51 protein-coding genes are annotated in these 57,492 nt (G+C 60.4%); 22 read left to right on the top strand and 29 right to left on the bottom strand.

Translation table 11 applies throughout. The features are described 5' to 3' along the window. Positions 1-42 precede the first annotated feature (42 nt). The 3 genes from BN1119_RS08375 to BN1119_RS08385 all read right to left on the bottom strand — a co-directional run bounded on the left by BN1119_RS08375 (position 43) and on the right by BN1119_RS08385 (position 2,301). Positions 43-852: a MipA/OmpV family protein gene (locus BN1119_RS08375; RefSeq protein ID WP_041996457.1), complete on the bottom strand. Its 810-nt coding sequence runs from the start codon at positions 850-852 to the stop codon at positions 43-45. Between the two features lie 135 nt (positions 853-987). Then, positions 988-2,058 (bottom strand): AI-2E family transporter, encoded by a 1,071-nt coding sequence (locus BN1119_RS08380; RefSeq protein WP_041996460.1) that lies wholly within the window; start codon positions 2,056-2,058, stop codon positions 988-990. 9 nt (positions 2,059-2,067) lie between these two features. Next, complete coding sequence (locus tag BN1119_RS08385; protein WP_041996463.1) at positions 2,068-2,301, bottom strand: sulfurtransferase TusA family protein; 234 nt, start codon at positions 2,299-2,301, stop codon at positions 2,068-2,070. A gap of 119 nt (positions 2,302-2,420) precedes the next feature. Between BN1119_RS08385 and bepA the strand changes: the two genes are divergently transcribed. Then, positions 2,421-3,875 carry a beta-barrel assembly-enhancing protease gene (bepA, locus tag BN1119_RS08390; RefSeq protein ID WP_041996467.1) on the top strand — a complete coding sequence of 485 codons (1,455 nt, stop codon included), beginning with the start codon at positions 2,421-2,423 and terminating at the stop codon, positions 3,873-3,875. 66 nt (positions 3,876-3,941) lie between these two features. On the opposite strand, the gene BN1119_RS08395 is transcribed toward bepA, so the two are convergent. Beyond that, a complete protein-coding gene (locus BN1119_RS08395; RefSeq protein ID WP_041996468.1) occupies positions 3,942-4,388 on the bottom strand; it encodes a TlpA family protein disulfide reductase in 447 nt (148 codons plus the stop codon). Between the two features lie 173 nt (positions 4,389-4,561). Between BN1119_RS08395 and arsC the strand changes: the two genes are divergently transcribed. Continuing rightward, positions 4,562-4,912, top strand: a complete 351-nt coding sequence (gene arsC / locus BN1119_RS08400) for an arsenate reductase (glutaredoxin) (protein WP_041996470.1) — start codon at positions 4,562-4,564, stop codon at positions 4,910-4,912. After that, positions 4,909-5,289, top strand: a complete 381-nt coding sequence (locus BN1119_RS08405; RefSeq protein WP_041996473.1) for a DUF2069 domain-containing protein — start codon at positions 4,909-4,911, stop codon at positions 5,287-5,289. Before arsC ends, BN1119_RS08405 begins: the two co-directional genes overlap by 4 nt. A gap of 69 nt (positions 5,290-5,358) precedes the next feature. On the opposite strand, the gene BN1119_RS08410 is transcribed toward BN1119_RS08405, so the two are convergent. Then, a complete protein-coding gene (locus BN1119_RS08410; RefSeq protein WP_041996476.1) occupies positions 5,359-6,693 on the bottom strand; it encodes a metal-dependent hydrolase family protein in 1,335 nt (444 codons plus the stop codon). Between the two features lie 164 nt (positions 6,694-6,857). Further along, positions 6,858-7,463 (bottom strand): acyl carrier protein phosphodiesterase, encoded by a 606-nt coding sequence (locus BN1119_RS08415; RefSeq protein ID WP_041996480.1) that lies wholly within the window; start codon positions 7,461-7,463, stop codon positions 6,858-6,860. A gap of 418 nt (positions 7,464-7,881) precedes the next feature. On the opposite strand from BN1119_RS08415, the gene BN1119_RS08420 reads away from it, so the two are divergent. Then, on the top strand, positions 7,882-8,664 hold the full coding sequence (locus BN1119_RS08420; RefSeq protein WP_041996482.1) for an ABC transporter substrate-binding protein: 783 nt from the start codon (positions 7,882-7,884) through the stop codon (positions 8,662-8,664). A gap of 58 nt (positions 8,665-8,722) precedes the next feature. Beyond that, complete coding sequence (iadA, locus tag BN1119_RS08425) at positions 8,723-9,853, top strand: beta-aspartyl-peptidase (RefSeq protein WP_041996485.1); 1,131 nt, start codon at positions 8,723-8,725, stop codon at positions 9,851-9,853. 77 nt (positions 9,854-9,930) lie between these two features. Here iadA and BN1119_RS08430 read toward each other — a convergent pair whose 3' ends face one another. Then, positions 9,931-10,833: a LysO family transporter gene (locus BN1119_RS08430; RefSeq protein WP_041996487.1), complete on the bottom strand. Its 903-nt coding sequence runs from the start codon at positions 10,831-10,833 to the stop codon at positions 9,931-9,933. Between the two features lie 534 nt (positions 10,834-11,367). Here BN1119_RS08430 and BN1119_RS08435 point away from each other — a divergent pair. From BN1119_RS08435 to BN1119_RS08450, 4 genes are all read left to right on the top strand, one after another. Then, positions 11,368-12,138, top strand: a complete 771-nt coding sequence (locus tag BN1119_RS08435) for an ABC transporter ATP-binding protein (protein ID WP_041996490.1) — start codon at positions 11,368-11,370, stop codon at positions 12,136-12,138. A gap of 49 nt (positions 12,139-12,187) precedes the next feature. Continuing rightward, complete coding sequence (locus tag BN1119_RS08440) at positions 12,188-12,961, top strand: ABC transporter substrate-binding protein (RefSeq protein ID WP_041996492.1); 774 nt, start codon at positions 12,188-12,190, stop codon at positions 12,959-12,961. A gap of 163 nt (positions 12,962-13,124) precedes the next feature. Further along, a complete protein-coding gene (locus BN1119_RS08445) occupies positions 13,125-13,865 on the top strand; it encodes an ABC transporter permease (RefSeq protein ID WP_041996618.1) in 741 nt (246 codons plus the stop codon). A 93-nt stretch (positions 13,866-13,958) separates the two neighbouring features. Further along, complete coding sequence (locus BN1119_RS08450; protein WP_041996496.1) at positions 13,959-14,651, top strand: ABC transporter permease; 693 nt, start codon at positions 13,959-13,961, stop codon at positions 14,649-14,651. A gap of 54 nt (positions 14,652-14,705) precedes the next feature. Here the strand turns inward: BN1119_RS08450 and BN1119_RS08455 are convergent, their stop codons facing one another. From BN1119_RS08455 to BN1119_RS08465, 3 genes are all read right to left on the bottom strand, one after another. After that, a complete protein-coding gene (locus BN1119_RS08455; RefSeq protein ID WP_041996498.1) occupies positions 14,706-15,347 on the bottom strand; it encodes an energy-coupling factor ABC transporter permease in 642 nt (213 codons plus the stop codon). Between the two features lie 50 nt (positions 15,348-15,397). Beyond that, a complete protein-coding gene (pflA, locus tag BN1119_RS08460) occupies positions 15,398-16,183 on the bottom strand; it encodes a pyruvate formate lyase 1-activating protein (RefSeq protein ID WP_041996502.1) in 786 nt (261 codons plus the stop codon). A 65-nt stretch (positions 16,184-16,248) separates the two neighbouring features. Beyond that, positions 16,249-19,212 carry a sensor domain-containing phosphodiesterase gene (locus BN1119_RS08465; protein WP_041996505.1) on the bottom strand — a complete coding sequence of 988 codons (2,964 nt, stop codon included), beginning with the start codon at positions 19,210-19,212 and terminating at the stop codon, positions 16,249-16,251. Positions 19,213-19,344: 132 nt separating this feature from the next. Between BN1119_RS08465 and BN1119_RS08470 the strand changes: the two genes are divergently transcribed. Beyond that, on the top strand, positions 19,345-21,042 hold the full coding sequence (locus BN1119_RS08470; protein ID WP_041996507.1) for an FAD-dependent oxidoreductase: 1,698 nt from the start codon (positions 19,345-19,347) through the stop codon (positions 21,040-21,042). A gap of 10 nt (positions 21,043-21,052) precedes the next feature. On the opposite strand, the gene BN1119_RS08475 is transcribed toward BN1119_RS08470, so the two are convergent. Then, entirely contained in the window at positions 21,053-22,042 is a 990-nt protein-coding gene (locus BN1119_RS08475) for a hypothetical protein (protein WP_041996509.1), read from the bottom strand. Positions 22,043-22,238: 196 nt separating this feature from the next. Here BN1119_RS08475 and thiI point away from each other — a divergent pair, with 196 nt between their 5' ends. Continuing rightward, a complete protein-coding gene (gene thiI, locus BN1119_RS08480) occupies positions 22,239-23,687 on the top strand; it encodes a tRNA uracil 4-sulfurtransferase ThiI (RefSeq protein ID WP_041996511.1) in 1,449 nt (482 codons plus the stop codon). A gap of 88 nt (positions 23,688-23,775) precedes the next feature. On the opposite strand, the gene BN1119_RS08485 is transcribed toward thiI, so the two are convergent. Together BN1119_RS08485 and BN1119_RS08490 are read right to left on the bottom strand one after the other, a co-directional pair. After that, positions 23,776-24,165: a hypothetical protein gene (locus BN1119_RS08485; protein WP_041996514.1), complete on the bottom strand. Its 390-nt coding sequence runs from the start codon at positions 24,163-24,165 to the stop codon at positions 23,776-23,778. A gap of 102 nt (positions 24,166-24,267) precedes the next feature. Continuing rightward, positions 24,268-24,900: a trimeric intracellular cation channel family protein gene (locus BN1119_RS08490; RefSeq protein ID WP_041996517.1), complete on the bottom strand. Its 633-nt coding sequence runs from the start codon at positions 24,898-24,900 to the stop codon at positions 24,268-24,270. 400 nt (positions 24,901-25,300) lie between these two features. Here BN1119_RS08490 and BN1119_RS08495 point away from each other — a divergent pair, with 400 nt between their 5' ends. From BN1119_RS08495 to BN1119_RS08525, 7 genes are all read left to right on the top strand, one after another. Continuing rightward, positions 25,301-26,218 (top strand): flagellin N-terminal helical domain-containing protein, encoded by a 918-nt coding sequence (locus BN1119_RS08495; RefSeq protein WP_041996520.1) that lies wholly within the window; start codon positions 25,301-25,303, stop codon positions 26,216-26,218. A 600-nt stretch (positions 26,219-26,818) separates the two neighbouring features. Further along, positions 26,819-27,733 carry a flagellin N-terminal helical domain-containing protein gene (locus BN1119_RS08500; protein WP_041996522.1) on the top strand — a complete coding sequence of 305 codons (915 nt, stop codon included), beginning with the start codon at positions 26,819-26,821 and terminating at the stop codon, positions 27,731-27,733. 30 nt (positions 27,734-27,763) lie between these two features. Continuing rightward, positions 27,764-28,219, top strand: coding sequence for a flagellar protein FlaG (locus tag BN1119_RS08505; RefSeq protein WP_244463703.1), 456 nt, complete (start codon positions 27,764-27,766; stop codon positions 28,217-28,219). 33 nt (positions 28,220-28,252) lie between these two features. After that, a complete protein-coding gene (gene fliD / locus BN1119_RS08510; protein ID WP_041996525.1) occupies positions 28,253-29,647 on the top strand; it encodes a flagellar filament capping protein FliD in 1,395 nt (464 codons plus the stop codon). 25 nt (positions 29,648-29,672) lie between these two features. Further along, positions 29,673-30,095, top strand: coding sequence for a flagellar export chaperone FliS (gene fliS / locus BN1119_RS08515; RefSeq protein ID WP_041996528.1), 423 nt, complete (start codon positions 29,673-29,675; stop codon positions 30,093-30,095). Continuing rightward, positions 30,092-30,418 (top strand): hypothetical protein, encoded by a 327-nt coding sequence (locus BN1119_RS08520; RefSeq protein WP_244463704.1) that lies wholly within the window; start codon positions 30,092-30,094, stop codon positions 30,416-30,418. Before fliS ends, BN1119_RS08520 begins: the two co-directional genes overlap by 4 nt. Further along, positions 30,418-32,505 (top strand): motility associated factor glycosyltransferase family protein, encoded by a 2,088-nt coding sequence (locus tag BN1119_RS08525; RefSeq protein ID WP_041996531.1) that lies wholly within the window; start codon positions 30,418-30,420, stop codon positions 32,503-32,505. The genes BN1119_RS08520 and BN1119_RS08525 overlap by 1 nt, the downstream gene beginning before the upstream one ends. Positions 32,506-32,540: 35 nt before the next feature. On the opposite strand, the gene BN1119_RS19935 is transcribed toward BN1119_RS08525, so the two are convergent. The 16 genes from BN1119_RS19935 to gltB form a co-directional block, all read right to left on the bottom strand. Beyond that, entirely contained in the window at positions 32,541-33,092 is a 552-nt protein-coding gene (locus BN1119_RS19935) for a GNAT family N-acetyltransferase (RefSeq protein WP_084205363.1), read from the bottom strand. A gap of 135 nt (positions 33,093-33,227) precedes the next feature. Beyond that, entirely contained in the window at positions 33,228-33,506 is a 279-nt protein-coding gene (locus tag BN1119_RS08530) for a class I SAM-dependent methyltransferase (RefSeq protein WP_244463705.1), read from the bottom strand. Between the two features lie 11 nt (positions 33,507-33,517). Further along, positions 33,518-34,555 (bottom strand): pseudaminic acid synthase, encoded by a 1,038-nt coding sequence (gene pseI / locus BN1119_RS08535; RefSeq protein WP_209434899.1) that lies wholly within the window; start codon positions 34,553-34,555, stop codon positions 33,518-33,520. A 4-nt stretch (positions 34,556-34,559) separates the two neighbouring features. Next, on the bottom strand, positions 34,560-35,207 hold the full coding sequence (locus BN1119_RS19940; protein ID WP_084205364.1) for a formyltransferase family protein: 648 nt from the start codon (positions 35,205-35,207) through the stop codon (positions 34,560-34,562). A 1-nt stretch (position 35,208) separates the two neighbouring features. Further along, positions 35,209-36,321 carry a UDP-2,4-diacetamido-2,4,6-trideoxy-beta-L-altropyranose hydrolase gene (gene pseG / locus BN1119_RS08540; protein WP_157438641.1) on the bottom strand — a complete coding sequence of 371 codons (1,113 nt, stop codon included), beginning with the start codon at positions 36,319-36,321 and terminating at the stop codon, positions 35,209-35,211. Positions 36,322-36,363: 42 nt separating this feature from the next. Continuing rightward, the gene (locus BN1119_RS08545) at positions 36,364-37,653 is read right to left on the bottom strand and encodes an aminotransferase class III-fold pyridoxal phosphate-dependent enzyme (protein ID WP_041996536.1); all 1,290 of its coding nucleotides are present in this window, start codon (positions 37,651-37,653) and stop codon (positions 36,364-36,366) included. Next, complete coding sequence (locus BN1119_RS08550) at positions 37,650-38,405, bottom strand: cytidylyltransferase domain-containing protein (protein ID WP_041996538.1); 756 nt, start codon at positions 38,403-38,405, stop codon at positions 37,650-37,652. Before BN1119_RS08550 ends, BN1119_RS08545 begins: the two co-directional genes overlap by 4 nt. Beyond that, positions 38,402-39,247, bottom strand: coding sequence for an aldo/keto reductase (locus tag BN1119_RS08555; protein WP_041996541.1), 846 nt, complete (start codon positions 39,245-39,247; stop codon positions 38,402-38,404). Before BN1119_RS08555 ends, BN1119_RS08550 begins: the two co-directional genes overlap by 4 nt. Next, positions 39,238-40,380 (bottom strand): UDP-4-amino-4,6-dideoxy-N-acetyl-beta-L-altrosamine transaminase, encoded by a 1,143-nt coding sequence (gene pseC / locus BN1119_RS08560; RefSeq protein WP_041996543.1) that lies wholly within the window; start codon positions 40,378-40,380, stop codon positions 39,238-39,240. Before pseC ends, BN1119_RS08555 begins: the two co-directional genes overlap by 10 nt. Then, positions 40,377-41,381, bottom strand: coding sequence for a UDP-N-acetylglucosamine 4,6-dehydratase (inverting) (gene pseB / locus BN1119_RS08565; RefSeq protein ID WP_041996545.1), 1,005 nt, complete (start codon positions 41,379-41,381; stop codon positions 40,377-40,379). Before pseB ends, pseC begins: the two co-directional genes overlap by 4 nt. Positions 41,382-41,458: 77 nt before the next feature. After that, positions 41,459-41,863, bottom strand: coding sequence for a rhodanese-like domain-containing protein (locus tag BN1119_RS08570; protein ID WP_041996548.1), 405 nt, complete (start codon positions 41,861-41,863; stop codon positions 41,459-41,461). Between the two features lie 15 nt (positions 41,864-41,878). Next, entirely contained in the window at positions 41,879-42,718 is an 840-nt protein-coding gene (locus BN1119_RS08575) for a cobalamin-binding protein (RefSeq protein ID WP_084205365.1), read from the bottom strand. A gap of 120 nt (positions 42,719-42,838) precedes the next feature. Beyond that, positions 42,839-43,801 carry a cobalamin biosynthesis protein gene (locus BN1119_RS08580; RefSeq protein ID WP_244463706.1) on the bottom strand — a complete coding sequence of 321 codons (963 nt, stop codon included), beginning with the start codon at positions 43,799-43,801 and terminating at the stop codon, positions 42,839-42,841. Next, complete coding sequence (gene mtnN / locus BN1119_RS08585; protein ID WP_041996550.1) at positions 43,798-44,490, bottom strand: 5'-methylthioadenosine/S-adenosylhomocysteine nucleosidase; 693 nt, start codon at positions 44,488-44,490, stop codon at positions 43,798-43,800. Before mtnN ends, BN1119_RS08580 begins: the two co-directional genes overlap by 4 nt. A gap of 308 nt (positions 44,491-44,798) precedes the next feature. Further along, on the bottom strand, positions 44,799-46,214 hold the full coding sequence (locus tag BN1119_RS08590) for an FAD-dependent oxidoreductase (RefSeq protein ID WP_041996553.1): 1,416 nt from the start codon (positions 46,212-46,214) through the stop codon (positions 44,799-44,801). Positions 46,215-46,225: 11 nt separating this feature from the next. Next, positions 46,226-50,683, bottom strand: coding sequence for a glutamate synthase large subunit (gene gltB, locus BN1119_RS08595; protein WP_041996556.1), 4,458 nt, complete (start codon positions 50,681-50,683; stop codon positions 46,226-46,228). Positions 50,684-51,284: 601 nt separating this feature from the next. Between gltB and BN1119_RS08600 the strand changes: the two genes are divergently transcribed. From BN1119_RS08600 to BN1119_RS08615, 4 genes are all read left to right on the top strand, one after another. Beyond that, positions 51,285-52,205: a tRNA modification radical SAM protein MnmL/YtqA gene (locus BN1119_RS08600; protein WP_041996560.1), complete on the top strand. Its 921-nt coding sequence runs from the start codon at positions 51,285-51,287 to the stop codon at positions 52,203-52,205. A gap of 371 nt (positions 52,206-52,576) precedes the next feature. Then, on the top strand, positions 52,577-54,721 hold the full coding sequence (locus BN1119_RS08605; RefSeq protein ID WP_041996562.1) for a type I secretion system permease/ATPase: 2,145 nt from the start codon (positions 52,577-52,579) through the stop codon (positions 54,719-54,721). After that, positions 54,714-56,105 carry an HlyD family type I secretion periplasmic adaptor subunit gene (locus BN1119_RS08610; RefSeq protein ID WP_041996565.1) on the top strand — a complete coding sequence of 464 codons (1,392 nt, stop codon included), beginning with the start codon at positions 54,714-54,716 and terminating at the stop codon, positions 56,103-56,105. Before BN1119_RS08605 ends, BN1119_RS08610 begins: the two co-directional genes overlap by 8 nt. A gap of 36 nt (positions 56,106-56,141) precedes the next feature. Continuing rightward, entirely contained in the window at positions 56,142-57,461 is a 1,320-nt protein-coding gene (locus tag BN1119_RS08615; protein WP_041996570.1) for a TolC family outer membrane protein, read from the top strand. The last annotated feature ends 31 nt before the right edge of the window (positions 57,462-57,492 follow it).

Here is a 57,492-nt window from a genome sequence, read left to right on the forward strand (position 1 = left end):
TGGGGGCCTGTTGTCGTCGCCTGGGGGCCCGCTTGCCCGGGTTTACCAGATATAGCCCAACCCGACCCCGGCATAGAGCTCGCCGCCATGTTGCACCAGGGGGCTGTCGGCCACGTCGTCATCATAGCGTTCGTAGTTGATGCCAAAGCCGCCAATCCAGTGGGGGCTGAAACGGTAACTGCCGATGATGGAGGCCATGGGGGAGAGGGTGGTGCCCGTGTTCCACTGCTCCCGCCCCGGCGCCACCTCGTCGTCGGAGACACCGCCGAAATAGTAGTTGGCCAGGTTGTGGCTGCGCAGCATCAGGCCGGCCCCGGGCATGAGCAGCAATCTGCCGCGCACTATGGGGAAGTTGGCCCAGGCCATCACCTCCTGGCCCTTGCTGTTGCCCGTGACATCGCTGGTGGCTCGCAAGGTCAGCAGGGCATAGGGGGTGACGAGATCGGCGCCGAATCCTGCCTCCAGCTGGCCTTTGCGTCTGTGGATGCCATCGAAGAAGGGGTCATCATCCGGATCCAGGTTGCCAAAGCGCACGCGGCCAAAGCCATAGGTCGACAGATTGCCGTCCCGGGAGAGGTAATAGCGGGCCCTGTCTCCCAGATACATGAGGTTGTCACCAAAATAGAGGGCCCCCGGGATGGGCAGCAAGGTGTCATCCTGGTGCTGATAGCGCGCCTGACCGCCGATGAAGGCGCCGCCCAGCACCAGTCCCTTGGGAATGGGGCTGGCCGGACTGTCGCTGGCGAAGACGCTGAGGGCCCCCAGGTCGATATCGGCCAGGGCGGGGGGAGCCAGCATCAGGGCCAACAGGCTGACAAGGGCGGTGGGGAGCCGCGTGCGGACAGAGGGCATGGAGAAATTCCTTGTGATCCATGGACAAGGGGGCTCGGTCAGACCGGGCCCGGGTGGATGCTGCCAGTGAAGCCTGTTTTTGCGATCCCTTCAAGCCCGGGCGCCATCGTCAGGGAAGAGGCCCAGGCCCTGGACTCAGCCCGCAGGCTGGGTCTCTTCATCCCGCTTGGGCCAGGCATTGATCACCGCCTTGACCAGGGTGGCCAGGGGGATGGCGAAGAAGACGCCCCAAAAACCCCACAGGCCGCCAAACACCAGCACGGCGATGATGATCACCACGGGGTGCAGGTTGACCGCCTCCGAGAAGAGCAGGGGCACCAGCAGGTTGCCGTCGAGGGCCTGGATCACCAGGTAGGCGACCATCAGCCAGGCAAACTCCGGGGTGAGGCCCCACTGGAACAGGGCCACCATGGCGACCGGTACCGTCACCACGGCCGCGCCTATGTAGGGGATGAGCACAGAGAGGCCGACCGCCACCGCCAGCAGGGCGGAGTAACGCAGCCCCATCAGGGCGAAGGGGATATAGGTGGCGATGCCGACGATGAGGATCTCGATCACCTTGCCCCGGACATAGTTGATGATCTGATCGTTCATCTCCACCCAGACCCGGTTGACCAGGGTGCGATTGCGGGGCAGGAAGCGGCGGATCCCCCCCAGCAGCACCCCCTTGTCCTTGAGCATGAAGAAGACCATCAGCGGCACCAGGATCAGGTAGATGAGCAGGGCGACCAGGTTGATGAGGGAACTCAGGGAGGCGCTCACCAGCTTCTCGCCACCGCTCAGGATGCGCTGGCGTATGTTGTCGATCAGCGTCTCCACCAGGCTGATGTCGATGAGCTCGGGGTACTTCTGTGGCAGGGTGCGCACCGCGTCCTGGGCATGGGCCAGCATGGCGGGGGACTCCTTGGCCAGGTTGATCCCCTGACTGAACAGGGTCGGCACCAGGCCGAGCAGGGCCAGCACGGCGAGCATCAGAAACAGCAGTAACACCAGGGCGGTAGCCGGGGTGCGGCCCAGGCCCAGTCGCTGCAACCGGCTCACCGGCCACTCCAGCAGGTAAGCCATCACCACGGCCACCAGCAGGGGCGCCAGTATGTCGCCAAACAGCCAGAGGGTCGCGAAACAGAACAGCAGCAGCAGGAAGAGGGTGACGGCGTTGGGATCGGAGAATCGAGTCTGATACCAGCGCTTCAGGACTTCAAACATGGGTACTCCTCAACAACAGGGTGGCTCCCCGACCGTCAGCTGCAGCTGCAGGCGCGCAGGGGTCTGCTGGCACAGCACCACGGCATGGCCCTGGCGCGTGAGATAGGCCGGAATGTCCCGTCGCGAGCCGGGGTCGGCCAGGCTGATGGCCAGGGCCTGGCCCGGCGTGGCCTGACGCAACCAGAGTTTGACCATGATGAGTGGCTCGGGACAGCGATAGGGGGTCAGATCCAGGTGCTCCATAACGGCTCCAGCGGGCGAGACGCCGCTATTATGGCCGCGATGGCGCCCTGAAACAACGCTTGTGGGGCGCGGGGGGCGAAGGTATCCTGCCGAAGACCCTATTTGGAGATAGCGATAACGTGGCACGTTTTTCCCCCCTGACGGCAAGCATTCCCCTGTTGTTCTCCCTGATGAGCGCCAGCTTCACCGCCCAGGGCAACAACCAGCTGCCCGACATCGGCACCGCCGGCGTCGCGGCCCTGCCCATCGAGCAGGAGGTGCGCTACGGCAATGCCTTCATGCGCTTCGCCCGCGCCGGTCTGCCCGTTATCGACGACCCCGTGCTCAACCAGTACATAGACGATCTGGGTCAGCGCCTGCTCACCAACGCAGACGGGGTGCGCTTCCCGTTCACCTTCTTCCTGATCAACGACCCCAGCATCAACGCCGCGGCCTTCCTCGGCGGTCGGGTCAAGATACACACTGGCCTGTTCCTCTACGCCGACAGCGAGAGCGAGCTCGCCTCCGTGCTGGCCCACGAAATCACCCACGTGACCCAGCGCCACATCGCCCGCTATCTCGAGTCCAAGGCGAGCAGCACCGCCATGACCCTGGCCGGGCTGGCGGGCTCCATCGCCCTGGCGGTGATCAATCCCACCGCCGGCATAGCCGCCCTGCAGACCACCCTCGGCCTCTCCATGCAGTCGGCGATCAACTACACCCGGGACAACGAGTACGAGGCGGATCGCATCGGCATGAAGACGCTGTATGACGCCGGTTTCGACCCCAGCGGCATGGCGACCTTCTTCCAGAAGCTGGCGGCGGAGTACCGCTATGCCAGCAAGCCCCCCGAGATGTTGCTGACTCACCCCCTGCCGGAGACCCGCATCGCCGAGGCCCGCGCCAGGGCCGCCAGCTATGGCAAGCGCAACCTGGCTCCCAGCCTGGACTTCTGGTTCGCCAAGGTGCGGATCCAGGCCCGCTTCGGTACTGAGCGCCAGGCGGCCCTGCTCACCTTCTTCGAGCAGCGCATCGCCAAGGGGGATTACCCGCTAAAAGATGCCGCCCTCTATGGCAAGGCCCTGGTGCTGCTCCAGCTCAAGCGCATCGATGAGGCCGACCTCATCATGAAGGAGCTGGCCAGCCGTCACCCGGAGGATCTCTTCATCCTGGATGGTCAGACCGACATCGATCTCGCCAAGGGGCGCGGCAGTCAGGCCATCGCCCGTCTCGAACAGTTCCGGCGCCGGATGCCGGACAACGAGGTGGTGGTCATCAACCTGGGCAACGCCTACCTGGAGAGCGGCAATGCCGCCAAGGCCATCGCCATCCTGGACCCCTACGCCCGGGAGCATGAGGAGAACAGCCTGACCTGGGGCTTGCTGGCGGATGCCTATCGCAAGGCGGGCAGGATGGAGGAACTGCACATGGCGCGGGCCGAGACCCTCTCCCTGCGGGGGGACTACCAGGCCGCCATCGACGAGCTGATCGTGGCCCGTGGCACCACCAGCAACAAGCTGAGCCTGGCGCGCATCGAGGCGAGGATCACCGAGCTGGAACGGGAGAAGAAGGCCCTGGAGAGCCTCAAGATGTGAAGGGCCAGCCGCCGCAGAGGGCGCAGTGGGTGACCACTGCGCCCTTTTTGTTGCGCGGGCGGCATCTCATGGCTGCGGGAGCGTCAGGGCCGCGAGTCGCGCGTCATCGAGCTCACCCACCAGGGTCTGCACCAGCTTGCCCTCGCCATCGAGCAGATAGCTGGTGGGCAGCTGGCCCGGGCGCGGGAAGGGGAGAGGGGCGCCTCCGTCGTTGCGCTGCATGATGGGTACCCGGATGTCGTGACGGCGGGCGAGTTCGCCGAGCTCGGCCGGGGTCATGGCATCGAAGCTCAGGGCCAGCACCTGCACCCGCCCCTCGGCGTGCAGGGCGTTGAGCAGGGGCATCTCCCGCAGGCAGGGAGCGCACCACTGGGCGAAGTAGTTCACCAGGAGCGGCTTGCCGGCAAACTGGCTCAGGCTGACCGCCTCGCCCCGGGCATTGCTCAGTTCGGCTGGCGGGCGGCAGGCCCCCAGCAGACAGACCAGGGCCAGCGTCCAGATGGTTCTTGGCATCCTCTCCTCCTCGTGTGCGGTTGACTCTGTGGCGGAGCGCGCCCCTGATCGGGCTGTCCCGGCACAAGTTGATAACGGTCCGGTTTCATTTCATCAATGGGAGACGGCCCCCCGGCTTTGCCATACAATAGCGCCGTTTCTTTCCCTCTCATGCGATAAATCAGGGAGTTATCATGAGCGAGACCCAAATTTACCACAATCCACGCTGCTCCAAGAGCCGTGAGACCCTGGCCCTGCTCGAGCAGCACGGCATCCAGCCCGAGGTGGTGCTCTATCTGGAGCAGGCCCCAAGCGAGGCGACCATCCGCACCCTGCTGACCCAGCTGGGCTTTGCCGATCCCCGTCAGCTGATGCGTACCAAGGAAGATCTCTACAAGGAACTGGGGCTGGGGGAGGCGAGCGGCGATGCACTCATTCGCGCCATGCACCAGCATCCCAGGCTCATCGAGCGCCCCATCGTCATCCGCAAGGGGCAGGCCCGCATCGGTCGTCCCCCCGAGCAGGTGCTGGAGATCCTCAAGTGACCACCTTTGCCGCCCGTCTGCTGACCCTGGTCGGCTTCCTCGGCCTGCTGGCCTGGGTCATCATCTGGCACGTCTGGCTCTCTCCCCACCCGGATCTCAACCCCTGGTTGCTGCCGGTGATCTGGACCGTGCCCCTGCTGTTCCCCTTGAAGGGCATACTCCAGGGCAACCCCTATACCCACGCCTGGGGCAACTTCGTGCTGATGCCCTACTTCCTCCATGCCCTGACCCTGATCACCACGGATGAAGGGGAGCGGTGGCTGGCGGTGGTGGAGCTGGTGTTCACCATCCTCGCCTTCGTCGGCACCATCTATTATGCCCGCCTGCGGGGCCGTGAGCTTGGCCTGAGCATTCGCAAGAAAAAAGAGCAGGCCTGACGCCATCTGGCTGGCAGAACACCCTAAAAAAGGCCCCTTTCGGGGCCTTTTATTTGCGCGGATCAGGGCTCAGAGGCTGTTCTTGTAGATCTTGCCGTCCTTCATGATCAGCTGGAAGTTGTTGGCCGGATCGGCCACCAGGGCGAGATCCTGGAGGGGATCCCCCCTGACCAGCAGCAGATCGGCCAGCGCCCCCGCTTCCACCACGCCGAGTCTGCCCGGGTAGGGGTTGCGCGGGCCCGAGAGGGCCAGCAGCTCGGCATTGTCATGGGTGGCCATCTTCAGCACCTCGGCCGGGGTGTACCAGGTGCCCATCCTGGCCAGCATGGTGCCCTGGCTGGCTGCGGCCTCGGCGCTGAACAGGGCATCGGTACCGAAGGCGGTCTTGATGCCGTACTGCCTGGCCAGGGCGAAGGCCTGATCGGTGCCCTTGTACATCTCGAGCTGCTTGAGGCGATTGGCCGAGCCCTCCGGGAAGGGGGACTTGCGATCGTCGGTGAAGGGTTGCAGGCTCCACCAGACCCCCTTCTCGGCCATCAGCCTGGCGGTGGCCTCGTCGAGCATCTGACCGTGATCGATGCACTTGACGCCGGCCTCGATGGCCTGGCGCACCGCCTTCGGGGTGTAGGCGTGCACGGTCACATAGGTGCCCCAGTTGTCGGCGGCCTCCACGGCGGCGCGGATCTCCGGCACTGTGTACTGGGTCACGTCGATGGGATCATAGCTGGAGGCGACACCACCGCCCGCCATCAGCTTGATCTGGGTGGCGCCCAGGGCCAGCTGCTCCCGGGTGCGCTGGCGTACCGCGTCCGGGCTGTCGGCGATCATGGCCGCATTGGTCCGCTCGCCGAAGGAGTATTGCCCCGCCAGGGCCGGCAGCTCGTTGGGCAGACGAAAGTCGCCGTGACCGCCGGACTGGGAGATCATGGCGCCAGCCGGCCAGATCCGCGGTCCCTGGATGATGCCCATGTCGATCCCCTTCTTGAGGCCGAACACGGGACCGCCGAGGTCACGGGCGCTGGTGAAGCCGCGCATCAGCATGTCGTTGGCGGCCCTGGTCGCCGCCACGGTGGCGAAGGTGATGTCATTGGTCAGCAAGGCTATCTGTGGCAGGGTGGCGAACATCAGATGGGTGTGGGCATCGATGAGGCCCGGCATCAGGGTCTTGCCCTGGCCGTCGATGCGCTGCACCTCGCCCTCCACCTGGATGGGGCCCTGGCTGATCCGGCTGATGAGATTGCCCTCCACCAGCACGGAGGAGGGGGCGCTGAGGGAACTGCCCTTGCCATCGAAGATGCGCACGTTTTCAAACAGGATGGCGGACTTGGCCGGCTCGGCGGCCTGGGCCGGGCCCCCCGTGAGGAGGGCGCCGCACAGGACGCCACAGAACAATCGCAGTGACATGAAGAGGTCTCCTTGGGTCTTGATGGCTGGGATCCTGGTCTGGCTCTGCGCTGTCGGCCTGGATCCAGACAGCAGTCTCCTCCCTTTTTGGGTGTCATAAAAGCCCCATTCTGATCGCGGCCCCGTTTTCCTTTCCCGCCAGCCGGCGCAGACGGGCCCCGGTCTCATGGTGCCCTGGTGGCGCGGTAGTGGACGAGTTGCTGCGCGCTGTGCTCCATCAGCTGGGGATAGAAGCGCACAAAACCCTGTTCGCAGGCATGCCAGGCCCCCTCGTCCAGGGTGGCGAGGGCCTGGCCCAGGGGGAGTGGACGGCGCAGGCGGCGGCCTATGCCGTTGAGAGCCTGACCCAGCCCCTCCCGGTGCCGGTAGGAGGCGATCCAGTCCTGCTCCGCCATCCGCCTGAGGGGCATTGGCAACCCATCCGGCAGGCGGGCGTGATCCGCCAGCAGCTGACCATAGCTTTGCTGCAGGAAGCGGGGCAGGGGATCCGGACTGAATTGCTGCCAGTGGCAGCAGAGCCAGTGGTCGTAGAGCATGTCCACGACAATGCCGCCAAAGCGGCGCCAGGGGGGCGCGAAGCAGGCGACCGCCGCCCTGTGCTCGGGGTGGGCATCGGTGAAGGCGTCTATCTTGCGGTGCAGCCAGACCCCCTCATCGAAATGGGCCGCGAGACCCGTCGGCAACGGGCCCTTGATGAAATCCCCCAGCAGGTTGCCGGTGAGAGAGCTTTGGGTATGGGCCGCCAGATGGAGGTGAGCCAGAAAATTCATGGGATCAGGGTCGTTGGCAGGTCGATGGCAAGGTGCTCAGAGCCTAGAGGATCCTGGTTCTGTTGGCCATGGCCAGGATTTTTGCGAGGGCCCCACAAGCCCCTCTTGCAGGGCAAATTTGGGGCGTGCTAAGGTGGATCTCATCTTTGTCACAGGACGCGACAGACCATCATGATGCGCAAAGCCAGAGGCTTTTTTCTGGCCTTCTACTTCAAGCCTTTCTACCTCTCCGAGTGGTTCGACGAATAGATCGAGGCCCCGGAGCAGCTCATTGACCCCCGCCGATCATTGATATCTGTCGATCATTGGTACCCATAGGGGCTGATCTCGCTCATCCGCGTTTTGCCGTTTGTTGGCCATCGCCTGCCCATGCTTGCGATGCCCTGACCGCGCCTGTGCGCTTTGTAATGGAGTACTCATGATGAATACCAAACTGACCCTGTCAGCCCTGTTTGCTGCCTGCCTGCTCACCACCCCCGTCATGGCCAAGGAGTGGAAAACCGTGCGCTTCGGTGTGGAAGGCGCCTATCCCCCCTTCTCCTGGACCGATGCGTCGGGGGAGATCAAGGGCTTTGACATCGATCTCGCCCATGCCCTGTGCCAGCAGATGGCCGTCAAGTGCGAGCTGGTGGCGCAGGATTGGGACGGCATGATCCCGGCCCTGCTGTCGCGCAAATACGACGCTATCATCGCCGCCATGTCGATCACCGACGAGCGGCGCAAGAAGGTCGACTTCACTGAGAAATATGCCCACATTCCCAATCGCTTCGTGGCGGCCAGGGGCACCGAACTGACGCTGACGCCGGAAGGGATGGCGGGCAAGCGCATCGGCGTGCAGCGGGCCACCACCCACGACAAGTACCTGGCGGACAATTTTGGATCCGATGTCACCATAGTGCGCTACGGCAGTGCCGACGAGGCCTATCTCGATCTGAAGGCCGGTCGGGTGCTGGCCTTGCTGGCCGACGCCTCTGCCATCGATCAGGGGCTGCTCGGCAAGGCAGGCGGGGACAAGTTCGAGTATGTGGGGCCTGCCCTGACCGATCGCCAGTGGTTTGGCGACGGCATGGGGATTGCGGTGCGCAAGGGGGATCAGGATCTCAAGGCCAGGCTGAACGAGGCAATCAAGACCCTGCGTGCCAACGGCAAGTATCAGGAGATCAACCAGAAGTACTTTCAGTACGATATCTATGGCGATTGATGGGTAACAGGCAGAGGGAGCCTGCTCCCTCTTTTTTCATGCAGCAAGGAGAGAGCCCATGTTGACCCTGATCGAGGGTGCGGAAATTCATAGCCCGGCCCCGCTCGGCCAGCAGGATCTGCTGGTGGCCGACGGCCGCATCGCCTGGTTGGGCAAGGGGCTGACAGTCCCCCCTGACTGGCCGCTGGAGCGCGTCGACGGTCGTGGCCGCTATCTGGTGCCCGGGCTGGTGGATCCCCTGGCCCACATCACGGGGGGCGGTGGGGAGGGGGGCTTTGCCTTTCGTACCCCTGAACTCGCGGCGGGAGAGGCGCTCAAGGCCGGTGTCACCACGCTGGTGGCGGCGCTTGGCACCGACAGCCTGACCCGCAGCCCGGCCCAGGTGCTCGGCAAGGTGCGCGAGTTTCGCGCCGCCGGGGTGAGCGCTTACATGTATACCGGCTCCTATCACCTGCCGGTCAAGACCCTCACCGGCAGGGTGGAGTCGGACATCATGCTGATCCCCGAGGTGCTGGGGGTGGGGGAGCTGGCCATCAGCGATCACAGATCCAGTGCGCCGTCCCACGACGAGCTGGCGCGGCTGGTGAGCGAGGCGCGGGTGGCCGGGCTGCTCGCGGGCAAGAGCGGGGTCAGCTTCTTCCACGTCGGGGATGGCCGCGGGGCCCTGGCGCCGCTGCGGGCCCTGCGCGATGGCACCGACATCCCCCTGCGCCAGCTCTACCCCACCCACTGCAACCGCAACCCCTGGCTCTTTGCCGAGGCCATCGACTGGGGCCGGGCGGGGGGCTGGATCGATCTCACCACCTCGAGCTTCCCCGAGCTGCTGGACGATGGCGAGCAACTGGCGGCAGAGGCGCTGGTGGCGCTGCTGGCGGCCGGAGTGCCTGCCGATCGCATCAGCTTCAGCTCGGATGCCAACGCCAGCCTGCCGCGCTTTGACGGCGAGGGGCACCTTGTGGAGATGCGCTGCGGCCAGATTGCCAGCCTGTGGCAGGAGTGCGTCCGCGCCTGCGCCCTTGGGGTGTCGCTCGAGGTCGCTCTCGGGGTGGTCACGGCCAATCCGGCGCGGGCCCTGGGACTGGTGGGCAAAGGGGGGATCGGGGTGGGGCAGGATGCGGATCTGCTGCTGATAGCGCCGGAGCACCTCGCCATCGAGAGGGTGATGAGCGGCGGCCGGTGGCGAGTCTAGAGGTGGCACTCCCCTGAACCAACAAAAAGCCCGGCATTGCTGCCGGGCTTTTTTCGCCTGGGGGGGGCGCGCCCGGCTCAGATGGCCAGGAAGGCCAGGATCAGGATGGGGCCCAGCAGGCTCAGGATAAAGCCGGAGACGATGGCGATGGGGACCATGGTGATGCCACCGGAGCGCTGGATCACCGGCAGGGTGAAGTCCAGGGCGGTGGCGCCGCCGTATCCCACCGCCGCCGAGGGGTGGTGGCGCATCAGCATGGGAATGATGAGGATGGCGATGAGTTCGCGGCCCAGATCGTTGAGGAAGGCCGCCGAGCCCAGCACTGGCCCCAGCTTGTCGGCCACCAGGATGCCGGAGAGAGAGTACCAGCCGAAACTTGAGCTCATGGCCAGCCCGTGGCTGAAGGGCATGCCGAGCAGCAGGGAGGCCAGCAGACTGCCAAGCCAGCTGGTGAGGATGACGACGGCGGCTATCTTCATGCCCCAGGGATTGAGCAGGATCTGGCGCAGGTGCATGCCGGAGTTGCGCATCTGCACCCCGATGAGAAACAGCAGCAGCATCAGCGCCCATTCGCTGAGCTGGTCGATGGGCAGGAAACGGGGCTCGAACAGCAGGCCGATCAGGGTGCCCGCCAGCACCACGAAACAGAGCTGCACCGACTCCCACAGCATCTTCCACTTGCTCGGCATCTGGCCATTGAGCCCGGCGTGGGCGGGGGGATTGCGTCTGTCCAGCCACCAGAGTCCCGCCAGGTTGCACAGGGTGGTGCAGCCCAGCATCAGGGCTGCGACCGTGAAGATGCGGGGCAGGTTGCTCCCCAGATCGTCCACGAAGGCGAGCCCCAATCCCATCAGAAACAGGATCAGATAGACCAGCTTGCCGAGGGCGCCGTTGACCAGCTTGAGCAGGGGCTTGGAGGAGAGGGGAACCAGGTAGCCGATCCCAAGGGGCAGGAGGATCAGCAGAACATTCAGCAGCATCGGGGCCTCAAAGACGAAAATGATAAAAACGACACCTTATCATTAGTTATTAATCGGGTGTCACATATCTGTTAGAAAACTTGTCTCATCCGACCCTCTTTTTGAGCAAACCCTGCTCTTGTGTCCGTTTCTGCTGTGGGGCGACCTTGCCGGAATAGCAGCCTCAATGGCCAAAAAGTCAGGAAAATCACGTGGATCCCGCATCGTGTCCCGTGAAGAACAGGTATGAATAAACAGGCTTTTGTGCTGTTATGGTCAAGATGCGCAAATCTGACCGATTGGCTGTGCCATCAAAGGAAAAGTCCGTTCTGGACGCGGAAGGGGTAAATTGTATTTTATGCAGACAAAGTGCTGAAAAATACCGCCAAGGCCAATAAAAATACAGATAAAACACCAAGTACCTCCGTTCTGTATTGTTTTTTGACCATGTGGATGATATTTTCGCTGAAGGTTGCCATCGGTTAACATTTTGTTAATGGAGAGATGGTGGTATTACGCCCCTGCGGCGTCTAGGGACAGACAAGGTTGTAATGGATGAGCGACGTTGCCGCACTGGAAGTTCGTGATTTGCACAAGTACTTTGGCACCCACGAAGTGCTCAAGGGCATCGATATGACGGCCCACAAGGGAGATGTCATCTCCCTGATCGGCTCCTCGGGCTCGGGGAAGTCGACCTTCCTGCGCTGTATCAATCTGCTCGAAACCCCCTCCTCCGGCACTGTCTCCCTCCATGGGGAGCTGATCCGGATGAAGACGAGCCGGACCGGTGAGCGCACCCCGGAAGACATGCGCCAGGTGGAACGCATTCGCAGCCGCCTGGCCATGGTGTTTCAAAGCTTCAATCTCTGGTCACACATGACCATCATGCAGAACATCATCGAAGTGCCCATTCAGGTGCTCAAGGTTCCCCGTGCCGAGGCCATCGCCAAGGCAGAGCAGCTGCTCAACCGGGTGGGCCTGTGGGAGCGTCGTGACTATTATCCCGGCCACCTCTCCGGCGGTCAGCAACAGCGGGCCGCCATTGCCCGTGCCCTGGCGGTCGATCCCGAGGTGATGCTGTTTGACGAACCGACCTCGGCGCTGGACCCCGAACTGGTGGGGGAGGTGCTCAGCCTGATGCGGGAGCTGGCGGAAGAGGGGCGCACCATGATGGTGGTGACCCACGAGATGTCGTTCGCGCGGGATGTCTCCAACAAGGTGATGTTCCTGCATCAGGGGGTGGTGGAGGAGCAGGGCAATCCCAAGGAGATCTTTGCCCATCCCAAGTCGGAACGCTTCAAGCAGTTTATCTCCTCCATCTATTGATGGTGGAGTCTTCGCAGTATCCCAGTTGCTTTATCAAGGAGAGATGACAATGAAAAAACTGATGCTGGCCACGGCCATTCTGAGCACCCTGGCGTCCGGCAGCCTGATGGCCAAGGAGTGGAAAGAAGTCCGAGTCGGGGTGGAAGGGGCCTACCCTCCCTTCTCCTGGACCGAGCCCAGTGGCGAGGTGAAGGGCTTTGACATCGACATCACCAATGCCTTGTGCGAAGAGATGAAGGTGAAATGCACTCTGGTCAAGCAGGACTGGGATGGCATCATTCCGGCGCTGCTGTCGCGTAAATACGACGCCATCATCGCCACCATGGACATCACCGAAGAGCGCAAGAAGAAAGTGGACTTCACCCAGAAGTACCAGCACATTCCGGCTCGCTTCGCCGCCAAGAAAGGCACGGATCTGCAGCTCGACAAGGCCTTCATGGAAGGCAAGACAGTGGCCGTGCAGCGCGCCACCTCCATGGACACCTACATCACAGACAACTTCCCCAATGCCACCATCAAGCGCTACGGCACCGCGGACGAGGCCTACCTCGATCTGAAATCGGGCCGTGTCGATTACGTGCTGGCCGATTCTGCCGCCATCAGCGACGGTCTGCTGAAGAAGGATGGCGGTGACGCCTTCGAATTCGTCGGCCCGAAACTGACCGATCCCAAGTGGTTCGGCGAGGGTGCCGGCATCGCGGTGCGCAAGGCTGACAAGGATCTGAAAGAGAAATTCAACGCCGCCATCCTGGCCCTGCGTGCCAATGGCAAATACAAAGAGATCAACGACAAGTACTTTGATTTCGACGTATACGGCGAATAACAGGGCGACAGCCTGATCTCCAACCGTCGTCATCGGGCCCGCGGCTTTTCCCACGAAAACGGCGGGCCCGCTTAGTTGTGATTTGATGTGTTTGATTTAAAAGGATATACCCCTTCTACCCTGGAAGGGCGAGCCCACTCAATTGGGTGTAATGGAGCTGCATGTGTTTGATTTGAAAGGATATGAAGCCTCCCTGATGGAAGGCGCCTGGGTCACGTTGCAGGTGGCGCTGGCCTCCTTGCTGCTGGCGCTCCTGCTCGGGCTGCTCGGCGCCCTGGCCAAACTCTCCCCCTACAAGTGGGCCCGTGGCCTGGCGACCGGCTACACCACCCTCATTCGCGGCATCCCAGACCTGGTGTTGATGATGCTGCTGTTCTTCGGCGGTCAGGTGCTCATCAACAGCATCTGCACCTGGATCAACGAGCAATACAACGCCTGGCTGCTGAGCAGCGACCCCAATCAGGAGTGGGTCTCCCTGGTGCCCGATTACATCGACATCAGCCCGTTTGCGGCCGGGGTGGCCACCATCGGCTTCATCTTCGGCGCCTACATGACCGAGACCTTCCGCGGCGCCATCCTGGCGGTGGACAAGGGGGAGCTGGAAGCAGCGCGCGCCTTCGGCATGCGGGCCAGTCAGGTGTTCGTGCGCATCCTGTTTCCCCAGATGATGCGCCACGCCCTGCCGGGCTTTGGCAACAACTGGCTGGTGCTGCTGAAAACCACGGCCCTGGTCTCCATCATCGGCCTCGATGACATGGTGCGCAAAGCGTCGCTCGCGGCGGGCTCGACCCAGTTGCCCTTCACCTTCTACATGGCGGTGGCCCTCATCTTCCTGGTGTTTACGGCCGTCTCCACCTCGGCGCTCAAGTGGGCCGAGCGTCACTACGCCATCAAGACGAGGTAAGTCATGCCGTATTCAATGCAGTCATTCGTTTACTGTGATCGTCGCGAAGTCTGTGCCGAGCGTATCTACATCACGAGCAAGACGAGGTAAGCCATGGACTTCTCAATCATTCTCAAGGAGTGGCCCACCTACTGGCAGGGCCTCTATACCACAGTGCTGCTGGTGGCGGCCTCCCTGCTGCTCGGCCTCATGCTGGCGGTGCCGGTGGGCATATTGCGCAACCACAGGAACTGGCTGATCAAGGGGCCTATCTGGGCCTATATCTACTTCTTTCGCGGCACCCCGCTGCTGGTACAGCTCTTCATCATCTACTACGGCGCCGCCCAGTGGGAGTGGCTGAAGAACAGCGCGGCCTGGAGCCTGTTTGCCGAGGCCTGGTTCTGCGCCCTGCTGGCGTTTACCCTCAATACCGGGGCTTACACCGCCGAAATCGTGCGGGGCGCCGTGATGAACATGCCCAAGGGGCAGATAGAGGCGGCCCAGGCCTTTGGCATGAGCCCCTGGCAGACTCTCACCCGCATCATCTTGCCCAACTCGTTTCGCCGGGCCCTGCCAGCCTACAGTAACGAGGTGATCTTCATGCTGCAAGGATCGGCGGTGGCGGGCATCATCACCATCGTCGACCTGACCGGTGCCGCGCGGATCATCAACTCCCGCTATTACAGCCCGTTCGAGGCCTTCATCACCGCAGGCCTGCTCTACATGATGCTCACCTTCATCATCGTCTGGCTGTTCAAGAAGCTGGAGTCGCGCTGGCATGCCCACCTGCGCCCCCGTACCGTCTGATACCTGGCCAACAACCCAAAAAGCCCGCAATTGCGGGCTTTTTTGGTGCTCCCCTCAGCGGCCGAGGTAGGTGCGGTCGAAGAAGGTGTAGACCCAGTGGGGGCGATAGACGGCGAGAAGCGTCATGGTCATGCCGTTGAGCAGGGCCTCGGGGAAGAGCAGCAGGGGCCAGATGGTGAGGTAGTCATCCAGTATGGTCTGCCAGGGGTAGTCACCGCTCAGGCCAAGCAGCAGGGCGGTGGCCAGCATCTTGGCCGAGATGGCCAGGGCGCCGCCGAGGAAGGCGGCGACAAACAGGTAGACGAACAGGTGGCGGGGCAGCCAGGCCCAGCTCCCCAGGAACAGCAGCCAGCTGGTGGCCACCGGCAGGGCGATGCCTATCAGGGCATGCCAGCCGATGTCGGCCCAGGGCTCTGTGCCCGCGCAACTGAGCAGCAGCAGGGTGAGGGTGGGCGCCCAGAGTGCCAGGCGCCAGCCCAGCAGCAGAGTCAGGCTGGTGATGCCGAGAAAGTGGATGGTCAGACCCTCATGGAGTCCGGCCCGCAGCAGCCACAGCGGCAGCAAGGCGATGGCACTGCCCAGCAGCAGGTGTTGATAGAGGGGGGTCGAGCGCAGGCTCTGCCAGAGGCTCCCCTTGAGGGTCGTCGTCAGCAGCAGTAACCAGAGAAGCAGGGCCGCGAGTTGGCCTTCACTCATGGGGCATCCTTGCCTTGGGGCCGCGAGCGGGTCGCGGCCGAATCAGGGGATCAGTACTTCACATTGCCATGGTACTGGCCGAGGATGGCCTGGATCTTGTCCATGGTTTCCCGCTTGGGGGGGTGAATACCGGTCAGTTCGTAGGTTTCCCCCAGCACGTCCCACTTGTGTTTGCCGAGTTCGTGATAGGGCAACAGCTCCACCTTCTCCACTGCGCCGCCCAGCTCCCTGATGAAGCGGCCCAGTCCCTCGGCGCTCTCCTCGTCGTCGGTCCAGCCCGGCACCACCACGTAGCGGATCCACATGGTCTTTCCCTTGGCGGCGAGATGGCGGGCGAACTCCAGGGTGTACTTGTTGCTGACATGGGTCAGGGGGATGTGCTTCTCGTCATTGATCTGCTTGATGTCGAGCAGCACCAGGTCCGTGTTGTCGAGCACCTTGTCGAGCATGTCGTCGTAATGACGCACGAAGCCGTTGGTGTCGAGGCAGGTGTGGATCCCCTGGGCCTTGCAGGCGGCAAACAGCTCGGCGATGAAGGCTTGCTGCAACATGGCTTCCCCGCCGGAGGCGGTCACGCCGCCGCCTGAGGCATTCATGAAGTGGCGATAGCTGGTGAGATCCTTCATCAGCTCGGGCACCGTCACCTCCCGGCCGCCCTGGGTGTCCCAGGTGTCCCGGTTGTGGCAATACTTGCAGCGCATCAGGCAGCCTTGCATGAAGACGATGAAGCGAATACCGGGGCCATCGACGGTGCCGCAGGTTTCAACGGAGTGGATCCGGCCAATGACACCGGGTGCACTGGTTTGAACGGCAGGGATCTGATTACTGACAGACATAGACAACTCCAGCGTTTCGAGCAGGCCGTTATTTTATTACTAAAGTCCCTATAAATCCTACATGTTTAGCCGGGCGACAAGGGGGCCAGCAGCGCCTCCAGCCCCTTGACCGGCAGCGGCCTGCTGGTGAGGAAGCCCTGATAGTGCTGGCAGCCGAGCTGCTTGAGCATGTCGAGCTGCTCCTGCTCCTCGACCCCTTCGGCGGTGACGGTGAAGCGAAATACCCGGGCCAGATCCAGGATCGCCTTGACGATGGCCCTGTCCTGCTCGCTGTGGACCAGGGTCTGGATGAAGCTTCTGTCCAGCTTGACCTCATCGGCCGGCAGATCCCGCAGGTAGGCCAGGGATGAGTAGCCGGTGCCAAAATCATCAATGGAGAGCAGGATACCGAGCTCCTTGAGCTGGCGCATGCGGGCGATACTCTCCAGCCGGTTCTCCAGCACCACGGACTCGGTGATTTCCAGCAGCAACCGGGAGGGGGGCACCCCGGTGTCACGCAATATGTACTCCACCTGCTGCACGAAGCCGGCGGTGTGGAACTGGCGGGCGCTGACGTTGACCGAGAGGTGGGGAATGACCCGCCCCTGGTTGAGCCAGAAGCTGTATTGGGCGCAGGCGGTCTTCATCACCCAGTAGCCTATGTCCTGAATGAGACTGGTCTCTTCGGCGATGGGGATGAACTCGCCGGGGGGCACCATGGTGCCATCGCTGCGCTGCCAGCGTAGCAGCGCCTCTATGCCGGAGAGGGCGCCGTTGTCGACCCGATACTGGGGCTGATAGTGCAACAGCAGCTCGTGGTTGCGCAGGGCGTCCCGCAGCTGGTTGTTGAGGGCCAGCTTGCTTTTCTCCTTCTCCGCCATGGTCTGGCTGAAGAAGACATAGCTGCCCTGGCTGCCGCGCTTGGCCATGTGGGCGGCGGTATCGGCCTGCTGCATCAGGATCAGGTGATCCTTGTCCTCCCCCGAGAAGAGGCTGATGCCGATGGAGACGCTGCAGTGCAGCTTGTGGGACTCGATGTCGAAGGGGATGCGAAACAGGCTCATCAGTTCGCGGGCGAAGTGCTCCGCCAGAATTTTGGCGGTGACATAGCCCTGACCCAGCGCGGTGAACAGCAGGGCAAACTCGTCCCCCGAGATGCGGGCCAGCACCAGATTCTCCTGGGGCAGTCCCTTGAGTCGCTCGACCACGGCCTGCAGCAGCTTGTCGCCATAGGCGTGGCCGAGGGAGTCGTTGATGGACTTGAAGTTGTCCAGATCCATCAGCAGCAGAGCGCCCCACTGGCCATTGGGCTCATCCAGGGTGCGGCGCAGGGCGTTGGTCAGGCTGCGGCGATTGAACAGGCCGCACAGATCGTCGTAGTAGGCGAGCTGCTCTATGTTGCGGGCCGCCTCCCGTTCCTTGCTGACGTCATAGAAGCTGCAGACCAGGTGGCTGACCTCGTCCTGTTCATTCTTGACCCCGCTCACCATGAGGCGCACCGGGAACAGGTTGCCGGCCTGGTTGAGGCACTGCTCCTCCCCGATCCAGAACTCCTGGCGCTGTACCGCCTGCCACACCTCCTCCTTCAGGCGATCGCCGTAATAGGGGGGGCGCAGCCGGTCGATGTGCTGGCCCACTATCCCCTGAGCGTCAAAACCCGTGATGCGGCAGAACGATTGGTTCACCTTGAGGATGATGCCCCTGGCATCGGTCACCAGCAGGCCGTCGTGGGTGTTGAACGCGACCTCGGCCAGCCGCAGGGCATCGTCGGCAGCCAGACGTTGCAGTTCGATGGCGGCGCGGCTGGCCTGGGCGCTCAGGGCATCGAGCAGGGGCATGGGATCGGTCAGGGTCTGGGGGAGCAGCAGGATGAGCTGACCGATGGGGGCCTGGGCCGCCTGTGCCAGGGGAATGCCGATGAAGGCCTGGGCATTGTGATGGAGCAGCCTGGTCGCCAGGGGGTAGCGCAGCGCCAGATCCTCCACATAGAGGGCCTGACCATGATGAAACAGCTCGGCGCTGGGACCGGGATCCAGGTCCATGGGGGGCCAGTGCTGCGTCTCGTCCCGATGGCGAACATGGCGCGGTATGACCCAGAGCTTGCTGCCCCTGGGTTGGTACTCACCCACCCAGCCCAGGGTGGCGCCACTGGCGGCGCAGGCCCAGCCGACCAGCGCCTCGCAATAGTCGATGCCGGTCAGCATGCTGAGCTCGCCGGGCAGCGCCAGCAGGGGCGCCACGTCCTGGAGGGGCTCGTCGCTTTGCGGCTGCCAGTGCCCCAGGCGCTGGGCGCAGTGGCGCACCAGTTGCAGCATCTCGTCGTTGAGCAGGGTCGGGCTCTGATACTCCAGGCTGAGCACCCCGATGAGCCTGTCATGGTCGAGCAGGGCGGCATCGAGGCGGGCGCGCACGCCATGTTCGCTCAGGTAGTAGTGCTGACAGAGCATGGGCTGGTGGGCTGCCTCGGAGAAGCTCAGGGACTTGCGGGTGCGCAGGGCGCGGATGTAACGGCTGTCAACGCGCAGGGGGCCGAGGGGAGAGGCGCTTGCCTCGTCCAGCCCCAGGGTGAAGACAGGGGTGAGCTGCTCGCCGCCAAACGGGCCGCTGGCCTGGTAATGCCAGAGGATGAGGCGATCCGCTACCAGGGTCTCCCTCAGGCTCTCCAGCATGGGGGCGAACTGCTGCTGGCTCGCCATCTGGCTCAGCCGGGGCAGGTGCAGGGCGAGATCCGCCATGACCTCCTGGGACTGGGTCTGCAGGCACAGCAGCCAGAAGGCGTCTTGCTCGTGGGAGAGGGCAATCTGCCAGATCATGCCGTCAAAGCGCAGGCTCAGCCGGCCGCTCTGACCCTGGCTCAGCATCCGCTCTATGGGGCCGCGCAGGGGCTCGGGCAACTGGGCTGGCCAGGGGGATCTGGGCTCATCGAGCCAGTGCAGGGGGGTCTGCATCACATCCGTCAGGGCGACCAGCCGCTGGCTGCGAGCATCCAGGCGAAAGAAGAGCGGTGCCGAGGTGCCGGGCACTGACTGGCGAAGTGCGATAGACGACATGAAGGGAAACATCCTGTTGAGCAACTGCCGGAGGGCCAAGAATACTGCATATTGGGGGCAAACAAAATTCCATTGATATCTAAATTAGGTGTTGCTAATTTATTGGTTTCCCGTGCCAACTGGAGTCTTGAGATGATGCGTATTCTGATTGTGGGTGGTGTGGCTGGCGGCGCCTCGGCGGCGGCCCGTGCCCGTCGAGTGAGTGAAGAGGCAGAGATAGTGATGTTCGAGCGGGGGGAGTTCGTCAGCTTCGCCAACTGCGGTCTGCCCTACCACATAGGGGGGGACATACCGGATCGGGATGCCCTGCTGCTGCAGACGCCCCAGAGCTTCAAGCGTCGCTTCAATGTGGATGTGCGGGTGTTTCACGATGTGATCGAGATAGACAGGGCGGGCAAGAGCCTGCTGGTGCGCAACCTGCAAACCGGGGAAGAGCGGCGCGAGCCTTATGATCGACTGCTGCTGAGCCCGGGGGCGGCGCCCATTCGCCCTCCCTTCCCCGGCATCGACAGCCCCCACGTCCATACCCTGCGCAACATCCCGGACATGGATCGCATCCTGGCGGCCCTGCACCATGACCAGCCTCGTCACGTCACCGTGGTCGGCGGCGGCTTCATCGGGCTGGAGATGATGGAGGCGCTGCATCAGCGCCAGCTGGCGGTCACCCTGCTGGAGCTCTCCGATCAGGTGATGGCGCCGGTCGACAAAGAGATGGCCAACCTGCTCCACGCCCGCATCCGGGAAGAGGGGATCGACCTGCGCCTTCGCACCGGCCTGTCTACCATCGAGAGCCTGGATGTGCCTGCGGAAAAGACGGCGGACGTGTCTGTCGCCCGCAGTGGCGGCCTGCGCCTGACCCTGAGCGACGGCTCCCACCTTGACACCGGCCTGTTGATCCTGGCCATCGGGGTCAAGCCCGAGACCCTGCTCGCCGCCAAGGCAGGGCTGGCGCTGGGGCCGCGCGGTGGCATCAGGGTGGATGCCGCCATGCGTACCTCGGATCCCTTCATCTATGCGGTGGGGGATGCGGTGGAGGAGACCGACTTCGTGACCGGCGAGCCTGTGCTGATCCCCCTGGCGGGCCCAGCCAACCGCCAGGGGCGCATTGCCGCCGACAACATGCTGGGGCGCAGCGAAACCTACAAGCAGACCCAGGGTACCGCCATCTGCAAGCTGTTCGACCTGGCGGTGGCGAGCACAGGCCTTAACGAGAAGCGGCTGGTGCAGCTGGGATGGCCGTTCGAGAAGGTCTATGTCCACCCGGGCAGCCACGCCGGCTACTACCCCGGTGCCCACCCCATCAGCCTCAAGCTGCTGTTTGCCCCCGATGGCAAGATCTACGGCGCCCAGGCCATCGGCAAGGATGGCATCGACAAGCGCATCGATGTGCTGGCGGTGGCCCAGCGCGCCGGTCTGACGGTGTTTGACCTGCAGGATCTGGAGCTCACCTATGCGCCGCCGTACGGCTCGGCCAAGGATGCGATCAACATGGCGGGCTTCGTGGCGAGCAACCATCTGAAGGGGGATACCCTGCTCTGTCACGCCGCCGAGGTCAATGCCCGCCACCCCCATCAGCAGGTGCTGGACGTGCGCAATGGCCCCGAGCTCGACAAGCTGGGGCGCATCCCTGGAGCGATGAACATTCCCCTCGATGAGCTGCGCGGCCGTCTCGCCGAACTACCCAAAGACAAGGAATGGCTGGTCAGCTGTCAGGTGGGCCTGCGTGGTCACGTGGCCTGCCGCCTGCTGAGCCAGCACGGTTTTCGGGTGAAGAACCTCTCCGGTGGTTTCAAGACCTGGCAGCTGAGCCTTGATGACGAGCGGCCGTGATCCGGGGCGGCTAGGGCGCGCGGCGGATCTGGCCTAAGCGGGTGAAGCCGTGCTGGCTCTTGCGCTTTTGGAAGTGGCTCTGGCGGACGGGGTGGAAGATCAGGGGGCGCGCGAGCGCCTCGTTGGCGCCGCGCAGACGACTGAGCATGGGCAGGGCCCCTTGTTCCGTGCTGATGAGCCAGGTCAGGGGCAGCAGGACGGGCGGGGAGGCAGCGCTGTCCTCCCCCAGTACCTTTTGTTCCAGGGCGTCCCTCGCCTGGGCAAAGGCCAGCAGCTGCTCCTGGGTGGCGGTGCCCTTGCCGAGGGTCTGGCACAGGGCGGCCAGGGCGAGGTGAAAGGTGCCGAGGGCCGCGCCATAGCCGGGGGCGGCGCGCCTGGCGAGCAGGGTATCGAAGGAGAGGCTCGCCAGACTGGCGGGCAGGCGCAGGCCCATCTCCAGATGGAAGCAGGCCTGGCCGCCACTGGGCTGGTAGCGGGATTCGCTCAGGTGCAGCAGGCGATCCAGGTAGTCATGGTCGGTGATGAGGAGGCCGTCATGGGTGAGCGCCCACTCCCTGGCCAGGTACATGGAGAGGAGATTGGCGAGGCGACGCGCCATGCGGATGCCCCCCTGATCCCGGCTGGCCAGCCCTTGCTCGAGGCCGTATTGGTGCAAGGCGGCCAGACCCGGCTGATCCGGGCAGAAGCAGTCGTGGTTGGCGCTCGCTCGCCAGCGGGCGATGAGCGCCCGGTTGCCAAAGACCTTGTGACGGACGAAGCCGGGGTCGAGCAGATTGCCCAGCAGCCCCATGAGCGGGGGCGTGATGGCATCAAAGTCAGCGGCGCTCGGGGGCGGCGCCAGCAGATCGCTCTGGCGGGCCAACCGCGCCAGCAGGGGGGGCAGGCGGCTCTGTTCGCTGACGGTGAACACGAAGGCGAGGCGCTCGAGCCAGAGCAGGGCGAATTTGAGCCAGAGCTCGTCGCGCACCTCCATGCCGGGGTAGTAGATAAAGGTTTTCATCTCGGGTGCTCGCCGTCCACCGTCGCAGCTGATGCAAGGAGGGGCAATATACCCAGTTCGTCCGGGCCCGGCAAATGGCGGCGCGGGCGAGGGACGCAGGAGCCGCCCTGGCGGTCGCCATGCCATCCTGGTAGGCGATGGCGGCAAGCTCTGCTATAATTCGCGCCCTTTTGTTAAGGTCACCCGAGTCAATGACATGAAGTTCATCATCAAGCTGTTTCCGGAAATCACCATCAAGAGCAAGTCAGTGCGTCAGCGCTTCACCAAGATGTTGCAGGGCAATATCCGCAACGTGTTGCGCCGTTTCGACGAGGACGCCCGCGTGCGAATGGATTGGGACAAGCTGGTGGTGAGCTCGCGCAACGATCAGTTCCACGCCCAGTATCTCGAGACCCTGGCCTGTATCCCGGGCATCCAGTATTTCCTCGAAGTGAAGCTGAGCAACTTTACCGATCTGCACGATATCTTCGAACAGACCCGCGCCGTCTGGGGCGAGCGCCTCAAGGGCAAGACCTTCTGCGTCCGTGCCCGCCGGGTCGGCAAGCACGACTTCAGCTCCCTGGAGCTGGAGCGCTACGTGGGCGGTGGCCTCAACCAGCACTGCGAGACCGCTGGCGTGCGCCTGAAGAAGCCGGACATCCAGATCAACCTGGAGGTGGAGAACGACGAGCTTTACATCATCAGCGCCGTCCACCACGGCATGGGGGGCTTCCCCATGGCGACCCAGGAAGATGTGCTGAGCCTGCTCTCCGGCGGGTTTGACTCGGGCGTGGCCTCCTACCAGTTCATCAAGCGTGGCTGCCGGGTGCACTACTGCTTCTTCAATCTCGGCGGCGCCGCCCACGAGATCGGGGTCAAGCAGGTGGCCTATTACCTGTGGAACAAGTTTGGCGCCTCCCACAAGGTGCGTTTCACCGCCATCGATTTCGAGCCCGTGGTGGCGGAGATCCTGGAGAAGGTGGACAACGGCCAGATGGGGGTGGTGCTCAAGCGGATGATGATGCGCGCCGCCGGCAAGGTGGCCGACCATTTCCAGATCCCGGCCCTGGTGACCGGCGAGTGCGTGGGTCAGGTGTCGAGCCAGACTCTCACCAACCTGAACGTCATCGATCGGGTGACCGACAAGGTGATCCTGCGCCCCCTCATCACCTGGGACAAGCCGGACATCATCAGCGAGGCGCGCCGCATCGGTACCCTGGAGTTTGCCGAGACCATGCCGGAGTATTGCGGCGTCATCTCCAAGAAGCCGACTGTGAAGGCCGAGCTCTCCCGCATCGAGGCGGAGGAGGCCAACTTCGACTTCGCCATCCTGGACAAGGTGGTGGACGAGGCGCGCTACCTCGACATTCGCCGTATCGGTGAAGAGACCGCCGCCCAGGTGCAGGAGGTGGAGACCACCCAGGTGCTGGCCGTCAACGAGGTGATCCTGGACATTCGCTCGAGCGATGAGCGCGACGAGAAGCCCCTGGTGGTGGAGGGGCGCGAAGTGCTGCACATCCCCTTCTTCAAGCTGGCGACCGCCTTTGGCGATCTGCCCAAGGAGCAGACCTACCTGCTCTACTGCGATCGCGGAGTGATGAGCAAGCTGCAGGCGCTCTATCTCAAAGAACAGGGCTTTGACAACGTCAAGGTGTACCGCCCGTAACCGGCCTGGGTGACCCCTGGCGTTCGCCAATAAAAAATCCGGCCATGAGCCGGATTTTTTTATTGCACGCCTGGTTGTACGCACCGCCCTATGGGCAGGGGACAGGGGTGAAGGTCGATTGACCCTGGCAACGCCAGCCCATCTGGGCCTGACGCATCTGCCACAGATTGTCACTGCGAAACAGGGTGAGGATGTAGAGCATGTCGTTCTTGCTGCCATCGAGGGCGACGGAGAGCACCAGATCGTTATCCAGCTGTTGGGCCTGGATACGGCTGGGCACGTCCCCGTGCCCCACGAAGCGCAAGGCGATGGCCCTGTAGTCGTTCACCCAGGTTTGCTGCCTGGTGTTGGCCTGGCGGATCTGCTGGTTGAACTCCTGCACCGGGGTGGAGGCGAGCCGCCCAAACAGGAGCTGGGCATGGGCACAGCTGGAGGCGACCAGGAGTAGCAGCGAGGTAAAGATCCCGAGTTTTTGCATGAAGGTTCCTGCCTGACAACGACTGCCCTCTATGACAACAGAAAAGCCTGCGAGGTTCAATCCGGCGGGTGGGTATGATCGTTCTGTTCGACTCCCTGGTATTCAGCCCCGTTGCAGGCTGAAGGTGGGGAGGGAGAGGTGCCAGTAGATGGCGGCGACCCGCAGGCCAAATACCACCCCCATGCTGACGAACATGGCCAGCACCCGCTCCACCTCGCACTCGAGGGCCACCGTGTAGACGATGCCGCCGAGGATGCAGGCAGTGGCGTAGATCTCCTTTTGCAGCACCATGGGGATCTCCCGGGCCAGCACGTCGCGGATCATGCCTCCCGCCACCCCCGTCATGGTGCCCATCAGAACGGCGATGAGACCGGAGGCGCCGAAGTGAAGGGCTTTCTGGGCCCCGATCACCGTAAAGAGCGCCAGGCCGAAGGCATCGGCCACCGGCAGTACATACCAGGGAAGGCGCTTGGGCAGCCCGGCCAGCCACATGCCCAGCAGGGCGGTGACCAGAATGACCCAGATATAGAGGGTGTCGCGCACCCAGAACACAGGGGTGGCTCCCAGGATCATGTCGCGGATGGTGCCGCCGCCGATGGCGGTGACCGCGGCCAGCACCAGCACGCCGAAGGCATCCATCCGCAACCTGCCGGCTACCAGCACGCCGGAAAACGCGAACACGGCGGTACCGAACATGTCGCTGACATAAACAATCTGATCAACCAGGCTCTGCATGGGGGAACGTCGACTCGAAAAACAGTGGGGCGAGGATTCTAGGGGGGGAATCGGCGGGCGCCAAGTCCGACCATGTGAAAGTGAGAGATCCACCCGGCTTTGCGGCCAGTGCCAGCCCGATGGTCGTCCTGGTGAGGGGGCTGGCGGCGCGGTTTGCCACCCTCTTCATGGTGAGGCGGGGGCATCGTCACGGATGCAGAGACTCTTTTTTTGCGACTTTTTGCTTAAGTATGGGGATAACAGGCCGATATATAGGGTAAGCGGCGATAATGAATCGAACAGCCAAAAAAAGTGCTAAAGACTTCGAAAAACATGCCGTTAACCAGAACATATCAGGCACAAACAAAAATAAAGCCTGAGTGAATTAAAGTTAAATTTTAATAGCTTAGGAGAAATAGTCATGAGTATGTATATCAATACCAACGTTTCGTCACTCAACGCTCAGCGTAACATGACAAACAGCACCAAATCTCTGGATACCTCCTACACTCGTCTGGCCTCAGGCCTGCGCATCAACAGCGCCAAGGACGATGCGGCGGGTCTGCAAATTTCCAACCGTCTGACCTCCCAGATCAACGGCCTGGACCAGGGCAACCGCAACGCCAACGACGGCATCTCCCTGGCCCAGACCGCAGAAGGGGCCATGGACGAAGTGACCGGCATGCTGCAGCGCATGCGTACCCTGGCTCAACAATCCGCCAACGGCTCCAACTCTGACAAAGACCGTGTGGCCCTCCAGAAAGAGGTGGATCAACTGGGGGCCGAGATCAATCGGATCTCCACCGCAACCACCTTTGCGGGCACCAAGTTGCTTGATGGGTCTTTCAAGGGGTCGTTCCAAGTAGGTGCGGATGCCAACCAGACCATAGGGTTCAGCCTTACCCAAGCCGATGGTTTCAGCATCTCTGGTATCGCTGCAGCTGGCACTACAGTGGATGTCAAAGTGGGGGCTAACGGGAGTCTCACATCCACCAATGATATCTCTGATATCTTCACCGGTGGCGGCGCTGGTGGTATCAGCATCAGTACCCAGGCTGGGGCTCAAAAGGTGCTGGCGGCGGCTGATGCCATGCTGGAAGTGGTGGATGGCAAGCGTGCCGAGCTGGGTGCGGTGCAAAACCGTCTGGATTCCACCATCCGCAACCAGGCCAACATCTCGGAAAACGTCAGCGCCGCCCGCTCCCGTATCCGCGATGCGGACTTTGCTACCGAGACCGCCAACATGACCAAGCAGAACATTCTGCAGCAAGCGGCGTCCAGCATCTTGTCCCAGGCCAACCAGCGTCCGCAGTCCGCACTCTCACTGCTGCAGGGCTGATAAAAGAAAACAGGGCGGTTGTTCAGGCCGCCCTGGTAAAGAAGATGGAACAGTGGGGTGTTCGGATTTACGCCTTGTTCTATCGAAAGAGAGTTTCTCTTATTGGTATTACCCCTCGAGTGTTGCCCAGATCGTTCACTCTGTCACCCTCGAGGTTGTTCTCCTGAGCGTAAGCTCTTCTTTGGCCGACATTGTCGGCCTTTTTTATGAGTGCCGAAAAACTGGCAGCTCAATATATCTAAGCATAAACCATGCCATCATCTAGGTGCTCCTGTATTTTTTTGAACGGGCTCTGACCTCAAGTTAAAAGAATCGGGTTATCCAGCACAGGACTTTAAGCGGAGAGATGTTGCCTCTCTGCCGATGAATGCGGCAATAAATTTCCTAAAGCTTCTGATGGGGCTGCCGTTACAGAGAGTGAAGCAAATTGAGGGGTGTTCGGAAAACCAACATTTGCGCAACTGCGGGTCCCTTGTCCGTTCAAATAGGGGACCCGCCAGATGAGACAGATCGTTCAATCTGTCCGTCTGAACGGTGGGACCCTGATTGTATAGATGCAAACAGAGCCCGCAGTTTCTTGTTCATCAGGAGAAATCTTTTATGGCCATGTTTATCAATACCAACACTTCATCACTGAACGCCCAGCGTAACTTGATGAATACCAGCAAATCTATGGATACCTCCTACACCCGTCTGGCGTCGGGCCTTCGCATCAACAGTGCCAAGGACGATGCGGCGGGTCTGCAAATATCCAACCGACTGACCTCCCAGATCAATGGCCTGGATCAGGGCAACCGCAACGCCAACGATGGCATCTCCCTGGCGCAGACTGCGGAAGGGGCCATGGATGAAGTCACCAGTATGCTGCAGCGCATGCGCACCCTGGCCCAGCAATCGGCCAACGGCTCCAACTCCGACAAGGATCGCGTCGCCTTACAGAAAGAAGTGGATCAGCTGGGCGCCGAGATCAATCGTATTTCCAAAGATACAACTTTTGCCGGTACCAAGCTGCTGGATGGCAACTATAAAGGCAGTTTCCAAGTGGGCGCTGATGCCAACCAGACTATCGGGTTCAGCCTTACCCAAGCAGATGGTTTTAGCATCTCTGGCATCGCTGCAGCTGGTACCACAGTGGATGTAAAAGTAGGGGCGAATGGGAGTCTCACATCCACCAATGATATCTCTGATATCTTCACCGGCGGTGGCGCTGGCGGTATCAGCATCAGTACTCAGGCTGGGGCCCAAAAGGTACTGGCGGCTGCAGATGCCATGCTGGAAGTGGTGGATGGCAAGCGCGCGGAGCTGGGTGCGGTGCAAAACCGTCTGGATTCCACCATCCGCAACCAGGCCAATATCTCGGAAAACGTCAGCGCAGCCCGCTCCCGTATCCGCGATGCGGACTTTGCCACTGAGACTGCCAACATGACCAAGCAGAATATCCTGCAACAGGCGGCCTCCAGCATCCTGGCCCAGGCCAACCAGCGCCCGCAGTCGGCTCTGTCGCTCTTGGGTTAAACCGTCAATCATTGACATGAGGAGCAGCAGATGGCCAATGAATCGATAGCCATGCCCTCTGTTACTTCGACGCTAACTCAACATGGCGGCCCTCAGGCCGCCATGTCTGTTTCTCCATCCATCGCTGAGGAGCGTGTGGAGCAGCAGGCAGGTGTCGAGCCGACAGCCAAGGCATCGCAGGAACCATCAGTGCAGATCAAGATGTCAGTATCGCGCACCGAGAAGGCACAGTTAGAAAAACAGGCCCAAGAATTGCAGGAAAGGCTGGACAGTTTGAGCAGAGTGAAGGGATGGACCATCAACTTCAGTTTGGTGCCTGAGCTCGATCAGCCCGTGATCAAGGTGATAGATGCCGATACCAGGCAGGTGATACGCCAGATCCCGAGTGAAGAAATTCTCTTGATTAAAAAGAGACTGCAGGCCATGGAACAGGGGGGGAACGATAGTGTCAACCTCTCGGGTCTGTTGTTCAATGGCCAGGTTTGACCCTATTTTTTAAGTTGATAGACAGGAGGATGTATGGCGATTACCTCTGCGGGGGCGGGGTCTGGGCTCCAGCTTGAAAATGTGATTTCGGCGAGTGTGGAAGCCAAGAAGGCCCAGTTGCAGCAGCCGATCATCACCAAACGCAACAGCACCCAGATCACCTTGTCTGGCGTAGGCCAGCTCAAGTCCTCTATCTCCGCCTTCACCGACATCCTCGACAAGTTGAGTGCCCCGGGTGCTTTCAACAAACGGGCCATCAATATCACGCAAGACAAAGATGATCCTGTGCTGAAGATGGAGAGCAAGAGTGGTGCCTCCAACGGTCAATACAACATTACCGTCAATAAGTTGGCACAGACGAGCCGGCAGGAAGGGGTGTTTGACAGCTCGACGGCCCCTCTGATCACCCAGGATGGTCAGCTGACCTTCAAGGCGGGTGACAAGGAATTCAAGGTGGATGTGAAAGCGGGGGATACCCTGCAAGATATCCGCAAGAGCATCAACGGCAATGGCGACAACTTCGGCCTGAGCGTCAACATAGTCAACACTGCGGATGGCAAGGCAAAACTCATCATCGACTCGGGTGTGTCGGGCGACGGCAAGGATCTGACCATCACGGGCGATAACGCCGAGCTGGATATCTTCTCGACCGGCACCGCCGGCAGTGCCATGAGTCAGACCCAGGCGGCGAGTAGCGCCGAGATCGTGGTCGATGGCAACGTCCTCAAGAGTGATACCAATGTCTTCGATGACACCATTCAGGATCTGAAGCTGACGGTGCTGCGGGTATCGGACAAGGACAGCAATGGCGATCTGAAGTCCAACAAGGTGGATATCACGACGGACAAGACCTCCATTCAGGCATTGGTGCAGCAGTTCGTCGATGGCTACAACGCCTTGCAGGAAAAGATAGGGACACTCAGCAAGCGCAACAGCTTCGTCGGGGGCGTAAAGCAGGATGACGGCGGAGCCCTGGCCGGGGATTCCACGACGCGGGCCATCAGCACCTTCATGAGCAATCTGGTGGTCAGCCCGTCTGAGAGCAGTTCGACCTATTCGACCATCTTCGAGATCGGCATGAAGATGGATAACAAGGGCAAATTGTCTCTAGACAAAGAAAAATTCGGGGAAGCGGTCGACAAGAACTTCGATCAGGTCGTCGCCCTGTTTGGCAATGAGAAGGGCCTTGCCGGCTCTCTGAGCAAGGGGCTCAAAGAATATACCAAGTCAGGGGGCATGTTGGCGCAGCGCACCGATACCCTGAATTCGGATCTGCGTAGCCTGAGCCAGAAAGAAGCAACCTCTAATGCCCAGTTGGTTAAATATGAGGCAGCCCTGCGTGCCCAATACGGCAGCCTGGATGCCCTGCTGGTCAAAATGAACAACTCGGCATCCGCCCTGTCTGCATTGCAAATAAAAGATAATTGAGAGTGATATTTCGAGGTTTCATCTTATGTACCACCGTAATCTGAAGGCATATAAGGCAACCAGCATAGCGGCGGATTTGGCGGTTGCCGATCCGCACCGTGTCATTCAGCTGATGATGCAGGGGCTTCTCGAACGCCTGGCGCAGGCCAAGGGGGCCATCGAACGGCAAGATATGGAGGCAAAGTCCCTAGCCGTCTCCAAGGCGCAAGGCTTGTTGCATGGCCTGCAAGATGCGCTCGATATGAGCCAGGGCGCCATCTCCGAAGACTTGCACAGTCTTTATGCCTATATGGATGAGCGGATCTGGGATGCCAGCCTGACACGGGATGTTGTTCCCCTCGATGAGGTTATGAACCTGATGCTAACGATCAAATCCGCCTGGGATCAGCTGCCCGAGGCAGAGAAACAGCAAGGTTTTCAGATGCGTCAGCAGCTGGGTGAGCTATGAGCGCCGCGCTCGCCGCCCTCGACGCGGCGCTGCAGGACAATGTCAGCCTGATGGAGGCGCTGCTGGAACAAAAAGAATATGACGAGGCCCTGCAGTGCATGGATGAGAGGCTGGCTCTGATAGACAGTCTGGTACAGCTGGCCAGAGCGGAGCCAGCGCAGCGACAGTCCGTCGCCACCCTGGCAGCCGCCCTTGCCGTTGAAGACGCACGCCAGCAAGCCCTGGCTGCAAATCATCACCAGATCGTATTCAAACAGCTGGCTCAAGTCGGTCAAGCCAACAAGGCTGGGCAAGCGTATCGCATGAACAGCAAGGAGTTCTGATGTCAGTCAATTTGGATGCGACCCTGGCAAAAGCCGAGCAGGAGGCGCAGCGACTGCAGCAGCAAGCCGAGCAGGAAGCGGCCATGGCAGTCGCACTGCCGCTGCGTTTTGAACAGAATATGGCGGCGTTTCGCCAATACATTCCCCATATCGCCGACATGTATGAGGCGTATCAGCCTGCCCGCCCGTTCAAATTCTTCTGCACTGAAAATGGCCAGCCCAATCTGGCCTGGCTCGATGATGGCGTTGCCGTTTACGGGGCCGAGCCTTACCTCATCTGCGAAACCCTGGTGAGCGAGTTCATGGAGAAGGGGGCCTTGTCCAAGTTCTCCTTCAACCAAGAGGCCAATCCCATCGGTTTTATGCACGTCGATTACCTCAATAAACTGAACGCTTATCTTGACGACATTTCTGCGAAGGAAACCTTGCTTGGTCATGTGCCCAATGAAGTACCCAGTGCCCTGATATTCGGCGTCGGCCTCGGGTATCACCTCGGTTATCTCTACGAACGCTGCAAGATTGGCACCCTCTTCTTGTTTGAGCCGGACCTTGATCTGTTCTATGCATCCCTTTTTTGCTTCGACTGGGCACCCTTGCTGACTTATTTGCATCAGGAAAATCTGGGGCTGCACATTCTACTTGGTCAAGATGAAGATACTATTGTAAAAGATTTCTCGTTCGCTATTCATCGCAGAGGTGCTTTTCTTATTACCAATGCTTTTGTGATGTGGGGATATCAGAACGATAAAATAAAAGAGCTGATAAAAAAGGTTCAGCAGGAGTATCATCTGCTTGCTATGGGATGGGGGTTTTTTGATGATAATCTTATTGCGCTATCTCATACAATTAATAATGTTGAACGAGCAGTTCCGTTCTTGTTGAGGGGAAAGAAAATTCCTCTTCATTTATCTCGTGCACCAATATTTATTATTGCCAACGGCCCCTCATTAGATCAGTCTATTGAGGTTATCAAAAAGAACAAAAATAAAGCGCTGATAATTTCTTGCGGCAGTGCGATCTCAGCACTGCACAAAATAGGTATCAAGCCAGATATTCATGTAACAGTGGAACGTACCAAAATAGTGTACGATTTCTTATCTGGTTTAAACGATCCCGATTATCTGAAAGACGTTTTATTATTAACTACAGATGTGACGCACCCTGATTGTTCAGCATTGTTTGGTCAATCTATATTTACATTCAAGCGCAATGAGCCTGGCGCTGCATTGCTAAAATCTTATTTTTCAGAGATGCAATATTTCGCTGAAATGGGTGGAGTAAATCCACTTGTGGGCAATATTGGTGTCAGCGCGCCAGTGCACTTGGGGTTTAAAAATATCTACTTATTTGGATTGGACAATGGTTACAAAGATAAAGGGCATCACCATTCTAGATTCAGTGCATACTACAATAATAAGGCGAACGCCCAGATTCTTGGTGAGTTAATGTATGGCGATAATCAATGGCAGCGCAAGGGAAATTTTGGTGGCATGGTTATCAGTAACGCTATGTTTGACACCTCACGTCGTGTGATTGAACAAGTACTAGCTACTCATGATGATGTTCGATGTTTCAACTGTAGTGATGGCGTTAAAATAGAAAATACTATGCCATTGCCAAGTGTCGAAATAAGCCTGTTCGCACCAATAGATAAGTCTTTTATTATTAAAGAGGTCCTTGATCTCTGTGCACCTATTGCCTTATCAAAGCAAGATGTTGAGCCGTTGCTAGATGTTGAGTTCTTCAATGTATTCATCGACAAAATGATCAGTGAATGGCAACATGACTTCACATCTAGAAACGAGATCAACCAACTCATGCTGCGCAATTTTGGTTATCTTGAGCAGATTTTTGCTACACGTCAGCAGCACATTGCGCGTACGATGATCGGTTCGATGAATTATGTATTTACCTTGCTGAGCTCCATTCTTTACTCTTTTGAAGGTGAAGAAGAAACAATGGTGCTGATGCAGCCAGCCATTGGCCTCTGGCTGGAGTTTTTGGCAAAGGCAAAGGAGATGTATCCACAAGCGCTTGATAGTGTGGATATGATGGATAATGAGGTAATGAGATTATTCAGAACATAACAATAAAGTGCCGACATTGAGTCGGCATTTTATTTTTATTCTTGTGATTTTATTTTCCCTAGCAAAACCACATCTGACCACCCTGACGGTGTCAAGACGTGTTCTTTTCTTTGTCCCTCAACAATAAACCCATTACTTATGAAGGCGTTGATTGATGCCAGGTTCTCGGCATATGCACCGGCGGTTAACTTATGAATATCCAAGACATCAAAACAATACTCAGCAACGATTCCAATCGCCGTGGTTGCAATTCCTTTTCCCCATAAATTCTTATCACCAATAATGATCCCTATCTCTGCTCTGTGATGGTTTTTATCTATTGCTGAGACTTTTACATTTCCAACATGTGTTCCTGTATCGTCCTCAATGATAGCCAGCATTAATTCTGATTTATTTTTTTGATGATAGTAATCAAGAAGTGACTGCATATTCCACTCAGTAAATCGAGACTCAAGATATTTATTTGTCTCTTTGTCATTTAACCAGTTGCAATATTGATGAGTGATGTCTGAAATTGTTAGGTTTCTTATTGTAATGTTAATGTTTTTCTTGGTTTTTTGCTGTAATAAAACACCACCTGTTTTCATGTTAATACCCTTTTGTAGATGGTTATAAACGTAACGTTATCTGAGCCAGTCACACATCCAAAAAGTCTCGTTTTGGATATGTTGTGTAGATGCCATTCCAATATATTCAACACTCAACAGTAGGAGAATTAATTGTTAGCTTAGATAGAACGAGAATTTATCATAGTCAATATCTTGTATGGCGCTGGCGGAGGGATCCACCCCATGGCATTGGGCACCGTAGTGCTCGGCCAGCTGCGCCAGTCGCCAGCCATTGGCACACCCTATCTCCAGTATTCTGGCGGGCTTGCAGCCCAGATAGGTCAATGCCTTGAAGATAGGGTCGCTCGCCAGGGACTTGCCGAGGATGGCACTCTTGTTGCGCTCGTACCACTCGTTCCCTTCCCGGGCCATGAAGACGTTTTTCTGATGCATATGCCCTTCCGTTATTTAAAAACGTCGTTGTTTACCGGTGTGTTTGCAAATATGGGTTGAGTGGCAGTCTTACCAATCACCTCTTGCAGGTACTTGGGGGATAGCCCAAACCCAGGGCGTACGCTTCGCACGGCATCTGCCGTGATGGTTTCTCCTATCTGCAGGTCTTTGACAAAATAGAGAGAACGTCGGAATTTTACATTTTCTATTTCGCTTGATTTTCGACTGTAGTCCACTTGCCCAAGTGCAGACCAAGCCGTGCTGGCCCCAACGCATAATTGCTTTAATTCTGTTGGTTCCAGCGAAAAACTATCATCAGGACCACCGCCATTGCGATCCAAGGTAAAATGTTTTTCTATGATTGATGCCCCCAAGGCAATACTGGCAATGGCCGTTGTATTGTCGAGGGTATGATCGGACAGTCCTGTCACCAATCCGAAGCGCTGCTGCATATCCAGTAAGGTGCGCAAGTTGTAATCCTTCGCCGGAGCGGGGTAGCCACTGACACAATGCAGTATTGCTAATTCCTTGCAGCCACCAGCTCGTGCCGCTTCAATGGCATCTTCAATTTCTTGTGCATTAGCCATGCCTGTCGATATGATCATGGGTTTGCCTGTCCCTGCAACATAACGAATCAATGGCAGATCAATTGCTTCAAAGGAGGCTATTTTATAGGCAGGTGCATTGAGGTCTTCCAGAAGGTCTACCGCAGTTGTATCAAAAGGAGAGCTGAAAATTGTGATGCCGATTTTTCGAGCATACTCAAATAAGGAGGCATGCCACTCCCAAGGAGTATGGGCCCATTCATAAAGCTCATATAATGTATGACCAGCCCACAGCCCATCTTTAATCTGGAAATCGGGAAGGCTACTGTTCAATGTGATGGTGTCTGGGCGATACGTCTGTATTTTCAAGGCATCAGCACCAGCTTTCTTGGCCTGTTCAATAATATTGAAAGCCGTCTGAAGGCTACCATTGTGGTTGGCCGACATTTCGGCAATCACATAAGGTGAGAAGGTTGGTCCAATTTTTCTATCAGCGATAGTGATATGCTTATTCATCTTTGACTTTCTCTAACGTTAGCTTGTATTTGTGGCCATGAAGCATAAAAAATGCAGGGAAGCGTGCCGGATCACATACTCGTATAAGTCCAAACTGGCTTGAGATGGAGTTGTGTGGATCTAGTTCGCTGTCGCTTTCAGTTCGGCGTGGATAATATGTTGCCTCAATTTCAGCTGACTGTTTTTGAGGGTGGATAGTAAAAAAATTATCAACGGCATAATCCATCAACTCTGCTTCTGCAGTGAAAAGCAAATCATTTATTTCATCATGGAGTGCATGGGGAGGGATGGTTATATGAAGTTTTTTCCATATATCACCACTATCGACATTGTCTTCGGCTTCTAATAAACTGACTGTAATGCCCATCGCGCCATTAATTATTTCCCATACATGTGGGCTCCAGCCTCGTCCTTGAGGAAGGTCGCTGGCATGCACAATCAATGTCTTTTTAAATTTATTTCGTTCGGGTATAGAAATTATCTCGGAGCAAGAAATAAGAAACAACAGGTCACCACCAGATAGCTCTGTTTTCTTGCGAGCGAGTTGGATATCATGGTTTTTATTATTTCGATGGATCCACTCGGTCAACATGTTATTGACGGGATGTTTCTCTGAGCTGCAAAGAATCGTAATTTTCATGTTATATCATCCATGCAATGACATCTTGGCAGCCATTGCCATCGGTTAGCGTCGAACTGTTAGCACACATATTACTAAGGCGCTGTGGATCGGCGATAATTGTGGACATTAGTTCGTGGAAGTTGGCCTTAAAATGGGGGGCTGTGAGTGCACCAATCAGTATTGCACCGCCTTGGTGATGCAATGCGTCTCCTATTACGAGTTGGTTTTGTGCGAGAGTAACCATCAAAGTTGGTACGCCCAGGCAGCAGCGTTCCCAGGAGGTGCTACCTGCAGCGCCAATGGCGAGGTCACAATTAGCCATGTGCGTTGCCATGTCATTGACTCCCACCAGAATTTCGGTTGGCCACTTCATGGTGCGAGCCATATCTCTGACCTTTCCCAACCAGGGGGCACTTGGACCCATTACCACGCTGATACGGCAATCATCAGGTAACAGGCATTGCTGCAACATATTGAGGATCTCACCTGTAGCATTGGGCAGGTCAACCCCACCCATGGTTATCAATAGTTGGTGAAGGCGAGATGATTTGCGGCGATGAAGGCTAAATGCTCTCAGTCTGGCAAACTCCGGACGAAGAAGAGCATAGCGGGGACCTGTTAGGATTTGGCAACTGTATGGAACGTGTTCTCGGTAGTCATCGGGTTGGCGGCCCAGATTCTGATCGAGCAGCAGATCGCAGTCGTGGGGGCGATCTGCCAGGTCATCGATCACCATGATTCGAGAGACATGAGTGCGTAGCTTGCTCTCCCAATTGGCGTCGAGAGCATAGTGATCGACCACGAGCCATGCTGGGCGCAGCTCGGCCAGAATTACCCGGGTTTGTGCAGCATCCAACATCCAGCTGCATCCAAGCCAGCTCGCGTGTGCAGGTGAGGATACACCCGCAGTACCTTGTTCTGGCTCAGCGACTACGTCAAGAAGTTGGCAGTGATGGCCACGGCTACGGATAAGCTCAGCCAGGTGTCCTGGGTGTGAGCGACAGATAAACCAGCATTCAGCCCCCTTATCACGCAATGCATCAGCGAGAGTCAGACAGCGCATCACATGGCCGGAACCGATCTCCAGTGATGCATCGGCACGAAAAGCAATCCGCTGGTTGCCCAGCTTCAAACTATCCGGTGTTGGGAGGGCCAACCGTATGTCTTGCCGCACTCAGCGCACCTTGAACACTGGCTGGATGGGTTCGCCATCTAGGGCCTGATGAATGGCCTTGTCCGCATCCAGCCGGATAAGCTGTGGCAGGACTTCGGCATAGACGGCCAGCAGGGTTTGAACGTCCTGTTCGCTGTGGGCAAGGTTCAGGTTGTGGCTGCCGAGGCTGAGGATGCCCCGCTTGCACAGCTCCTGGATGAAGTAGCTCTTGAGCAGCCAGCTGGAGTGGTTGGGGGAGTCGCCGATGAGCAGGAAGCTCCAGCTCGGATGACCCGCGCTTTGCAGCCAGCGTGGGGCGTTCACTTGCTCCAGCAGTGCGCTGAGCCCATCCAGTAGTTGCTGGCCTCGCTCGGCCAGTCTGGCTGGCACGTCGAGCCGACGCATCTTGCAGATCACGGCGTTGGCTGCCGCCAGGGCGATGGCATCGCCGCCGAAGGTACCGGAGAAGAAGATGTCCTCCATGCGGCCCATGTACTGGCGGCGACCCACCACGGCGGAGATGGGAAAACCGTTGGCCATGCCCTTGCCGAAAGCGGCCAGATCCGGGGTGACGCCAAACAGGGTCTGGGCACCGCCGAGGTGGAAGCGAAAGCCGGTGATGGTCTCGTCAAAGACCAGCAGGGCACCGTGTTCATCACACAGCTGGCGCAGACCGGGCAGAAAGTCCGGGGCGGGCCAGGCGACGTTCATGGGCTCCAGGATCACGGCGGCAAACTCACCGGGGTGGGCTTCCAGCTGGGCCCTGAGGGAATCCAGGTCGTTGTAGTCGAAGCGGTGGGTGAGCTCGCGCACGCACTCGGGCACCCCTAGATGGCGGGTGGTGGAGCCGATGTACCAGTCCTGCCAGCCATGGTAGCCGCAGACGGCAACGCGCTCCCGGCCTGTCACGGCGCGGGAGAGGCGGATGCAGGCGGAGGTGGCGTCGGTGCCGTTCTTGCCAAAGCGAACCATCTCGGCGCAGGGGATAAGCTCGATCAGCTGTTCGGCGACCTCGGTCTCAAGGCGGTGGGGCAGGGAGAAGATGGAGCCCAGGTTGAGCTGTTCCATCACGGCCTGGTTCACATCCGGATCGCAATAGCCCAGGCTGATGGCGAGCAGGCCGCTGGCAAAGTCCAGATACTCGTTGCCATCCACATCCCACACCCTGGCGCCCTGGCCACGTTCGATAAAGAGGGGGGCTGCGCCATAGGGGAAACAGAGCCGGCTCTTGGAGAAGGTCTGGGAGCCTAAGGGAATGCTCTGCTCGGCCCGGGCCGAGAGCGCCAGTGACTGCTGGTAACGTGAACTCATGAGTGGTTCTCCTTGGCCAGCGAGCTTGCCAGCCCCTCATTGCGTTGATGTTGGGTGTTGAAGGTCGCCAGCGCCGGTTCCCGCATCAGCAGGGCGAGAATGTCGTCGGTGGCAAAAGCCGGGTTGGACGGGTAGAGGCGCTGATATATCTGCTCGACCAGGGCGAAGTCGGCGGGTTCGTCCACCGTCCAGCGCAGATGGGCCAGGCTGGGGGTGCGACTCAATGTGCCTATTCTGAACGCATCCGCATGCTGGCGGATGTAGTAGGTCACATGCTCGCGCTGGGTCCGGGTGTGCGCACGTTCGACCAGCAGGTCGAGGGTGGCGGCACTCAATATTTCGGCATCCAGCCCATCCGGGTAGCTGGGTTCCCAGCAGTTGCTGCTGTAGTCGTAGCCGCCGTCCAGATGAAGCGCGATCAGCTCGTCGATAAGGGCCGGATCCGCGAGGGGGCAATCCCCGGTGAGTCGCACGATCTGGCTGGGCCCAAAGGGCTGCGCGGCGAGATGAAAACGCAGCAGCACATCGTCCAGCGGGCCGCGGAAACAGGGCACGTCCAGCTGGGCGCACAGGGCCGAGATGGCCTCATCCTCGCGCTGACCGCTGGTGGCGACCACCAGCTGATCCAGCCTGGTCGAACGCTTGAGACGCTCTATCTGGCGAGCGAGCATGGGCTCGCCGAGCAGGGGTTTGAGCACCTTGCCAGGCAGTCGGCTGGAGCTGGCTCTGGCCTGCAGGATCCCGAGGATCATGATGTTCTCCACATGGCGGGGTTGATGAGGGCTGGCTCGTCGCAGGCGAGGGTGGCCAGGTCGTCGTCATGGCAGGGATGCAGATGGGCATAGGTCGATGCGATCGCCGCCAGCTCGTGGGCATGACAGACGCCGACCACGAAGCGGCTCACCTGGGGCAGGGCCGGGATCAGGGCGAGCGCCTTGTGGAGGGGGGAGCGGTGGGGCTGCCAGCCATCCAGTCGCGAGAGCGGTTCCCTGAAGGCGTCAAAATAAGCGGGCCTAAGGGCCGGCTGCATCAATAACAGGCCTTGCAGGAAGAGGGAGCGCACATGGATTTCACACCCCATGGCCTGCAACCGATCGAGCCAGCCTGCGCGCAAAAAGCGCTGATCGAGCAGGTTGGCGGGGAGCTGCACCAGCTCAAGGGGATAACCCTGCTCGAGCCAACGCGTCAGCTCCTCGGGGCTGTAGACGGAGACCCCCACCTTGCCCACCTTGCCCTGATGCTGAAGGTCTGCCAGCCGCTCGAACAGGGCCGGGCTGGCGTCCCGGCTGCGGTGCAGCAGCAGGCCCTCGACACTGGGGCGGGCCAGCCGTTGCAGGCTGGAGTCCAGGGACACGGCCAGGTCGGCGGCATCGATGTTCGGTGACAGCTTGGTGATGACCCGAAAGTCGGTGCTGTTGCACACCCCGAGCCTCGCCTCGGCCTTGCCGTAGGCCTGGGCCGTGTCCAGGGTATCCATGCCCAGCTTGCGGGCCAGGGTCAGGATGGCGTCGAGCTCGGCATCGGCAACCTCGCCAGCGTGGTTGCTGATGCCGTAATCGAGACCGAACTGGACAGTGCCAAGGGCTAGGCGCATAGCACGGACGCCAGGGTCTGAACGACCTGATCCTGCTCGGTCAGGGAGAGGCCGGGGAACAGGGGCAGGCTGATGGCATGCCGGTAATAGGCCTGGGCGCCGGGATAAGCGGCCGGATCATGACCGAGCGTACGGTAATAGGGCTGGGCCGGGATGGGCATGTAGTGCACGTTGACGCCGATACCGGCCTCTCGCAGGCGGGCAAACACCTGATCCCGGTCTTGCACCCGGATTACATAGAGGTGATAGCCACTGACCCTGTCATCACCCTGGTGCAAAGGCTCGACCGGCAGCCGGGCCAGCAGCTCGTCGTAGCGGGCCGCCAGCTGCCGACGCCGGTCGATGAACTGCGGCAGGCGCGCGAGCTGGCTGCTTCCCAGCGCCGCCTGGATGTCGGTCAGACGATAGTTGAAGCCGAGCACCTGCTGCTCGTAGTACCAGCCCCCGGGCGTGTCGACGCTCAACTGCGCCGGATCCCGGGTGATGCCATGACTGCGATAAAGCCGAAGTCTGGCGGCCAGCTCGGCACTGCGGGTGGTGACGGCGCCCCCTTCCCCTGTGGTGATGGGTTTCACCGGGTGGAAGCTGAAGACGGTCATGTCGCTGTGGGCACAGCTGCCGATGGGCTCCCCCCGATAGCTGGCCCCTAGGGCATGGCAGGCATCCTCGATGAGGGACACGCCATATTGCCGGCACAGGGCGCCAATTTCGTCGAGATCGCAGGGCTGGCCTGCCAGGTGCACGGCGACCAGGGCTTTGGGCTGACGAGTGCTGCCCTGAACGCCTTGCAGCTTCTCGCGCAGCGCCGTCACGCAGAGGTTGCCGGTATCGGGATCCACATCGACGAAATCCACCTGGGCGCCGCAATAGCGGGCACAGTTGGCGGAGGCGACGAAGCTGATGGCGGAGACCCAGACCCAATCATCCGCTCCCAGTTCCAGCGCGGCGCAGGCGAGGTGCAGGGCCGTGGTGCCGTTGCTGCAGGCGATCACATGGGGGACCTGGCAATGGTCGGCCAGTCCCTGTTCGAAGGCGGGGACCGCCTCGCCCTGGGTCAGATAGTCCGACTTCAGGACGGCGACGACGGCTTCGATATCTTCATCCGTGATGGATTGGCGTCCATAGGGGATCATTCGGCGAGTACCTGCTGGTTCATGGTTTTCAATGCTTCTATCGACAGGAAATCGCGATTATTGAGGGAATTGTATTCAAAGCCGGGCTCGACCAGGGTCGCCTGCTCCCCCAGGGCATTGATGGCGAAGTCATTGTTGCGGCTGGTGAAGGTGATGCTGGGGGCGATGACGTAATAATCCTTGAACTCATAGGTGTGGTAAGAGTCATCGGCCGGGCACATCACCTCGTGCAGCTTCTCGCCCGGGCGGATGCCGATGATCTCCTGGGGCAAGTCCGGGGCCATGGCACTGGCGAGATCCGTGATACGCACCGACGGGATCTTGGGCACGAACACTTCCCCCCCCTTCATGCGGGCAAAGTTGGTCAGCACAAACTCCACCCCCTGTTGCAGGGTGAGCCAGAAGCGGGTCATCTCGCCATGGGTGATGGGCAGGCGGCTGGCCCCTTCCTTGATCAGGCGATCGAAGAAGGGCACCACAGAGCCGCGGGAGCCCACCACGTTGCCGTAACGCACCACGGAGAAGATGGTGGGGTGCCTGCCCGCCATATTATTGGCGGCGACGAACAGCTTGTCGGAGCAGAGCTTGGTGGCGCCATACAGGTTGACCGGGTTGGCGGCCTTGTCGGTGGAGAGGGCGATTACTTTCTCGACCCCGTTGTTGAGGGCCGCCTTGATGACGTTTTCCGCCCCATAGATGTTGGTCTTGATGCATTCCATGGGGTTGTATTCGGCGGCGGGCACCTGCTTGAGGGCGGCGGCATGGACCACGAAGTTCACGCCGTGCATGGCCATGTCGAGCCGCTCGCCATCGCGCACGTCGCCGATGAAGTAGCGCATGCAGGGGTGGTTGAAGTGCTGCTGCATCTCGAATTGCTTGAGTTCATCACGGGAGTAGACGATGAGACGAGCCGGTTGGTAACGCTCCAGCACCATCTGGATGAAGCGCTTGCCAAAGGAGCCGGTGCCGCCGGTAACCAGGATCGTTTTGTCGTTGAACATAGAGTGCATCTCGCGTGAAGAGGAAATCAGATAAATGGGAATGCAAAATCAGGGCCAGAAATAAGGTCACTGGCTCATCAATTGGTGCCAAAAGGGGCTTGCTGTTGGGCATCCTTGTATTTCAGCCAGCCTGGATAGTCGCCGCTCAGGTGATAGACATGGCCAAATCCGGCCTTCTCCAGCTCGGTTTGTGCCAGTATGGCCCGTCGGCCGCTGCGGCAATAGACCACGATCGGCAGCCTTCTGTCATCGCCGAGTTCGACCAGGCGCTGGCGCAGCTGGTCGTGGGAGATGTTGATGGCGCCGGGGATGTGTCCCTCGGCAAATTCCGCCGGGGTGCGCACATCCAGCAGCAGGGGGCGCTTGCCCGACTGCTGCTGCCAGCTTTGCAGTGTCTGGTTGTCGATGGGGACGGCCGCCATGACGGGGCTGGCGAGGGCGGCGCACAGCAGCAACAGACAGGCTCGAGATGAGAGGGCCATGGGTGACATCCTTATCTAGGGGAGGGAAGTGCGCGCCGCGGCGATGGCCAGGCACACCTGTTCGACCGCGTTGAGTGCCCGCGGAGTGAATCTGTGCAGCTCGTCCGGGTTGATCAGGACGAGCCTGCGCTCCTTCACGGCAGTCAGGCTGGGCCATTGCTGCCAGTGGGCCAGCGCCTCTGCATCCCGGCTGCCGGCGAGGATGAGCTGGGGGTCGGCCTTGATGATCTGCTCCAATCCCACTTGGGGATAGGGGCTGGCGGCGTTGGCGACCAGATTGTGGCCGCCGCACAGGGTGATGGCCTGGGCAGGCCAGGCGACGCCGCTGACGCTGGTGAGCGGCGGGTACCAGAGCTGATAGAAGACGCGCACCGGCTCGCCATGGCCGTATCTGCTCTTGAGGGCCTTGAGCCTGGCCAGATAGGCGTCGGCCTGGGCATCGGCATTGTGCTGTAACCCCAGCCGGGAGCCCAGGGCCCAGATCTCCTGACCCAATGAGGCAAAATCGGTGGGCTCTGAATAAAACACCGGGATGCCGAGCTGCTCGATGGGTGCCAGCATGCGGGACTGGGCCGAGCGCCAGGCCACCACCAGGTCGGGCTTTTGCGCCAGCAGGGCCTCGACATTGATGCTGCGATAGTTGGCCACATGGGGCAGGGTGCGCGCCTCGGGGGGCGTGTCTGAGGCATCGTCGGTGGCGACGATGCGATCCCCGGCCCCCAGGTCAAACAGCAGCTCGGTCAGGTGAGGGGTGAGGCTGATGATGCGCCGGGGCGGCTCGGCGGCCTGCCCGCTGGCGGTCGCCAGGCTGGCCAGCAGCCAGAGCAGGGGCAGACCTATGACTGGTCTAGCCATGGTTGCCTCCCGTCAAGTGGGGCAGCAGCCAGAGCAGGGTCAGACCTATGACTGATCTAGCCATGGTTGCCTCCTGTCAAGTGGACCAGCAGCCAGAGCAGGTTCAGAACTAAGCCTGCACTAGCCATGGTTGCCTCCCGCCAGGGTGAGCAGCAGCATCAGGGCCAGCCATCCCCAGCCGATCAACTGAAGCCGGTTGAGCAGTCGGTGTGGACTCTCCCAGTCGGGATCGCCTCCCTTCCCCAGCACCGCCAGCCTCACCAGAGTGCCCTGATAGTAACGGGGTCCCCCCAGGCGCAGCCCAGACTGACAGGCCAGGGCGGCGAGCAGGGCGCCGGCGGCCGGATGGGGCCAGTGAGTCAGACCATGGCGCCATGCCCGCATACCCTCCCTGAGACGGGGGGGCAGGGCGGGCAGGGCCAGCAGCAGGGCAGCCGGGGCGATCAGGGCCTGATAGAGGGCCGCGGCCGGGCGGCCGAAGTGGGTGAAATCTGCCTGCTTGCCACTCCAGGCGAGGTGGCTGAGCTGGGCGAGGCGCCAGAGCAGGGCCCCCTGCACCCCAGCCAGGGCAAAGCCGAACAGGGGGCCGGCCCAGCCTCCGAGCAGGCGCAGCAGTGTGCCTTCGCACAGGGCCTTGGCGAGGCCCATGGCCGAGAGTTTGCCCGTCTCGCGCCTGAGCCAGGGAGCGGCTTGCAGCCGGGCCAGGGGCAGGGTATCCCCCTTGAGCAGGGCACCGCCGGCACTGGCCAGGGTGCGCAGGGGGCGAGACTCTATCAGCAGCAGCAGGCATAGCAGGTCGAACAGGGGCTCGCTGAGGGAGAGATTGCGCACCGCCCAAAGCCCGGCTGCGCAGGGCACCCAGACCACCAGCAGGGCCAGCATACCGGCCTGCCACTGGGCACGGGGGCTTCCGTCCGGGCGCCGTACCTTGTGGCCCAGGCGAGCCAGCAAGGGCTCGGCGGCGGAGAGGCGCAGCCACTCCGGCCTTGGCAGCAGGGCTTCGAGCAGGGCGGCGCCCGCCATGATGGCCGCCGGTGTGGCGGCCATCATGGCCAGGGTGTCGGAGGAGGGGATCGGGATCACAGCTTGCCAAGCAGGGAGAGGATCACCTCGGCGGAGTGTTGACCCGCCACCTCGATGAAGGCGTCGAAGGATTCCACCTGCTCCTTGCCGGCGATGTCGGACATGGCCCGCACCACCAGATAGGGGACACCGAACATGTGACACACCTGACCGATGGCGGCCCCTTCCATCTCCACCGCCAGCATCTGCGGGAAGTCGGCGCGGGCTTTGGCGATGGCGTCCGGCTTGCACATGAACTGATCGCCGGTACAGATGAGGCCGACCCTGGTCTGGTGCTTGCCATGGAGGGCGACGCACTCCTGGGCTAGGGCGATCAGCCTGTCATCACAGGGGAAGGCGGCGGGCTGCTGGGCCATCTGGCCCATCTCGTAACCGAAGGCGGTCACGTCCACATCGTGGAAGCGCATCTCGCTGGCGATGACCACGTCACCTATGTGCAAGTCCTGGGCGAAGCCGCCGGCGGAGCCCGTGTTGATGACGCAATCCGGGGAAAATTTTTCCAGCAGCAGGCTGGTGGCGACGCTGGCGGCCACCTTGCCGATGCCGGAGCGGGTCAGGACTACCTCTTTGCCCGCCAGGGTGCCGCAGTAAAACTCGCAGCCGCCGACCCTGGTGGTGGTCATGTCGCTCAGTTGGCCGCGCAGCAGGGCAACTTCCTGCTCCATGGCGCCTATGATACCTACTCTCATCACAAACCTCGTCTATAGGCATAGCCCGGCTAAGTTGCGGCAATCATAGCAAAAAATGGTGCCAAGCCCAGCGATGAGGCGGCTCTGGCCGCGCGTCTGCATAAAAAAGCGCCCCCGCAGGGGCGAGGGGGCGAGCGATGGCCCCGGATGAGAGTGGGGGAGTGCCCATGTGCCTGTGGTGGGACTGCGACTGTGCTGGCGGTGGCACCCGATCCGAGCCGGGCGCACCATGGCCTTCCCAGGGGGAGCCTGCAAAGAAACAGCCCCGCATCTGCGGGGCTGTTTGCTGGGGACCAGGGGGAGGCGGATCAGACCGCCAGATAGTCCATGATCCCTTCTGCGGCCTTGCGGCCTTCGTAGATGGCGGTGACCACCAGATCCGAGCCACGCACCGCATCGCCACCGGCAAACACCTTGGGATTGGTGGTCTGGAAGGCAAAATCACTCTGCTCCGGCGCCCGGATGCGCTCGCGGCTGTCGAGCTCGATGCCATACTCCGCCATCCAGGGTTGGGGATTGGGCTGGAAGCCAAACGCCATCACCACCGCATCGGCGGCCAGTACCTGCTCGGAGCCCTCGATCACCACAGGGTTGCGGCGACCGTTGGCATCGGGGGCCCCCAGCTCTGTGCTCACCACCCTGATGCCGCAGGTGCGGCCATGGGCATCCAGCTCCACGCCGATGGGTTGCAGGTTGAACATGAATTCCACCCCCTCCTCGCGGGCGTTTTGCACCTCCCGCTTGGAGCCAGGCATGTTCTCGGCATCCCGGCGATAGGCACAGATCACCTTGTCGGCCCCCTGACGGATGGCGGTGCGCACGCAGTCCATGGCGGTGTCACCGCCGCCGAGCACCACTACCTGCTTGCCGGCGAAGTCGATGTAGTCGCGCTGCGCCTTCTCGAACCCCAGCAAGCGGTTGGCGTTGGAGATGAGATAGGGCAGGGCGTCATAGACCCCCGGCGCAGTTTCGTTCTCGAAGCCGCCCTTCATGTACTTGTAGGTACCGACCCCGAGGAAGACCGCATCGAATTCGCCGAGCAAGTCGGCGAAGGAGACATCCTTGCCCACCTCGGTCTCGAGGCGAAACTCGATGCCCATGGCCTCGAATATCTCGCGGCGGCGCTGCATCACCTCTTTTTCCAGCTTGAAGGAGGGGATGCCGAAGGTGAGCAGGCCACCTATCTCCGGGTACTTGTCGAACACCACGGCGCTGACCCCGCTTCTGGCAAGCACGTCGGCACAGGCCAGGCCGGCCGGGCCCGCACCGATGACGGCGACCCGTTTACCGGTCTGGACCACCTTGGAGAGATCCGGGCGCCAGCCCATCTCGAATGCCTTGTCGGTGATGTATTTTTCGATGTTGCCTATGGTCACGGCGCCGAATCTGTCGTTGAGGGTGCAGGCACCCTCGCACAATCTGTCTTGCGGGCAGACGCGGCCGCACACCTCCGGCAGGCTGTTGGTCTGGTGGGAGAGTTCCACCGCCTCCAGGATGCGCCCCTCGTTGGCCAGTTTCAGCCAGTTGGGGATGTAGTTGTGTACCGGGCACTTCCATTCGCAATAGGGGTTGCCGCAGTCGAGGCAGCGATCCGCCTGCATGCCGACCTGGGCCTGGTTGAAGGACTCGTATATCTCCACAAACTGGATCTTGCGGATCTTGAGCGGTTTCTTCGGCGGGTCGACCCGCTGAACATCGATAAACTGGAATACGTTCTGGCTCATAGGTTCCCTCCTTACTGCGCCTGGATTCTGAGTTCTGCACTGGAACGACTGGTGTGGCCCAAGAGGGACTTGACGTCGCTGGACTTGGGTTTGATCAGCTTGAACTTCGGCACATAGGAATCAAAGTTGGCCAAAATTTCCTCGGCGCGTGAGCTGCCGGTTGCGTTCAGATGTTCGGTAATGATGCCGCGCAGGTGCTCCTGGTGAATGGCGAGGCTCGCCACTTCCAGCAGTTCCACCAGCTCGGGGTTGGTGCGCTTGGCGAAGTTGCCATCGCAGTCGAGCACATAGGCAAAACCGCCTGTCATGCCCGCCGCGAAGTTGACCCCGGTCTCGCCCAGTACGGTGACTATGCCCCCTGTCATGTATTCACAGCCGTTGTCGCCTATGCCCTCGACCACCGCCAGCGCACCTGAGTTGCGCACCGCGAAGCGCTCGCCCGCGGTACCGGCCGCATAGAGCTTGCCGCCGGTGGCGCCATAGAGGCAGGTGTTGCCTATGATGGCCGCCTCGTGGGACTTGAACGACACGCCCACATGGGGTTTGACCACCAGCTTGCCGCCGGTCATCCCCTTGCCCACGTAGTCGTTGGCATCCCCGGTGAGGATCATCTCGAGGCCCCCCGCGTTCCAGACGCCGAAGCTCTGGCCTGCGGTGCCGTTGAAGTGGACCCGTACCGGATCGGCTGCCATGCCCTGGTTGCCGTGACGCTTCACGATCTCGCCGGACAGGCGGGCCCCGACGGAGCGGTCGGTGTTGCGGATGTCGTAGCGATACTCGCCGCCGTTCTTGGTCTCGACGGCCTCGAGCAGGTCTTCGACCATGCGCAGGTTCAGGGGCCCCTTGTCGAAGGTGGGGTTGTGCTGCTGGCAGAACAGGCTGGAGCCTGCCACCGCCACCGGCTTGGCCAGGATGCCGGAGAGATCCAGCTTGGCCTGGCGGGCGGTGAGGCCGGGCAGGGCTTCCAGCAGCTCGGTGCGGCCAATCAGATCCGTCAGCTGGCTGACCCCGAGCTGGGCCATGAGTTCACGGGTCTCGTGGGCGACGAACTTGAAGTAGTTCATGGCCATCTCGGGCAGACCGGTGAAGTGCTCGCGGCGCAGCTTCTCGTCCTGGGTGGCGACGCCGGTGGCACAGTTGTTGAGGTGGCAGATGCGCAGGTATTTGCAGCCGAGCGCCACCATGGGGCCGGTACCGAAGCCGAAGCTCTCGGCGCCGAGGATGGCCGCCTTGATGATGTCCAGACCCGTCTTGAGGCCGCCATCCACCTGCAGGCGCACCTTGTGGCGCAGGCCGTTGGCGACCAGGGCCTGCTGGGTCTCGGCCAGCCCCAGTTCCCAGGGGGAGCCGGCATACTTGACCGAGGTGATGGGGCTCGCGCCCGTGCCGCCGTCATAGCCCGAGATGGTGATGAAGTCGGCATAGGCCTTGGCCACGCCGCAGGCGATGGTGCCGACGCCGGGCTCGGAGACCAGCTTGACCGACACCAGGCAGTTCGGGTTGATCTGCTTGATGTCGAAGATGAGCTGGGCCAGATCCTCGATGGAGTAGATGTCGTGGTGGGGCGGCGGCGAGATCAGGGTCACGCCGGGCACGGAGTAACGCAGCTGGGCTATCTGGGCCGTCACCTTGTCACCGGGCAGCTGGCCCCCTTCGCCGGGTTTGGCGCCCTGGGCGACTTTGATCTGCACCACGTCCGCGTTCATCAGGTAGTGGGGGGTGACGCCAAAGCGCCCCGAGGCCACCTGCTTGATGCGCGAGTTCTTCTCGGTGCCGAAGCGCTTGGGATCCTCGCCGCCTTCGCCGGAGTTGCTCTGACCGCCGAGGCGGTTCATGGCGATGGCCAGGGCCTCGTGGGCCTCGGGGCCCAAGGCGCCGATGGACATGGCGGCGGAGTCGAAGCGCTGGTAGAGGTTGGTGGCAGGCTCCACCTCGTCCAGGGAGATGGCCTGCTGGCCCTGCTTGACCCCGATCAGATCGCGCAGGGTCGCCACCGGCCGTTCGTTGACCAGGCGGGCATAGTGCAGGTAGTCGCTGTATTCGCCGGAGCGCACCGCGGTTTGCAGGGTCTGCACCACGTCCGGGTTGTAGGTGTGGTACTCCTCGCCGTGAACGAACTTGAGCAGGCCGCCCTGGTTGAGGGGCTTGCGCTTGAGCCAGGCGGTGCGGGCCAGATTGAGCTGATCCTGCTGGATGTCGTCGAAATCGGCCCCCTGGATGCGGCTCGATACCCCGCGAAAGCAGGTCTCTATGACGGATTGGGAGAGGCCGATGGCTTCGAACAGCTGGGAGCAGCGGTAGCTGGCCACCGTGCTGATGCCCATCTTGGACATCACCTTGTAGAGCCCCTTGTTGATGCCGTTGCGGTAGTTGAGCATGGCCTGGCGCAGGCTCATCTTGAGCACGCCCTCTTCCACCTGCTTGGCCAGGGTTTCATAGGCCAGATAGGGGTAGATGGCGGTGGCGCCAAAGCCCAGCAGCACGGCGAAGTGGTGCGGATCGCGGCAGCTTGCGGTCTCTACCAGTATGTTGGCGTCGCAGCGCAGGTTGTTGTCCACCAGGGTGCGCTGCACCGCGCCCACCGCCATGGCGGCCGGGATCGGCAGGGTGTCGGCGCTGATGTTTCTGTCCGACAGCACCAGCAGCACGGTACCGGCGCGGGCCGCGGTTTCGGCTTCCTGGCAGATGCGCTTCACCGCCGCTTCCAGCCCCTCGCTCGGGGCATAGTTGAGGTCGATCAGGGAGTGGCGATAGTGGTCGCCCTCCAGGGCCAGGAGCTGGTGGAAGTCGGAGTAAAGCAGGATCGGCGACTGGAACAGCACCCGGTGGGCGTGGCCGAAGGTCTCGTTGAAGACGTTCTGCTCGCTGCCGATGCAGGTAGCCAGGGACATGACGTGATTTTCCCGCAGGGGATCGATGGGCGGGTTGGTCACCTGGGCGAACATCTGGCGGAAGTAGTCGTACAGGGTGCGCTGACGGGAGGAGAGCACCGCCATGGGGGTATCGTCACCCATGGAGCCGACGGCCTCCTGGCCGTTCTCGCCAAGCACGCGAATGACCTGATCCAGTTCCTCGTAGGAGTAGCCGAACAGTTTCTGATAGGTCTTGAGTTGATCGTCGTCCAGCTCGCGGGCGCCTGTGTTGGCGTCATCCATCTGCTCGAACGGCACCAGGCGTTTGCAGTGCTTGCCCATCCACTCCCTGTAGGTATGACGGCTCTTGAGATCGTCGTCGATCTCGAAGCTGGTCCACACCTTGCCGTTGCTGGTATCCACCACGAACAGCTCGCCCGGGCCGACCCGGCCCTTCTCCAGCACCTCGTCCGGGGTGTAGTCCCAGGTACCGACTTCGGAGGCGAGGGTGATGAACTTGTCCTTGGTGATGACGTAGCGGGCCGGGCGCAGGCCGTTGCGGTCGAGGGCGCAGGTGGCGTAGCGGCCGTCGGTCATGACGATGCCGGCCGGGCCGTCCCAGGGCTCCATGTGCATGGAGTTGAAGTCGTAGAAGGCCCGCAGATCTTCATCCATGTTGGGGTGTTTCTGCCACGCGGGCGGGATCAGCAGGCGCATGGCACGGAACAGGTCCATGCCGCCGGCGAGGAAGAGATCCAGCATGTTGTCCAGGCTCGAGGAGTCGGAGCCCGTGGTGTTGACGAAGGGCGCGGCCTCTTGCAGATCCGGAATGAGCGGGGTCGCGAACTTGTAGCTGCGGGCCTTGGCCCACTGGCGGTTGCCGGCGATGGTGTTGATCTCGCCGTTGTGGGCAAGATAGCGGAACGGCTGCGCCAGCGGCCAGCGCGGGCTGGTGTTGGTGGAGAAGCGCTGGTGGAACACGCAGATGGCCGATTGCAGGCGGATGTCGGCGAGATCCAGATAGAAGTGCGGCAGGTCCACGGGCATGCAAAGCCCTTTGTAGACGGTGACCAGGTTGGAGAGACTGACCACGTAGAAGTAGTCGTCGCTGATGCGCTTCTCGATGCGGCGGCGCACGATATAGAGGCGGCGCTCGAGATCCTTGTCGACCCAGCCGGGAGGCGCGTTGACAAACACCTGCTCTATGCTGGGCAGGGAGGCCTTGGCGATGGGGCCGAGCACATGGGTATCGATAGGTACCTGACGCCAGCCGACCAGGCTCAGGGTTTCCCGTTCCAGCTCTTCATTGATGATGTCGCGAGCCTGCTGGGCCAGCACGGGATCCGGATTGAGAAACAGCATGCCGACCGCGTACTTGCGGCCCAGGTGCCATCCCTTCTCTTCGGCGACCGCCCGAAAGAAGCTGTCGGGTTTTTGCAGCAGCAGGCCGCAGCCATCGCCGGTCTTGCCATCGGCGGAGATGCCGCCGCGGTGTTGCATGCGAGCCAATGCTGACATCGCGAGACGGACAAGCTTGTGGCTGGCTTCCCCTTCCATGTGGGCCAACAGGCCGAAGCCACAGTTATCCCTCTCCAGCTTTGGATCATATAGTGACATTGCATATCTCCCTTGCTCGGCCTTGTATCGCAAACTGCATAAATTGCGATTGGCTCTTGTGGTTCCGTCTGCCTGACGTGGCGAATCTCCAAACTAATGGGAATTTAGCAGCAGGTCAATTGGACACGTCAGATGTTTTAGCTGTTACAACCGCATAACAAAATCTGGTTGAATATCGACATTAAGGGGGTGTGTTGGTGTTTAAATCTGGGTTTGTTCATTTTTTCGGGATATTGGTGGTGAATATTGCGTCGTGGCAGTTCAGGTCGCATTCCCGTCAACCTGTAGTAATCTTACCAACCCCCTGCTGGAGCGAATGAGTTCGATCACATTTATCCGTTTCGAGACTTGCATTTGCCTTTCTTGGATCTACCACTTTATTTGTTTTTATAAACATAAGCTTATAACCCTATTGATAGGCTTTATTGTAAGAAAGTCGTCGCTCTGCGCGCCGACAGGGGTCATGAGAAAGTCTCGGTTGGAGATACTTATTCGTTTCGATGTGAATATTTATATGTTTTTCCACCCGCCAGACTCTTGATCCAGCTCAGCATGATGTCCAATCGAGCTTGTACAATGCCGGTTTTTGTCGGGAAACGTCATGCAGTTACACGAGCTGGTCAATACCCTGGGTCAGGATCTCAAGCGGCGCCATGGCGAGAAGATCCACAAGCTCTCCATTCATGGCGCCTTTACCTGCCCGAACCGGGACGGCACCCTGGGCCGCGGTGGTTGTACCTTTTGCAACGTCTCCTCCTTTGCCGACGAGTCGGCCCAGCAGCTTTCCGTGGTGGCCCAGCTGCACGCCCGCCGCGACGAGGTGACCCGGGCACGGCGCTATCTCGCCTACTTCCAGGCCTATACCAGCACCTATGCCGAAGTGGCTTACTTGAAGCGCATGTATGAGGAGGCGCTCTCGGTGAGCGACATGGTGGGACTGTGTGTCGGCACCCGGCCCGATTGCGTACCGGATGCGGTGCTGGATCTGCTGGCGGGGTATCAGCAGCAAGGTTATGAAGTGTGGCTGGAGCTGGGGCTGCAAAGCGCCAGCGACCAGACCCTCAGGCGGATCAATCGCGGCCATGGCTATGACGCCTACGCCGATGCGGTGCGCCGCGCCCACCTGCGCGGCATCAAGGTGTGTACCCATCTCATCGTCGGACTGCCGGGGGAGTGCGCCATGGACAGCCTGGCGACCCTGCACCGGGTGGTCGATACCGGCGTGGAGGGGATCAAGCTTCACCCCCTGCACGTGGTGGCGGGCAGCACCCTCGGCAAGGCCTGGCAGGCGGGGCGCCTCGAAGTGCCGACCCTGGAGGAGTATGTGGCGGCGGCGATCGCCATGATCCAGCACACCCCACCCGACGTGGTCTATCACCGCGTCTCGGCGTCAGCCCGGCGGCCGACCCTGCTCGCCCCCGCCTGGTGCGAGAACCGCTGGACAGCCATGAGTCTCATTGCCGCTGGGCTCGCCCGCACCGGGCCTCAAGGGAGCGCCCTGGAGCGCCCCTTCCTGCCATGAGCCACTCATTGATGGATTTGTCATATTTAGCAAAAGAAACAGTGAGTTATTAGATGAAAATCATACTCTGTTCTATAGTTCTCAGGGCGCTGAACTGGTATGGTGCTTCGTTTGAAAATCGCTGCCGATCCCGCCCCGGGCGGGTGCCATATAGATGTGATGTTGTCATGGTCTCCTCGCCTCCCTGAGGTCGATATCTCGCTGTGGCAGCCGCTGCCATCTCCCGTTCTCGTCGGGGTGGCGGCAAATATGGTAGCGAACGAGTATTCTTTTTGGCTTATCATATGTCGGCATGGCTCCCTGGCTGATTGGCCACGTAGTGAGGGAGCCTGGACAAGCCGGGCGCCAGCCTCATCTATAAACGGGACAATATGCAAGCAGAAACCGACCATATCGACGAGTTGTTGGAATGCCTGGTCTTCCTGACCCGTTTCTACGGCGTGCCCAACAGCAAGGATGCCTTGACCACAGGGCTGCCCCTGGTGTCGGGCCGCCTGACCACGGCGCTGTTCAGTCGTGCCGCCGAGCGAGCCGGGCTGTCGGCGCGGGAAGTCTTGCAGCCCCTGGATCAGATCTCCTCCCTGTTGCTGCCCTGCATCTTGCTGACCCGCAATGGTGGCGCCTGCATCCTGCTGGAGTGGAACGAGGATCGCAGCCAGGCCAAGGTGATTTTTCCCCAGGCCGGTGATGCGGCCCAGTGGTTGACCATGGCCCAGCTCGGCGATGAGTATCTGGGGCGGCTCTTTTTCGTCAAGAAGCAGTTCCGTTTCGACGAGCGCTCTCCCAAGGTACTGGAGACCCGGGACGGTCACTGGTTCTGGAGCACCCTGCTGGAGTCCCGCGGCATCTATCGCGACGTGCTGGTCGCCTCCATCCTCATCAACCTGTTTGCGGTGGCCAGCCCCCTGTTCACCATGAACGTCTACGACAAGATAGTGCCCAACCTGGCGTTTGATTCCCTCTGGGTGCTGGCGGTGGGGGCCGTGGTGGTGTTCACCTTCGATTTCGTGATGCGTCAGTTGCGCAGCTACTTCATCGATATCGCCGGCAAGAAGTCGGACGTGCTGCTGTCGGCCAAGATCTTCGCCAAGGTGATGGGGATGCGGATGGAATCCAGACCCGCCTCCACCGGTGCCTTCGCCAAGCATCTGCAGGAGTTCGAGTCGGTCCGCGAGTTCTTCACCTCGGCCACCGTCTCGACCCTGATCGACCTGCCCTTCGCCATCCTGTTCCTGGTGGTGATCTGGCTGTTTGCCGGGGTCATGGTGGTGGTGCCCATCATCGCCATGCTGATCCTGCTGGTATACAGCTTCTATATCCAGGGCTCCCTCAAGCAGTCCATCGAGGAGGGATCACGGCTCGCCTCCCAGAAAAATGCCAACCTGGTGGAGAGCATCGCCGGTCTCGAGACCGTCAAGATCTTCGGCGCCGAGAGCATGTTCCAGCACCGCTGGGAGCAGGCCGTCTCCCACATCTCCACCTGGGGCGTGCAGACCCGGCGCATCACCAATTCCATGTCTTCCCTGGCCAGCTATGTCCAGCAGGTGGTCACCGTGGGTCTGGTGATCGTCGGCGTCTACCAGATTGCCGACGGCCTGGTCACCATGGGGGGCATGATCGCCGCCGTCATGCTGTCGAGCCGTGCCATCGCGCCCATGGTGCAGCTCTCCGTCCTCTCCACCCGCTACAATCAGGCCCGCTCCGCGCTGACCATTCTCGAGGGCATCATGGACACCCCGGGCGAACAGGAGGAGGGGCGCCAGTACGTGCATCACCCCGTGATAGAGGGGCGCATCGAATTCGAGAATGTGACCTTCAAGTATCCGGGCATGGAGACCAGCACCCTGCATGGCATCAATCTCAAGATTGAGCCGGGGGAGAAGGTGGCCATCATAGGGCGCATTGGCGCGGGCAAGACCACGCTGGAGAAGCTGCTGATGGGGCTCTATCGCCCGACCGATGGGTCGGTGCGGCTCGATGGTTTCGAACTCGATCAATTGCCGCCTTCGGCCGTGCGGCGCAACATCGGCTGCGTGCCCCAGGACGTGACCCTCTTCTTTGGTTCGGTGCGAGACAACATCATGCTGGGCAATCCGCTGGTGGATGATGCCAAGGTGCTGCGTGCCGCCAAGCGGGCCGGGGTGACCAGTTTCACCAACCGGGATCCCAACGGCCTGGACAGGCAGATAGGCGAGGGGGGGCGTCAGCTCTCCGGCGGTCAGCGCCAGGCAATACTGCTGGCTCGCGCCCTGCTCAATGACCCTCCCATCCTGGTCATGGATGAGCCGACCTCCAACATGGACAACCAGTCCGAGCAGCAGGTGAAGCAGGAGCTGGCACGGCTCGGGCCCGAGACCACCCTGATCGTCATCACCCACAAGACCCTGATGCTGGATGTGGTCAACCGGGTGATCGTCATGGAGCAGGGCAAGATAGTGGCCGATGGGCCCAAGGCGCAGGTGTTGCAACAGCTCAAAGAGGGCAAGGTCAGGGTCCAGGAGGCATCCCATGGATAAGAAAGAGGTGCTGCCTGCCCAGGAACATCTGACCTTCGTCGATGATGGCGCCGCCGCCGTGCTGCTGAGCACGCCGACTCGGGCCAGGGTGCTGCTCTGGTGCTGTTTCATCTTCTTCATGAGCGCCCTGGTGTGGGCGGCCTGGGCCAAGCTCGACGAGGTGACGGTAGGGCAGGGCAAGGTGATCCCGTCTCGCCAGTTGCAGGTGATCCAGAACCTGGAGGGGGGGATCGTCAAGGAGATCTTCGTCAAGGAGGGGGATATTGTCGAGAAGGGGCAGCCCTTGCTGCGCATCGATGACACCCGTTTTCGCTCCGATTTTCGCGAGCGTGAGCAGGAGCTGGTCACCCTCAAGGGCGACATAGCGCGTCTGCGGGCCGAGATCCGCAGCGTGGTGGTCAAGACGGAGCCCAACATAGGCTGGCGGGAACAGGTGGTGATCGACAAGCAAGCCATCGATTTCCCGGAAGGGTTCGAGAATGTCTTTGCCGAATATGCGGCCCGTGAGGTATCGGCGCAAAATGATCGGCTCAACAATCTCAAGAACCAGCTCTATATTCTGGGCCAGCAGATAGAGCAGAAAGAGCAGGAATTAATCGAGCTCAACGCGAAAATACGCACCATCAGTCGCAGTGTCGACCTGGCCCGTCAGGAGCTGAATATCAGCCGTCCCCTGGCAAAAGAGGGAATTGTGCCTCAGGTGGAATTGATCAAGCTCGAGCGCCAGGTCAATGACATGCAGGGGGAGCTGGAAAGCAACCGGCTCGTTATTCCCAAATTGAATTCAGCATTGCGTGAGGCCATCTCCAAGCGCAATGATATTGCCTTGAAATTCCGGGCCGATGCCCAGACCGAGCTCAATGAAAGGCAGGGCAAGCTGGGCCAGCTCTCCGCAGGCCAGGTGGGTTTGCGGGACAGGGTGGATAGAACCAGCGTGGTCGCTCCCCTCAAGGGAACGATCAAAAAGCTGAAAATCAATACCTTGGGCGGGGTGGTCCAGCCAGGCATGGATCTGATGGAGATAGTGCCACTTGAGGATACACTCCTGATTGAGGCCAAAGTATCCCCCAAGGACATAGCCTTCCTGCGCCCCGGGCTGGCCGCCGTAGTGAAATTTACCGCCTATGATTTCACCATTTATGGCGGGCTTCATGGCAAGGTAGAACAAATCAGTGCAGATTCCATTCAGGATGAGGAGGGGAATTCCTTTTATCTGGTACGGGTCAGGACGGAAAAAAGCTATCTTGGGGATGAGACCAATGCATTGCCCATCATCCCGGGGATGTTGGCCAGTGCGGATATAATCACGGGTAAAAAGAGTGTTTTGGACTATTTGCTGAAACCGATATTGCGGGCCAAACAGTCGGCATTGAGAGAACGATAAGCCAACAATCAATAAAAACATATGACTGGAGATATTATGAAAAAGACGATTGTTGCCATGATTGTGAGTGGCGCTATATTCCTTCCGGGCCTGGCTCAGGCCCAATCGTTGGAGCAATCCGTTGCTCAGACGCTGGCTACCCACCCCAAGATCAAGGAAGCGTTTGATCTCTACCAGGCCCGCATGTACCAGCATGATGGTGCCAAGGGTGGCTACTATCCCACCGTCGATCTGCGCGCAGGGGTCGGCTATGAAGAGACCGACAGCCCGACCACTCGCGTGGGCGGCCCCGGTATCGATGACACCCTGACCCGCAAGGAGGCGGGACTGAGTCTGCGTCAGATGCTGTTCGACGGCTTCGATGTCAGCAGCAACGTGTCCCGCACCAAAGCCGAGGCCAATGCCCAGCGACTGGCCATGATCTCGGAAGCGGAGAACACGGCGCTGCGCACCGCAGAGGTCTACCTCAACATGTTGCGCCAGCAAGAGATACTGGAGCTCTCCAAGGACAACCTGGCGACCCATGAGCAGATCCGCAGCGACATCAGCAAACGGACCGACTCCGGTCTGGGTTCTACCGCGGATCAGACCCAGATTGAAGGCCGTGTCGCCCGTGCCTACGCCAACCAGGCCGCGGCGGAGAACAACTATCGCGATGCCGAAAGCGAGTTTATCCGCGTCGTCAACGAAACCCCCAGGGATCTGGTTCAGCCGGTGCCCGATGCCAGCCTGATGCCCGCGACCATAGAGACGGCGCTCAAGACGGCGACCGAGGCCCACCCGACCCTGCTCTCCTCCCTGCAGGACATAGAGGCGGCCAAGTACCAGCATGAAGGGTCCAAGTCCGGCTTCTATCCCAACGTCGCCATCGAGGTGGATAAGAACTGGAACGAGGACATCGATGCCATCAAGGGACGCAATGACGATCTGACCGCCATGGTGCGCATGCGTTACAACCTGTTCCGCGGCGGTTCCGATCTGGCCGAGAGCAAGGCCACCTCTGCGCTCTACTCCCAGGCGAAAGACATTCACCTCAATGCGTTCCGTCAGGTGGAGGAAGGGACTCGTCTGGCCTGGAATGCCAAACAGTCTCTGGATCAGCAGAAGATTTACCTGCAACAGCATGTGGACGCGAGCTATGACACGGTTCAGGCCTACAAGAAGCAGTTCGGACTGGGCCAGCGTACCTTGCTGGATGTCTTGAACACGGAGAACGAACTGTTCGAGGCGCGCCGCAGCTATATCAATGCGCAATATGACTCCCTCCTGGCTGACTACCGCATCCTCAATGCGACCGGCAGTCTGCTCAGTGCCATGCAGGTGCAGCCACCCGCCGAGTGGCAAGCCAAAAACTGATGCAATGCATTGATGTTGTGTGTGGGAGATG

It is taken from the genome of Aeromonas bivalvium (assembly GCF_000819765.1).
Lineage (GTDB): Bacteria > Pseudomonadota > Gammaproteobacteria > Enterobacterales > Aeromonadaceae > Aeromonas > Aeromonas bivalvium.

Coding starts and splice junctions, on each gene's coding strand:
- BN1119_RS08375 (WP_041996457.1), bottom strand. CDS start 852: ATGCCCTCTGTCCGCACGCGGCTCCCCACCGCCCTTGTCAGCCTGTTG.
- BN1119_RS08380 (WP_041996460.1), bottom strand. CDS start 2,058: ATGTTTGAAGTCCTGAAGCGCTGGTATCAGACTCGATTCTCCGATCCC.
- BN1119_RS08385 (WP_041996463.1), bottom strand. CDS start 2,301: ATGGAGCACCTGGATCTGACCCCCTATCGCTGTCCCGAGCCACTCATC.
- BN1119_RS08395 (WP_041996468.1), bottom strand. CDS start 4,388: ATGCCAAGAACCATCTGGACGCTGGCCCTGGTCTGTCTGCTGGGGGCC.
- arsC (WP_041996470.1), top strand. CDS start 4,562: ATGAGCGAGACCCAAATTTACCACAATCCACGCTGCTCCAAGAGCCGT.
- BN1119_RS08410 (WP_041996476.1), bottom strand. CDS start 6,693: ATGTCACTGCGATTGTTCTGTGGCGTCCTGTGCGGCGCCCTCCTCACG.
- BN1119_RS08415 (WP_041996480.1), bottom strand. CDS start 7,463: ATGAATTTTCTGGCTCACCTCCATCTGGCGGCCCATACCCAAAGCTCT.
- BN1119_RS08420 (WP_041996482.1), top strand. CDS start 7,882: ATGATGAATACCAAACTGACCCTGTCAGCCCTGTTTGCTGCCTGCCTG.
- iadA (WP_041996485.1), top strand. CDS start 8,723: ATGTTGACCCTGATCGAGGGTGCGGAAATTCATAGCCCGGCCCCGCTC.
- BN1119_RS08430 (WP_041996487.1), bottom strand. CDS start 10,833: ATGCTGCTGAATGTTCTGCTGATCCTCCTGCCCCTTGGGATCGGCTAC.
- BN1119_RS08435 (WP_041996490.1), top strand. CDS start 11,368: ATGAGCGACGTTGCCGCACTGGAAGTTCGTGATTTGCACAAGTACTTT.
- BN1119_RS08440 (WP_041996492.1), top strand. CDS start 12,188: ATGAAAAAACTGATGCTGGCCACGGCCATTCTGAGCACCCTGGCGTCC.
- BN1119_RS08450 (WP_041996496.1), top strand. CDS start 13,959: ATGGACTTCTCAATCATTCTCAAGGAGTGGCCCACCTACTGGCAGGGC.
- BN1119_RS08455 (WP_041996498.1), bottom strand. CDS start 15,347: ATGAGTGAAGGCCAACTCGCGGCCCTGCTTCTCTGGTTACTGCTGCTG.
- pflA (WP_041996502.1), bottom strand. CDS start 16,183: ATGTCTGTCAGTAATCAGATCCCTGCCGTTCAAACCAGTGCACCCGGT.
- BN1119_RS08465 (WP_041996505.1), bottom strand. CDS start 19,212: ATGTCGTCTATCGCACTTCGCCAGTCAGTGCCCGGCACCTCGGCACCG.
- BN1119_RS08470 (WP_041996507.1), top strand. CDS start 19,345: ATGATGCGTATTCTGATTGTGGGTGGTGTGGCTGGCGGCGCCTCGGCG.
- BN1119_RS08475 (WP_041996509.1), bottom strand. CDS start 22,042: ATGAAAACCTTTATCTACTACCCCGGCATGGAGGTGCGCGACGAGCTC.
- thiI (WP_041996511.1), top strand. CDS start 22,239: ATGAAGTTCATCATCAAGCTGTTTCCGGAAATCACCATCAAGAGCAAG.
- BN1119_RS08485 (WP_041996514.1), bottom strand. CDS start 24,165: ATGCAAAAACTCGGGATCTTTACCTCGCTGCTACTCCTGGTCGCCTCC.
- BN1119_RS08490 (WP_041996517.1), bottom strand. CDS start 24,900: ATGCAGAGCCTGGTTGATCAGATTGTTTATGTCAGCGACATGTTCGGT.
- BN1119_RS08495 (WP_041996520.1), top strand. CDS start 25,301: ATGAGTATGTATATCAATACCAACGTTTCGTCACTCAACGCTCAGCGT.
- BN1119_RS08500 (WP_041996522.1), top strand. CDS start 26,819: ATGGCCATGTTTATCAATACCAACACTTCATCACTGAACGCCCAGCGT.
- BN1119_RS08505 (WP_244463703.1), top strand. CDS start 27,764: ATGGCCAATGAATCGATAGCCATGCCCTCTGTTACTTCGACGCTAACT.
- fliD (WP_041996525.1), top strand. CDS start 28,253: ATGGCGATTACCTCTGCGGGGGCGGGGTCTGGGCTCCAGCTTGAAAAT.
- fliS (WP_041996528.1), top strand. CDS start 29,673: ATGTACCACCGTAATCTGAAGGCATATAAGGCAACCAGCATAGCGGCG.
- BN1119_RS08520 (WP_244463704.1), top strand. CDS start 30,092: ATGAGCGCCGCGCTCGCCGCCCTCGACGCGGCGCTGCAGGACAATGTC.
- BN1119_RS08525 (WP_041996531.1), top strand. CDS start 30,418: ATGTCAGTCAATTTGGATGCGACCCTGGCAAAAGCCGAGCAGGAGGCG.
- BN1119_RS19935 (WP_084205363.1), bottom strand. CDS start 33,092: ATGAAAACAGGTGGTGTTTTATTACAGCAAAAAACCAAGAAAAACATT.
- BN1119_RS08530 (WP_244463705.1), bottom strand. CDS start 33,506: ATGCATCAGAAAAACGTCTTCATGGCCCGGGAAGGGAACGAGTGGTAC.
- BN1119_RS19940 (WP_084205364.1), bottom strand. CDS start 35,207: ATGAAAATTACGATTCTTTGCAGCTCAGAGAAACATCCCGTCAATAAC.
- BN1119_RS08545 (WP_041996536.1), bottom strand. CDS start 37,653: ATGAGTTCACGTTACCAGCAGTCACTGGCGCTCTCGGCCCGGGCCGAG.
- BN1119_RS08550 (WP_041996538.1), bottom strand. CDS start 38,405: ATGATCCTCGGGATCCTGCAGGCCAGAGCCAGCTCCAGCCGACTGCCT.
- BN1119_RS08555 (WP_041996541.1), bottom strand. CDS start 39,247: ATGCGCCTAGCCCTTGGCACTGTCCAGTTCGGTCTCGATTACGGCATC.
- pseC (WP_041996543.1), bottom strand. CDS start 40,380: ATGATCCCCTATGGACGCCAATCCATCACGGATGAAGATATCGAAGCC.
- pseB (WP_041996545.1), bottom strand. CDS start 41,381: ATGTTCAACGACAAAACGATCCTGGTTACCGGCGGCACCGGCTCCTTT.
- BN1119_RS08570 (WP_041996548.1), bottom strand. CDS start 41,863: ATGGCCCTCTCATCTCGAGCCTGTCTGTTGCTGCTGTGCGCCGCCCTC.
- BN1119_RS08575 (WP_084205365.1), bottom strand. CDS start 42,718: ATGGCTAGACCAGTCATAGGTCTGCCCCTGCTCTGGCTGCTGGCCAGC.
- mtnN (WP_041996550.1), bottom strand. CDS start 44,490: ATGAGAGTAGGTATCATAGGCGCCATGGAGCAGGAAGTTGCCCTGCTG.
- BN1119_RS08590 (WP_041996553.1), bottom strand. CDS start 46,214: ATGAGCCAGAACGTATTCCAGTTTATCGATGTTCAGCGGGTCGACCCG.
- gltB (WP_041996556.1), bottom strand. CDS start 50,683: ATGTCACTATATGATCCAAAGCTGGAGAGGGATAACTGTGGCTTCGGC.
- BN1119_RS08600 (WP_041996560.1), top strand. CDS start 51,285: ATGCAGTTACACGAGCTGGTCAATACCCTGGGTCAGGATCTCAAGCGG.
- BN1119_RS08605 (WP_041996562.1), top strand. CDS start 52,577: ATGCAAGCAGAAACCGACCATATCGACGAGTTGTTGGAATGCCTGGTC.
- BN1119_RS08610 (WP_041996565.1), top strand. CDS start 54,714: ATGGATAAGAAAGAGGTGCTGCCTGCCCAGGAACATCTGACCTTCGTC.
- BN1119_RS08615 (WP_041996570.1), top strand. CDS start 56,142: ATGAAAAAGACGATTGTTGCCATGATTGTGAGTGGCGCTATATTCCTT.